Source organism: Moraxella caprae DSM 19149, assembly GCF_000426885.1.
Classification (GTDB): domain Bacteria; phylum Pseudomonadota; class Gammaproteobacteria; order Pseudomonadales; family Moraxellaceae; genus Moraxella; species Moraxella caprae.
This window is the reverse complement of sequence record NZ_KE384585.1, coordinates 2270-48484: the sequence shown is the minus strand read 5'-3', so window position 1 is coordinate 48484 and position 46215 is coordinate 2270. Positions and strand designations below refer to the sequence as shown.

34 protein-coding genes are annotated in these 46215 nt (G+C 45.4%); 8 read left to right on the top strand and 26 right to left on the bottom strand.

Annotated features, from left to right (window positions below; translation table 11 throughout):
- The 5 genes from K941_RS0113840 to K941_RS0113820 all read right to left on the bottom strand — a co-directional run.
- Nucleotides 1-249 (bottom strand): helix-turn-helix domain-containing protein (locus tag K941_RS0113840; protein WP_029104042.1); only part of this gene is annotated, 249 nt, incomplete at its 3' end.
- A 405-nt stretch (nucleotides 250-654) separates the two neighbouring features.
- Complete coding sequence (gene cydX / locus K941_RS16970; RefSeq protein ID WP_029104041.1) at nucleotides 655-786, bottom strand: cytochrome bd-I oxidase subunit CydX; 132 nt, start codon at nucleotides 784-786, stop codon at nucleotides 655-657.
- A gap of 10 nt (nucleotides 787-796) precedes the next feature.
- Nucleotides 797-1936: a cytochrome d ubiquinol oxidase subunit II gene (gene cydB / locus K941_RS0113830; RefSeq protein ID WP_029104040.1), complete on the bottom strand. Its 1140-nt coding sequence runs from the start codon at nucleotides 1934-1936 to the stop codon at nucleotides 797-799.
- Nucleotides 1937-1938: 2 nt separating this feature from the next.
- The gene (locus K941_RS0113825; RefSeq protein WP_029104039.1) at nucleotides 1939-3543 is read right to left on the bottom strand and encodes a cytochrome ubiquinol oxidase subunit I; all 1605 of its coding nucleotides are present in this window, start codon (nucleotides 3541-3543) and stop codon (nucleotides 1939-1941) included.
- Between the two features lie 211 nt (nucleotides 3544-3754).
- Nucleotides 3755-4444, bottom strand: coding sequence for a pirin family protein (locus K941_RS0113820; RefSeq protein WP_029104038.1), 690 nt, complete (start codon nucleotides 4442-4444; stop codon nucleotides 3755-3757).
- Between the two features lie 164 nt (nucleotides 4445-4608).
- On the opposite strand from K941_RS0113820, the gene K941_RS16210 reads away from it, so the two are divergent.
- Both K941_RS16210 and K941_RS0113810 read left to right on the top strand, forming a co-directional pair.
- Entirely contained in the window at nucleotides 4609-5850 is a 1242-nt protein-coding gene (locus tag K941_RS16210) for a WG repeat-containing protein (RefSeq protein WP_051226111.1), read from the top strand.
- A gap of 9 nt (nucleotides 5851-5859) precedes the next feature.
- Nucleotides 5860-6756: a WG repeat-containing protein gene (locus tag K941_RS0113810; RefSeq protein WP_029104037.1), complete on the top strand. Its 897-nt coding sequence runs from the start codon at nucleotides 5860-5862 to the stop codon at nucleotides 6754-6756.
- Between the two features lie 98 nt (nucleotides 6757-6854).
- Here the strand turns inward: K941_RS0113810 and K941_RS0113805 are convergent, their stop codons facing one another.
- The 7 genes from K941_RS0113805 to tsaB all read right to left on the bottom strand — a co-directional run bounded on the left by K941_RS0113805 (nucleotide 6855) and on the right by tsaB (nucleotide 12671).
- Complete coding sequence (locus K941_RS0113805; RefSeq protein ID WP_036388618.1) at nucleotides 6855-7553, bottom strand: LrgB family protein; 699 nt, start codon at nucleotides 7551-7553, stop codon at nucleotides 6855-6857.
- Nucleotides 7540-7965 (bottom strand): CidA/LrgA family protein, encoded by a 426-nt coding sequence (locus K941_RS0113800; RefSeq protein ID WP_036388617.1) that lies wholly within the window; start codon nucleotides 7963-7965, stop codon nucleotides 7540-7542. Before K941_RS0113800 ends, K941_RS0113805 begins: the two co-directional genes overlap by 14 nt.
- Before the next feature lie 174 nt (nucleotides 7966-8139).
- Complete coding sequence (gene purD / locus K941_RS0113795) at nucleotides 8140-9411, bottom strand: phosphoribosylamine--glycine ligase (protein ID WP_029104034.1); 1272 nt, start codon at nucleotides 9409-9411, stop codon at nucleotides 8140-8142.
- A 220-nt stretch (nucleotides 9412-9631) separates the two neighbouring features.
- Nucleotides 9632-9880, bottom strand: a complete 249-nt coding sequence (locus tag K941_RS0113790; protein WP_029104033.1) for a hypothetical protein — start codon at nucleotides 9878-9880, stop codon at nucleotides 9632-9634.
- A 7-nt stretch (nucleotides 9881-9887) separates the two neighbouring features.
- A complete protein-coding gene (locus K941_RS16205) occupies nucleotides 9888-10691 on the bottom strand; it encodes a class I SAM-dependent methyltransferase (RefSeq protein WP_036388632.1) in 804 nt (267 codons plus the stop codon).
- 132 nt (nucleotides 10692-10823) lie between these two features.
- On the bottom strand, nucleotides 10824-11666 hold the full coding sequence (locus K941_RS0113780) for an undecaprenyl-diphosphate phosphatase (RefSeq protein ID WP_029104032.1): 843 nt from the start codon (nucleotides 11664-11666) through the stop codon (nucleotides 10824-10826).
- Between the two features lie 210 nt (nucleotides 11667-11876).
- Complete coding sequence (gene tsaB / locus K941_RS0113775) at nucleotides 11877-12671, bottom strand: tRNA (adenosine(37)-N6)-threonylcarbamoyltransferase complex dimerization subunit type 1 TsaB (RefSeq protein WP_228130430.1); 795 nt, start codon at nucleotides 12669-12671, stop codon at nucleotides 11877-11879.
- Nucleotides 12672-13052: 381 nt separating this feature from the next.
- On the opposite strand from tsaB, the gene K941_RS0113770 reads away from it, so the two are divergent.
- Nucleotides 13053-13868 (top strand): oxygen-binding di-iron domain-containing protein, encoded by an 816-nt coding sequence (locus K941_RS0113770; RefSeq protein WP_036388613.1) that lies wholly within the window; start codon nucleotides 13053-13055, stop codon nucleotides 13866-13868.
- 90 nt (nucleotides 13869-13958) lie between these two features.
- Here K941_RS0113770 and K941_RS0113760 read toward each other — a convergent pair whose 3' ends face one another.
- The 9 genes from K941_RS0113760 to K941_RS0113700 form a co-directional block, all read right to left on the bottom strand.
- Nucleotides 13959-14861, bottom strand: a complete 903-nt coding sequence (locus tag K941_RS0113760; protein ID WP_029104029.1) for an ATP-binding protein — start codon at nucleotides 14859-14861, stop codon at nucleotides 13959-13961.
- A 94-nt stretch (nucleotides 14862-14955) separates the two neighbouring features.
- Nucleotides 14956-15732, bottom strand: coding sequence for an ABC transporter permease (locus K941_RS0113755; protein ID WP_029104028.1), 777 nt, complete (start codon nucleotides 15730-15732; stop codon nucleotides 14956-14958).
- Between the two features lie 3 nt (nucleotides 15733-15735).
- The gene (locus K941_RS16200) at nucleotides 15736-16407 is read right to left on the bottom strand and encodes an ABC transporter ATP-binding protein (protein ID WP_084137791.1); all 672 of its coding nucleotides are present in this window, start codon (nucleotides 16405-16407) and stop codon (nucleotides 15736-15738) included.
- Between the two features lie 122 nt (nucleotides 16408-16529).
- The gene (gene ppk2 / locus K941_RS16195; RefSeq protein ID WP_084137790.1) at nucleotides 16530-17564 is read right to left on the bottom strand and encodes a polyphosphate kinase 2; all 1035 of its coding nucleotides are present in this window, start codon (nucleotides 17562-17564) and stop codon (nucleotides 16530-16532) included.
- A 402-nt stretch (nucleotides 17565-17966) separates the two neighbouring features.
- Nucleotides 17967-21896, bottom strand: a complete 3930-nt coding sequence (locus tag K941_RS0113740; RefSeq protein ID WP_029104027.1) for an AAA family ATPase — start codon at nucleotides 21894-21896, stop codon at nucleotides 17967-17969.
- Nucleotides 21897-22008: 112 nt separating this feature from the next.
- Nucleotides 22009-23349: an exonuclease SbcCD subunit D C-terminal domain-containing protein gene (locus K941_RS0113730; RefSeq protein WP_029104026.1), complete on the bottom strand. Its 1341-nt coding sequence runs from the start codon at nucleotides 23347-23349 to the stop codon at nucleotides 22009-22011.
- A 339-nt stretch (nucleotides 23350-23688) separates the two neighbouring features.
- A complete protein-coding gene (locus K941_RS0113720) occupies nucleotides 23689-24018 on the bottom strand; it encodes a YbeD family protein (protein ID WP_051226110.1) in 330 nt (109 codons plus the stop codon).
- Nucleotides 24019-24262: 244 nt separating this feature from the next.
- Nucleotides 24263-26122: an RNA polymerase sigma factor RpoD gene (gene rpoD / locus K941_RS0113710; RefSeq protein ID WP_029104024.1), complete on the bottom strand. Its 1860-nt coding sequence runs from the start codon at nucleotides 26120-26122 to the stop codon at nucleotides 24263-24265.
- Between the two features lie 321 nt (nucleotides 26123-26443).
- The gene (locus tag K941_RS0113700) at nucleotides 26444-27730 is read right to left on the bottom strand and encodes an FAD-dependent monooxygenase (protein WP_051226109.1); all 1287 of its coding nucleotides are present in this window, start codon (nucleotides 27728-27730) and stop codon (nucleotides 26444-26446) included.
- A gap of 395 nt (nucleotides 27731-28125) precedes the next feature.
- Between K941_RS0113700 and K941_RS0113695 the strand changes: the two genes are divergently transcribed.
- Both K941_RS0113695 and recR read left to right on the top strand, forming a co-directional pair.
- Nucleotides 28126-28458 (top strand): YbaB/EbfC family nucleoid-associated protein, encoded by a 333-nt coding sequence (locus tag K941_RS0113695; RefSeq protein WP_029104022.1) that lies wholly within the window; start codon nucleotides 28126-28128, stop codon nucleotides 28456-28458.
- A complete protein-coding gene (recR, locus tag K941_RS0113690; RefSeq protein WP_029104021.1) occupies nucleotides 28458-29051 on the top strand; it encodes a recombination mediator RecR in 594 nt (197 codons plus the stop codon). Before K941_RS0113695 ends, recR begins: the two co-directional genes overlap by 1 nt.
- A gap of 322 nt (nucleotides 29052-29373) precedes the next feature.
- On the opposite strand, the gene K941_RS0113685 is transcribed toward recR, so the two are convergent.
- The 5 genes from K941_RS0113685 to K941_RS0113660 all read right to left on the bottom strand — a co-directional run bounded on the left by K941_RS0113685 (nucleotide 29374) and on the right by K941_RS0113660 (nucleotide 37359).
- Nucleotides 29374-30018, bottom strand: coding sequence for a hypothetical protein (locus tag K941_RS0113685; RefSeq protein ID WP_051226108.1), 645 nt, complete (start codon nucleotides 30016-30018; stop codon nucleotides 29374-29376).
- Nucleotides 30019-30120: 102 nt separating this feature from the next.
- Complete coding sequence (locus K941_RS16190) at nucleotides 30121-31152, bottom strand: type I glyceraldehyde-3-phosphate dehydrogenase (protein WP_051226107.1); 1032 nt, start codon at nucleotides 31150-31152, stop codon at nucleotides 30121-30123.
- Nucleotides 31149-33047, bottom strand: a complete 1899-nt coding sequence (locus tag K941_RS16185) for a helix-turn-helix domain-containing protein (protein ID WP_084137789.1) — start codon at nucleotides 33045-33047, stop codon at nucleotides 31149-31151. Before K941_RS16185 ends, K941_RS16190 begins: the two co-directional genes overlap by 4 nt.
- Before the next feature lie 5 nt (nucleotides 33048-33052).
- Nucleotides 33053-35359 carry a site-specific recombinase gene (locus K941_RS0113670; protein ID WP_036388611.1) on the bottom strand — a complete coding sequence of 769 codons (2307 nt, stop codon included), beginning with the start codon at nucleotides 35357-35359 and terminating at the stop codon, nucleotides 33053-33055.
- A 227-nt stretch (nucleotides 35360-35586) separates the two neighbouring features.
- Nucleotides 35587-37359 (bottom strand): acyl-CoA dehydrogenase C-terminal domain-containing protein, encoded by a 1773-nt coding sequence (locus K941_RS0113660; RefSeq protein WP_029104017.1) that lies wholly within the window; start codon nucleotides 37357-37359, stop codon nucleotides 35587-35589.
- A gap of 1009 nt (nucleotides 37360-38368) precedes the next feature.
- Between K941_RS0113660 and K941_RS16180 the strand changes: the two genes are divergently transcribed.
- The 3 genes from K941_RS16180 to K941_RS16175 form a co-directional block, all read left to right on the top strand.
- A complete protein-coding gene (locus tag K941_RS16180) occupies nucleotides 38369-39667 on the top strand; it encodes a transglycosylase SLT domain-containing protein (protein ID WP_051226106.1) in 1299 nt (432 codons plus the stop codon).
- A gap of 355 nt (nucleotides 39668-40022) precedes the next feature.
- Complete coding sequence (locus tag K941_RS0113650) at nucleotides 40023-41372, top strand: NarK family nitrate/nitrite MFS transporter (protein WP_029104016.1); 1350 nt, start codon at nucleotides 40023-40025, stop codon at nucleotides 41370-41372.
- Nucleotides 41373-42310: 938 nt separating this feature from the next.
- Nucleotides 42311-46215, top strand: a 3905-nt coding sequence (locus K941_RS16175) for an ESPR-type extended signal peptide-containing protein (RefSeq protein WP_036388609.1), incomplete at its 3' end; no start/stop codon positions are given.

Below are 46215 nucleotides of genomic sequence, written 5' to 3'. Positions count from 1 at the left end.
GTCTTGAATGGACTTTTCAATCTTAGCTAAGCGTTTAATGCCATACTTGGCTTGTTTAAAGCGATTGTTGGTACTGGTTTGGGGTTTAAGCAGTTTAACACGAGCAAGTTTTAAGACCTTGTAAATGGTAGGTCTTGATACTTTGTACTCGAGTGCCAGTGAAGTCACTGATTGCTTGTTTTTGTGGTAAGCAGTCCAAATGGCTTCCCTATGGTGGGGAAGCAGTCTTGTGTTTTTGTGTATGTTCATTTGCAGTATTTTACCTTAATACTGTAAATAACGCGACTGTTTCTAACACCTAACCTTTAATCTTGTGTCTAAGATTTGGGGGTCGGTTCATCTGTTGGCAGGGTTTGTTATTGGGATTGTGAAAAATCGGACGATATTTTGTCCGATGTTTGATTTTATGGCTGATTATATAAGTAATTGATTTATCAAGGGAAAAATCATATTTGCCCAGACAGTTTAAAAAATGGTATTACTCAATAAAGATATATGTTAAAATTTGGGCGTGTAGGGGCAATTTGTTCGCCTAAAAATCAAGACTTTATCACAGAGCAAATGTGATTTGCCCTTATAAATCCACAACCAATCACCCAATAATCAATACGCTATCATGTTAAGTTAAGGTTGAAGTTAAAGTAAAAAACGCATCTAATCATCACGCTTCTTATCCTTACCATAAAACGCCTTTTCTCGGCTGTCTTCAAACTCCACCCACACGGCACTGATAATCGCCAACAGTACGGCAAAGCCTAAGCCCAATATCCACGCAAAATACCACATGAGTTGTCTCCTAATATAGTGTATGTTCGTTCTCTTTGATGTAGGCTTTGGTAACCTTGCCCCGCATGATGGCGTACGCCCAGCTTGTGTAGCCGACCACCACAGGCAGGATAAAGACCACCACATAGACCATCACCATGAGCGTGAGCTGACTGGACGTGCTGTCCCATACGGTTAGGCTCGAACGGGGGTCGGACGATGACGGCATATAAAAGGGGAATAAAGCGACCCCTGCGGTCATAATTACCCCAAGCACGCCCACGCTAGACAACACAAAGGCAGTCAAGGTGCGTCCTGCTTTCATGGCAAGCACCGCTATGATAGGCATGATGACGCCTAAGGCAGGAAATAACCACAACGCTCCATGAGCCTTAAAGTTAGCAAGCCACGCCCCCTGCTCGGTGATGACGGTCTTACTCGTGGGGTCAATCAAGGCGTTTTTGTCCACCGAACTGGTGATGACATAGCCGTCAAGATTTGCCACCCAAAAGCCTGCCAGTACAAACAACACCGACATGATGACGGCAGAGACGGTGGTTAATTTTTTGGTGCGAGTTTGGATGTCATCGACCGTGCGATGAGCCAAATACACCCCGCCTTGGGTTATCATCATAAAGGCACTCACCAGACCGCAGAGCAGGGCAAAGGGCGACAATAAGTCCCAAAACGAGCCGGTATAAGTAGAGACAAGCTGATTGTCAAAGCCAAATGGCACACCCAAAAACAAGTTGCCAAACGCCACCCCAAAAATCAAGGCAGGGACGAACGAGCCGATAAACAGCCCCCAGTCCCATGCCGTCCGCCAGCGTTCATCTTTGACCATGCTACGGTATTTAAACCCCACAGGTCGAAAAAACAACGCCCACAGTGCCGCCATTAACGCCCAATAAAAGCCACTAAATGCCGTGGCGTACAGCAGGGGCAGGGCAGCAAAAATCGCCCCACCTGCGGTAATAAACCACACCTGATTGCCTTCCCAATGAGCGCCAATGGTGTTGATGACCACACGCCGTTCTTTGTCCGTTTTGCCGACAAAGGGCAACAGACTACACACGCCCATGTCATGACCGTCCATGATGGCAAAGCCAATGAGTAGGATGCCGATGATGAGCCACCAGATGAATTTTAGGGTTTCATAATCAAATAACATGGTTATACTCCTTTAAATTCATTGGGATTGATGATGTTTTTGTCGCTTTTTTCGCCAAAATACCGCCCTGTGCCGAGACTGGCAGGGCCCAGACGGACGTATTTTTGCATGAGATAAATCTCAATGATAAACAAAATGGTATAAAACACCACAAAGCCAATCAGTGACCATATCATGTTACTAATGGCGATGTTAGACACCGACAAATGCGTGGGCAACACGCCGTACACTGTCCACGGCTGACGACCATATTCGGCAACGAACCAACCTGCTTCGGCAGCTATCCACGGGGCAGGGAGCATGATGACGGCAAATTTTAACAGCCATTTTTTGTCCATAAAATTGCCCTTAATGGTGAAAAACAGCGATAAGGAAAATAATACGAGCATCAAAAAGCCCAAGCCCACCATGATACGAAACGTCCAGAACATGGGCGTTACCCTAGGAATGGTGTCATTGGTGGCAGATTTGACCATGTCGGGGGTGGCTTGGATAACATCATGGGTGTATTTTTTGAGTAGTAGCCCAAAGCCCAAATCGTTTTTGTGATGTTCAAACTGTGCCAGTGTCTCAGGATTGACCGCCTTACCGTCTGCCATGCTCGCACGCATCTCATCTAAGGCACTCACCGCAAAGATACCGCTGACGATTCGCTCTTCGTTAATCTCCTTAATGTCATGAATGCCTAGTATCTCCTTATCTAGCGAGCGTGTGCCAATGATACCCATGGCATAGGGGATATGTATCGCCCAGTCGTTTTTCTCTTCTTTTTCGTTGATGAGTGCCACAAGATTAAAACTGGCAGGGGCAGGCTCGGTCTCCCACATCGCTTCCATGGTGGCAAGTTTGGTCTGCTGAGCCAGTCCGATGGAGTAACCCGACTCATCACCCAGCACAATGGTACTACAAATGGACGCAAAGCCAAAGGCGGCCGCCACATGAAAACTGCGTTTGGCAAAGGCGACATCACGCCCTTTGAGCAGATACCAAGCCGACACCGACAGCACAAACATCGCCCCAACAGTATAGCCTGCCGAGACGGTATGGACAAATTTGTTTTGGGCATCAGGGTTTAGCAAAATCTCGGTAAAGCTTGTCATCTCCATACGCATGGTTTGGTAGTTAAACTCTGCTCCCACGGGGTTTTGCATCCAGCCATTGGCAATCAAAATCCACAGAGCCGACAGGTTGGTTCCCAGTGCCATGAGTATGGTGGTGATGAGATGTTGCACACGGCTCATTCGCTCCCAGCCAAAGAAAAACAGCCCCACCATCGTGGATTCTAAGAAAAATGCCATCAAGCCTTCAATGGCAAGGGGGGCTCCGAACACATCGCCGACATAGTGCGAATAATACGCCCAGTTCGTCCCAAATTGAAACTCCATCGTAATGCCTGTGGTAACGCCTAAGGCAAAGTTGATGCCAAAGAGCTTGCCCCAAAATCGGGTCATGTCCTTCCAAATCTCTTTGCCTGTGATGACATATACCGACTCCATGATGACAAGTAGCCATGTCATGCCAAGCGTTAGAGGGATAAACAAAAAGTGAAATAATGCTGTAACGGCAAATTGTAGCCGTGAGACATTCACCAAAGACTCGGTAATCATACCGCTCTCCTGCCATTTTGTGTGCGTTGCAAAAGCGTAATTTTGTGATTAAAACTTATTTTTGTCAAGGCGAAAACTGTTGATAAATGGTTAAATTCCATTCATTTTAAATGCATTAATTAAACCCTAAACAAAAACCCAAACAAAAAACAGACAAGCCAAACTTGTCTGTTTTAAGGTCAATAAAAAGAGTAAAAACGCCACACCAAACCTACGACATCGGCAAATCAAACAACAAAAATTCTGCAAATTCATCACTTTGGGCAATGATTTGGCTCTCATCAATTATCGCTGTCGCATCGCCTGCTTGATACTGCTCGCCATTTATCACAACAGACCCTTTGGCGACTTGTAGCCAGTAGGCTCTGTCTTTATCAAGGCTCACGCCTTGCTCGCCGTCCAACTGATACCGCCACAGCTTCATGTCTTGATACACCACAAACGACCCACTCTCCCCTGTGGGCGACAGAATGAGCGTACCGCCCATGTACTCATCAAACCTTGCCTGCTCATAGCGTGGGGTTACGCCCATGCGGTTGGGCATTATCCAGATTTGGTACAAATGTAGCTCGTCCGTGTCGCTCGGGTTGAACTCCGAATGACGCACGCCCGTCCCTGCCGACATAAGCTGAAACTCGCCTGCTGGCACGGTCTCGCTGTTACCTATGCTGTCCTTGTGGGCGACCACCCCCGACAGTACATAGGTCAAAATCTCCATGTCCTTGTGTGGGTGCATACCAAAGCCCATGCTTGGAGCTATCCAGTCTTCGTTAATGACTCTGAGGGTAGAAAAGCCCATAAAATTGGGGTCATGATAATCGGCAAACGAAAAACTATGGCGAGAAGTCAGCCAACCATGCTCGGCAAAACCACGTTCGTGCGACAATCTAGGGATAATCATAAAAATACCTGATGTTTTTAAAATTTATCCCATTATAAATCTTTAAAAGTGGTAAATAAATAGCGGTTTGGTTGATGTATCTTTTCTTAATAGGAAAAATAAAACACGCTTGTCAATGTCGCCCAAATTGATTATGATAAACCCATGCTTTTTAGGAGATTATCATGAATATCAAGCCCCTTATTTTTGCCCTATCCCTTTTGCCCCTATTCGCTTTGGCGTGTGAAAGACCACAAGTGGCAGGATATGATGACGTTGGTTGTTTATCGGATGACTTGGCAGTTGTGCAGAAAAACAGCAAATATGGTTTTGTTGATAAAACTGGCACAGTGGTTATTCCCATTCGGTATGATTATGCCGAGAGATTCTCAGATGGTTTGACAAAGGTAGAACAAAACGGCAAATATGGCTTTATAGATAAAACAGGTAAAGTGGTTATCCCCATTCGGTATGATGTAATTCACGCCACTTTGGAAGATTTGGTGGGTGTTGAACAAAATGGAAAAATAGGATATGTTGATAAAACAGGTAGGGTGGTCGTCCCTACTTGGTATGATGACGTTGGGTATTTTTCAGAAGATATGGCATGGGTAGAAAACAATGAAAAATATGGCTATGTTGATAAAACAGGCAAAGTAGTGATTCCCATTCAATATGATTCTGTTTCTAATTTTTCAGACGGTTTGGCAGTAATAAGACAAAATGAAAAATATGGTTATATTGATAAAAACGGTGAAATAATTATCCCTATTCAATATGATTATGCTTGGAAATTTTCAGATGGTTTGGCAAGTGTAGAGCAAAATGGCAAATATGGTTTTATTGACAAAACAGGCAAAGTAGTTATCCCTATCCAATATGATGATACTACTATATTTTCAGAAGATTTAGTAAAGGTTAAGAAAAATAATAAATGGGGATTTTTTGATAAATTGGGTAATTTGATTATTCCCATTCAATATGATTATGCTTTAAATTTTTCCGAAGGTTTGGCAACTGTAAGCCAAAATGGTAAATACGGATTTATTGATAAAACAGGCAAAGTAGTCATTGCCATTGAATATGATTATGCCGAAGAATTTTTAGATAATTTGGCTTTGGTAGGCAAACAGGGCGAATATGGCTATATTGATAAAACTGGCAGAGTTGTTATCCCCATTAAATATGAAAATGCCAAAAGTTTTTCCGAAGGGTTGGCAAAGGTTAAGCAAAATTTTAAATGGGGATTTGTTGATAAAACAGGAAAAATGGTAATACCGGCTATCTATGACGTTGTTGGGGATTTTGAAAATGGCAAAGCGATTGTCATACCAGATATAGGGTCTGGCCATCATAGCTATTATATCGACAAAACAGGCAAACGCATTTATTATGAAGACGCAACAGGTAAATTTATTTATTACTAAGGAGATTTTATGAAATCATTATTAAAACCTTTAATATTTGCCCTATCCCTTTTGTCCTTATCTGTTTTGGCGTGTGAAATGCCAGAGATGTCAGAGTATGATATTGTCAGTTGCTTCGTAGATGATTTGGCAAAAGTGGCAAAAAATAATAAGTGGGGAATTGCCCATAAAAATGGCGTGCAGATTATTCCTACTCAATATGATGATATTTTGGATTTTAAAGAGGGATTGGCAGGGGTAAGTCAAAATGGCAAGTGGGGATATATTGATAAAACAGGTAAAGTTATCATTCCTATTCAATATGATTTTGCTTTTAGCTTTTTAGAAGATCTGGCAGGCGTAAATCAAAATGACAAATGGGGTTTTGTTGATAAAACAGGTAAGATAATTATCCCTTTTTACTATGATGATATTAGAGCTTTTTCAGAAGGCTTGGCAGGTGTCAAACAAAATGGCAAATGGGAATATATTGACAAAACAGGCGAAGTGGTCATTCCTAGTCAATACGATGATATTAGAAATTTTTCGGAAGGATTGGCAGGCGTTGAGCAGGGTGGTAAATGGGGGTTTATAGATAAAACAGGCAAAGTGGCGATTTCTTTTCAATATGATTATGCTCAGAGCTTTTCCGATGGTTTGGCGGGTGTAGTACAAAATGACAAAATCGGCTTTATTGACAAAACAGGGAGAATTATCATTCCTATCCAATATGATTATGCCGAGAAGTTTTTGGACGGTTTGGCAAAAGTAAAACAAAATGGCAAATATGGTTTTATAGATAAAACAGGCAAAGTAATTATTCCCATTCAATACAACCATGCTTGGGATTTTACAATGGGTAAAGCCATTGTTGAATTAAACGGCGAAACTTTTTATATCAACAAAACAGGCAAGCGTATTGATTAAAACAAAAGCACCAAATAGACATTTTGTTTGGTATTATTGAATCAAAATGATTTAAAATTTGGACGTGTAGGGGCAATTTATTCGCCCTTGGTAAATCATCATTTTAATAACCACAATATCGCCATTGGCAACCATACCGCCGTTACCAAGCCATTAATGGCAAGCCCAAAGGCGGCGTATCGCCCTGCGGTGGGGCTGATTGTCCATGCTTCGACCGTGCCAATGGCATGAGCAACCAGACCCAGTGCCAAGCCTTTTGCTCTGTCGTCTGTGATGTTTTTGAACAAAATACGGCATACCCCCGCCCCCAAAATCCCCGACACGATGATGATGAGATTGGCAAGCACAAGCGGTGCGTCAATGATTTGGGCGACCGACAAGCCCACAGGCGTGGTAACCGACCGTGTGGCAAAGCCCAAAATCGTCTGTATATTTAGGCTAAACACATACGCCAAACTCATCGGCACAATCGCCCCAACAAGGCTTGCCATGACCACGATGATAGACAGCTTTTTGACGGGCAAGCCCTTAAAATCCATGCCTGCCAAGGGGACGGCAAGCAGAACGGTGCTATACCCAAGCAAGCGGTCAAAGACAGGTTTGGCATGGGCGTAATAGGTATTGTAGGGCAGTTGAATCACAGCAATGATGATAAGCGTTAGCACAATGGCGATGATAATCATCGGTATGCCACGAAAGTATTTGTTGATATAACGTAACACATATTTTGCCCCGATATGAGCGATGAGCGTAACGATAAAGGCGATAAAAATCGTAGTGCTATCAAGAGTTGGCATGATTCTCTCCTTTATCGTCCGTGCCTTTTAGCCAGTTTTGGGACAATTTGGCAAACGCCCAAAGCGGTATCATGGTGCTGAGCACGATGACCGCCGACACGGCAAGTAAATCCGACCCAAGTCCAAACAGCAAAATCCCTGCCCCTGCCGACACGGGCAAAAACGCAAATCCACTATCTACAAGTAGCACGCTTGCCGATGACGATAGCCAATTTGGCAAACCGCCCTTGATAAAACGCACACCCATCAGCACAGCAAAGAGCGACACCAAGCCGACAATGTTGGTGGCGGTCGGCATTCCCAAAGCGGTGCAAACAACCAAGGCAAGCTCACGCACACCGATGACGATACAGACGGTGGCGAGCATACCGAGCCAAAAAATGGGGGATTTGGTGAGATAGGGGGATTTCATTGTTATTATGTCCTTATATTGGGGTGTTGCTTGATATACTTAGCTAGAATGGTTATTTAATCATCATCATGCCATTAGGTCAAGGTGTGGGTCAGGTTTTATAAAAAATGTTCATTATTTTATAAAAAAATAGAGCCAAACACGACTGCATTTGGCTCTATGTCAAGATAAAGACTAACGCCCAATCGCACGCCAGCCAATATCCCTACGATATTGTATGCCGTCAAAGGCAATCGTACCACAGCTTGCCAACGCACGGGCTTGGGCATCTGCCACGCTCGCTCCAAGTGCGGTAACGCACAGCACTCGTCCACCATTGGTTAGGATTTGTCCGTTCTCTGCCTTTGTGCCTGCGTGAAATACTTTTAGGTCGTCCTGCATATCTGGCAAACCTGTAATCACATCGCCCGATGATGAGCTTTCAGGGTAGCCACGACTGGCAAGGACAATGCCTAACGCCACTTCGTCCGTCCATTTTGCACCAGCAGGCAATTTGCCGTCTAGCCCCGCCAAAATCAGCTCAACCAAAGACGACTTTAACCGCATCATAATCGGCTGAGTCTCAGGGTCGCCAAATCGGCAGTTAAACTCAATCACATAAGGGTCGCCTGCGTCATTTATCATAAGCCCTGCGTACAAAAAGCCCTTATAGGGCGTGCCATTTGCCCTCATCTCGTCCACGACAGGGCGGATAACACGTTCTATCACTTTCTCATGTACGTCCGCTGTTACCACAGGGGCAGGCGAGTACGCTCCCATACCGCCTGTATTTGCCCCTTTATCGCCTTCAAAAATGCGTTTGTGGTCTTGGCTGGTTGCCATTGGCAAGATGTTATCGCCGTCAATCATACAGATAAAGGACGCTTCTTCGCCTGCCAAAAACTCTTCGATGACAACACGGCTCCCTGCCTGACCAAATTTATTGCCTGAGAGCATGTCATCAATGGCACCAAAGGCTTCGCTCTCATCCATCGCCACAATCACACCCTTACCTGCCGCCAGTCCGTCTGCCTTGATGACAATGGGTGCCCCCTTGGAGCGGACAAAATCTTTTGCCAGCTCTACCTCGGTAAAGACTTCATAAAAGGCGGTGGGAATGCCGACTTTTTTCATAAAATCTTTGGCAAATGCCTTAGAGCCTTCTAGCTGTGAGCAGTATTTTGAACACCCCCACGCACGCACGCCAGCACGCTCCAAATCATCCACAATGCCCGCCACAAGCGGAGCTTCTGCTCCCACAAGCACAAAAGCGATGTCGTGAGTCTGACAAAACTCAATCACGGCAGGGTGGTCGGTGATGTCCAAATCCACGTTTTGGAGCTTGGGTTCGCTTGCCGTGCCTGCATTGCCACGAGCGACATAGACTGTCTGTACTCTGTCATCTTTGGCACACGCCCACGCTAAGGCGTGCTCACGTCCGCCTGTACCTGTAACTAAAATTTTCATAGCAGTCCTTATGGGTTGGGGTAAATGTCCTTATTGTAGCAAATTTTACCCAAAAAATCTTGGGAGTTTTTGGCTGTTTTATGAATTTTCTTTTGACTTGCGATCAAGAAAAACATGCCATAAGCTTTCAAATTGCTACAAATTTATCATACATAAATATAGGGATGTATACTTTATAAACTCTAAAATTGCCACAAGTGGAAAATATCTCATCTAAAATCTAACTCTTGTCTTGATGGGCAAGCTGACTAATCTCCACCGCTTGCAATAACCCCAATTCATTAAATTCTTGGCGTAATTGTTTTATCGCTTGGGTTTGGTCTTTGGTTTGGGCGATGATTTCACGATAGCGATTGACGTATTTGGTTTTATCTATCGCTTGCCAAAGTTTTTGATATTTGCGTTTTTGAAAAATATCATTTGCAAAGCTAAGAAACAATAACCCAAGCAGAATATATTCTATTTTCATAAATTACCTAATATCTATCAAACCGTATTGCATCATTTGCCACGCTTTGCAATGGCGTTTTATTTGCCAAATGGGGGGCGGATAAGGGGCGTTTGATGATGATTTTGCCATTATCTTTTAATTGAGCATTGGCACTGTCCAAAAATAGTTTTTCATCATCATCGCTTGGCGGATTTGCCAAATCATGTAATACTTGCATGGTTTTACCCACTTTGGCAGAATAACTGTCAGATGGAAACATGGGGTCAAGATAAATCATATCCGCCTTTGGCAAGGTCGCCATAAAATCAGCATTCAAAAAATTACCATGACAAATCGTAATTCGGCTTAATAATTTTTGCCAATTTGGATTGGCATTCATCATTTGATGTTCAAATAATAATAGCATTGCCACGATAGGATTTTGCTCTATCATGATTACATTTGCCCCTGTGCTTGCCAATATCAATCCGTCCTGCCCAAAGCCTGCCGTACCGTCTATCACGCTCATGTCGGACGTTAATTTGCTTGCTTGCAATATCAGCTCGGACTTTCGCCCTGCGGTTACGATACGTTTGGTTAAGGCCTGCCAATTTAATGATGATTTTATAATGGCGTTATTGTCAATTTTAATTAAAGTTGGGGTATTTTTGATAAGAGCAATTAAAGGAATATTGACATTATCATTGGCAAACGATGAGATAAATTTATCACTTAATTTTGATAAAGCATAAAAAGATAACTTTAAAGACAAATTGTGAGTTTTATTGATAACGTCTAATGTATCAAATAACAATTTGTCTTGTTCGGTGCCGATGATGTTAATATTCAAAATGTTGCCTTTTAAATGGGTATTTTATAAATCAAAAATGTTTTTTAGGATTGTAGGAGCGAATTGTAATTCTCCCTAGATTGGTTTTTATTAAAAGTAAATATTATTCATATACATTAATTTAATAAAAATTTACCCTTGAATTTGATAACCAAACACAAAATACGCCAATAACACAATCACGCCTGTGATAATCCGCAAATAGGCAAAAATCATAAAGTCTTTTTTGGATACCCATGTCACCAAAAGGCGAATACATAGCAGGGCAACGACAAAAGACACAAACGTTCCCACACCCAAAATCGCCCAATCTTGTCCTGTTTGTAGCACATCTTTCTTCTCAATCAGCTCCAAAAGTCCTGCCCCGACAATGACAGGAATACCCAAAAAGAACGAAAATTCGGTGGCGGATTTACGAGATGCCCCAAACCACAACGCCCCGATAATGGTCGCCCCAGAACGGCTTGTACCAGGGATTAGGGCAAGGCATTGAGCCAGTCCGATTTTTAACGCCATTTTAAAGTCAATATGTTCGGCTTCTTGTGCCTTAATGGGGCGTGGGTGCTTTTCGACATAGATAATCAGTAACGCCCCAATGATAAGCATGGTCGCCACGACAAGCGGATGAAAGAGCGTGCCTGTGATAAAGTCTTTTAGGGTAAAGCCGACAACCATGACAGGAATGGTGGCGATAATGAGCGAGATACCCAGTCCACGGGGGTTGGTCATGCCGTCCGCCTTGCCTGTCAGTAGCCCCATAAATGCCGTCCACAGCCTGCCCCAATAGTCATAAATGACTGCCAAAATCGCCCCAAGCTGAACAAAGACAATGAACAAATCTCGCTTGTCTTTGTCCCAAAAATTCATGATGTCTGCCGACAAAATCATATAACCTGTGCTAGAAATCGGCAAAAATTCGGTAATGCCTTCGACAATGCCCATGATAACGGCTTTGATAAATAATAAAATATCCAAAATATTACTCTTTATTTAAATTTACCAATATTTATTGGCGGTATGGATTGGGGGTTAAATAATTTTTTGGCATTAAATGATTGGGCGAATGTAATTTGCCCTTGCACATCCAAATTTTAAAAATATATCTTTATTGAACAATGCCATTTTAAAAATATAAAATTATTGGCATATAAATGATTGGGTGAATAAACTGCCCCATATTTCATTTTAAAATTGGTTAATTATTTTTTTGCCTTGCTCTGCCAATGTTTTCCAAGCGTTATTTCTAAGATAAACGGGTAAGGCATTCTCTGCCGTTACCGTCTCGCCCTTTAAAAATAAGGGATAAGCAAGGTGTGCAATGTGGCAAGCAGTCGGATTTAGGTGTAATTTTTTGGCATCTGTTGCCACCAAATCCACCCCATCCCCCACGATGATGTTGGTCTCTACACGCTTGTCATAATCCAGCAAATATTCGCTTTGGGCAATGGGCAGGGCGTTTTTTACCACAAAATCCCCTGCATAGACTTGGTTTTGGCGAGCGTCTATCACGGCAGTTATCGTTGTGCCGTCCGCCATGCTCTCTTCTTTACACGCCATAAACGCCAAGGCGTGCAGGCTAGATATGCCGATACACGGTGCGTCATTGGCGACAGATAGGGCTTGGACTAGGGCGGTGTTAATACGAATGCCGCTAAACGCCCCCGGCCCACGGTTAAACGCCCACGCCTGTACGTCTTTTATGTCCACGCCTGCCGTATGTAATGCCTTGTCAAGCATGGGCAAGATAATCTCCGTTTGCCCACGCCCGCCTGCCACGGTCTCGGTATAGATAACAGTGTCATTTTGCAAAATGGCGATAGAGCATTGCTCAAAAATGGTGTCAAAGGCAACAAGAATGTCGGATGGGCTGGGCGATAAGGCGGTCATAGAATGTGTGCGGGCAAAATAAAAACGCTTATCATACCACAAAATACTTGTAAATTTTAGGGTCTTAAAAGCGGTCGGGGGCATTGATAACATTATTTACAATGGAGTAATAATTAAGAAAATTTATTTTTGTTGGACGGGGTGGTTTTATGACAAATAAATTTAATAAAAACTTTTGGTAATTTTAATTAAATCAGCGTATAATGCTCAAAACCCATAAAAATTCTATGGTGTTCGTTTTGACTTGTGTAGGGCGTGCCTGCCGTTGGTATTTGCAATGAAAAATGAGAAAAATCGCACGTTTTTCAAGGAAAAGTCCGCAGTTGATATTGAAATATCAACAAGGATTTTGACTTCGAGCCACAAGATTTAGCCATTTTTCATGCAAAAATTGATTTAAAATGTTAAATTTTTACCTTAATTTTATAAAAATGTTATCAATGGTAGGCACGCCCTAATATTTAGGAAATTGTTATGGAGTCTTATGTTCTGTATGATGACGGTCATCACAAATGTATCGCATTTAGCATGCCCGAAGAAGATGAAAGCGTGCCATCCAACCAGTTTTTAATCATTGATGGTGAAGAAGCGGCAATCATTGACCCAGGTGGGGATTTGACCTTTACGCCACTGACTTTGCAAATCACCAAACACACCAGCATGGAGAGTATTAAGTACGTCATTGGCTCGCACCAAGACCCTGACATTTTGGCGTCCATGCCTCGTTGGCTCATCCATTTACAAAATACCAAACTACTTATCCCGACGTTGTGGGAGCGGTTTTTGCCCCATTATAATTCTGCCTTTACCAAAGGGCGATTGCACCACGGTCTGTCAGAGCGACTCGAAGGCATCCCTGATGTAGGTGGCGTGTATGCACTGGGCAATACTAAAATCGTGGCAATCCCTGCCCACTTTTTGCATTCGGTGGGCAACATCCAGTTTTATGACCCTGTCAGTCAGATTCTGTTCTCGGGCGACATGGGGGCGTCATTGGTGGGGCATTCTGGCATCAAGGTGGAGAATTTTCAAGCTCACATCAACAGCATGTCAGGCTTTCACAAACGCTACATGACAAGCAACAAAGCCTGCCGTCTGTGGGCGGACAGCGTGCGTCAGCTACCCGTGGACATGATGGTGCCACAGCATGGCAAACGACTAGAAGGGCGTGCCATCTTTGATGAGTTTTTAGATTGGATTGGTGGGTTATCTTGTGGTATTGATTTGATTGATGAGAGTGCTTATGACATCAATGAGTTAATGGCGTTGGCTAAGGTTGTTCGGATATGATGAGTTAAAAAGGCGTGATGATACGCCTTTTTATTTTGGTTTTTTGGCAGGCATTATCATTTACCCCATTTTTAAAATCCACCCAAGATATTATTTATGGGTAACACTACCCACAGAACCACGCTCTAACAGCCTTGACCCTATCCAGTGCCGACTAAACTGATATGCCACACGCCCCGAGCGACCGCCCCGAGTGCTTGCCCATTTTAGGGCTTCGCTGCACACCGTCTCATCAAATGCCATGTCCGCCCGTGCCAAATAATACGCCACAATGTCCAAATACGTCTCTTGATTCATGGGCGAGAACGATATCCACAACCCAAAGCGGTCTGAGAGCGAGACGGTCTCATCGATGGTCTCATAGGGATTGACTTCATCGGTTTGACCATTGTAAATGCTGACGTTGTCCTTCATGAGCTGTGGCAACAGATGACGGCGGTTACTGGTGGCATAGATTAGCAGACGGTCTTGTTCGCTGTCTAACGCCCCATCCAGCACGCTTTTTAGGGTGCGGTAATTTTCATCATGCCCATTAAATGCCAAATCATCACAGTAGATGATATAACGGCAGTAGCTGTCGCTTACCTTGATGGCGTGGCGGATTTTGTCAAGCATTTGCAAATCGTCTCGGGCGACTTCTATCACTCGCAGACCGTCTTGATGATGGGCGTGAAGTAAGGCACGCACAAGGCTTGATTTGCCTGCCCCACGAGTACCAGTCATGAGAACGTGGTTGGCAGGCAAGTTTGCCAAAAATTGGCGGGTATTTTGAATGATTTTGTCTTTTTGGGTGTCAATGCCGTGCAAATCATCCAAAGTGATGCCAAGGTGGACATCAATAGGAGTAAGTGTGCCACGCTGACCGCCAACCCAGCGATAGGCGAGAACATTAGGGTCTAAATGGATGGATTGGGTGGTGCGTTCGCTTAAAAATTGATTGGCTTTTTGCAAAAAACTTGTGCCAAGGGTTAGTAGTTCATTAGGTAGATTCATGTCAGATGTGTGATAAAAATCTTAATTTAACATAAAACGCCCAAAAATAAAACCACCTTGCTTGGTGGTTTTGGTAATGATAATCTTATGTAAGCTACCCTGTGATCACAAACCGCCCACGCCCATCAAAAAACCGCCGAACCACCAGCACCGCCGACAGTGTACACGACAGCGTACTGCCCGCACAGATAAAAAACATGGTAACAATCTGATAGCGTACCGCCTGCGTGGGGTTAGCCCCTGCCAGTATTTGCCCTGTCATCATCCCTGGTAGGCTCACCAGTCCGACCACGAGCATGGAATTGACGGTTGGGGTTAGGCCATTTAGCACCGCTGATTTGACAAGCTCATGCACCGCTTCAAAGGGGGTCGCCGACAGCGATAGGTGAGATTTAATCAGGGCTTGCTTGTCGTGCATGGCGTTCATAAGTTCGTTGGTGGTCAAGGATATGGCGGTCAAAGAATTGCCCAAAATCAGCCCCAAAATCGGTATGATGTACTGGGGGCGATACCAAGGCGACACCTTTAAAATGAGCGTCATGGCGATGAGCGTAACCACACCTGTGGCAACCGACAGCGAGATGATACTATCAGACAGTAAACCCTTGTAGGGGCGTTTGACCCGACCTTTTGCCGAGTGGCTTGCGATGAGTGTCATGATGGTTAAAATCGCAAGCACCTGCCACGCACTCTCCCGAGCGAACACCCATGCCAAAATCAGCCCAATCATAGACAACTGCACGACCGTCCGCACCGCTGCCATGATGAGCGTACCGACCAAGCCAAGTCGCAGGTATGCCGACACGCCTATCGTGATAAGCAGTAGGGTGCTGGCTAGGGCGATGTCGGTTAGGGTAAGTGTGATTGCCATAATTTACACCGCCAACACACCATTATCCATACGCCATAAATCCGCCCCCAATGCCTGTTGTTCGCTTGGCGTGTGCGTAACCCAAATCAAGGCTTTGGTATCATCATGCCAATCTAGCACGAGTCTCATGAGCAAATGTGCCGTTTCATCATCAAGGGCGGACGTGGTTTCATCAAATAGGGCGACCGTTGGGTTAAATTGCAATGTCCGCAAAAAACTCACGATTTGGCGTTCGCCCCCTGACAGCTCATGGATTGATTGGTCGATAAAATTGTCATTTTTGCCAAGTGTGGCAAGTTTTTGTAAATGCCAATCTTTATCAAATTTTTTGTTTTGGTGGTATTTAAAACCAAAGGGGGCGGTTAGATTGTCAAGCACCGTGCCGTCCGATAGGCTAGGCGTTTGATGAAATAAGGCAACGGCAGAGCGATAATCGGGTGGGGGGATTTGACTAAGGGATGTTAGTTTCCCATTTCTATTTAACATAATCCTATCGGTAACGGCACTATCCAAAGGCAACAAATCGGCTAGGGCTTGTAATAACACCGATTTACCAGAGCCAGAGCGACCGACCAAAGCGACTTTTTGCCCATGATGCAAGGCAAAAGACACGTTGTCAAGCAAGGTGCGGTCTGGGGTATGGTAGGATAGGGCGGTGGCGGCGAGTAGGGGCATGGTGCAATGTGCTTGGGGTAGGATTTTATGATATGAGATTTGCCGATGGCATTACCCAAAAACCGCCTGCCCCTGATGGATTGATAAGTCTGATAAGTGGGGCAGATGGCTTGGTGTGGAGCTTATTTTTTAGTGGGTCGCTTGCTTACATCCTTATGCTCGTCAGTCTCGTACAACGCCCCTGCACGCCCCACGATGAGCGGGTCAATGTTGCCAATCTGTGAGTCGTCTTTGTCGGCATAGTCCAGCTTGTTTAGGACATAACGCATGGCGTTGAGTCTGGCACGTTTTTTACAGTCGGATTTGATGACAATCCATGGCGATTCGCTCGTGTCGGTCTCAAAGAACATCGCTTCTTTGGCGATGGTGTAGTCGTCCCATTTGTCAAGGGACGCTTTGTCCACAGGCGAGAGTTTCCACTGTTTTAGTGGGTCATGCTCACGGCGAGAGAAACGCACTTTTTGCTCTTCACGGCTTACTGAGAACCAAAACTTGATGAGTGTAATGCCCGACTGGGTTAGGTGTTTTTCAAAGGCAGGCACCTGCTCCATAAAGGTGTGATATTCATCATCACTGCAAAAGCCCATGACACGCTCGACCACAGCACGGTTGTACCACGAACGGTCATACAGCACTATCTCGCCTGCGGTGGGCAGGGTCTGCACATAACGCTGAAAATACCATTGTCCACGTTCGGTCTCGGTCGGCTTTTCTAGGGCGACAACCCTAGCACCACGGGGGTTTAGGTGCTCCATAAAGCGTTTGATGGTACCGCCTTTGCCAGCAGCGTCACGCCCTTCAAAAAGGATGACAATTTTCTGCCCTGTTTCTTTGACGTGGCGTTGTAGTTTTAGAAGTTCAATTTGTAATTTGTACTTTTGAGCTTCGTAGTTTTTACGGCTCATGCGGTGTTTATAGGGATAACCGCCTTCACGCCAGTTGGGGGCAAGCTCGGTGTCTTTGGATTTGCTTGCACCCAGCTCGCTACTTAACTGATGGGCGACATTGGTGGTGGGCAAGTACTCTGCCAAGCGAACCCCAATTTGGGTCAAATCATCAGCACTGGCGTGTTCAACCAACTCTTCTAGGCGAGAGAGAGTGTCAGAGAATTCGTCACGAAATTTGGTAGCGGACTGCTTTTTTGGGGCGGTTGCCATGGCACATACTCCTAATAAAAATGTGGATTTGTTTTATATTAACATAGCGGTAATATTTTGGCAATATAATACGCCCATTTGTTTTTGATTTTTTTATGATGGGTTTATTTTAAAAATGGTGATTATCAATTAATTATAATTTTAAAATAGTTCGTTAAGACAAAGGATGAATTTCTTTGAATTAAAATTTTTATCAAAGAAATTTACCTTTACCGATTAATTTTTAAAATAATTAAAATTATTGATAGTGGTCCAAAAAGTATGCCAAACTAGGTTTTCCGTTCGCCCTGAGCCTGCCTGCGGGTAGGAAAACCGTTAGGTTTCCTAAGCTCACCACGAACGGTTTTCTTTGTAGCATATTTTTTGAACCAGAGCCAAATTATTTATCAAATCATACCAAATCTAACTCACGCCCGAACCTAATAACCTGCTTTCGCCATTAGCGATTTTTTTTACGTGGATTTGGGTGGGAATGCGTTCTTTTAATGATTGGACGTGCGAGATAATGCCTATCATCTTGCCTGTATCTTTTAATGATGATAATACCGACAACGCAATGTCCAATATCTCATCATCTAATGTGCCAAAGCCTTCATCCAAAAACAATGAGTTAATACTGACATTCTCACTGCTCATTTGTGATAAACCCATTGCCAGTGCTAATGACACAATAAAACTCTCGCCCCCCGAGAGATTTTTGGTGCTACGAATCTCACTGCCTTGGGCGGTGTCGATGACATTTATCTCTAATAGGCTTTTGTTGATCTTATCATCGCCATGGGTTAGGACATAGCGACTGTCCATTTTGCTAAGGACATCATTGGCATGATGGAGCATAAGCTCTAAGGTCAGTCCTTGGACGAAGTTGCGGTATTTAATGCCTTCTTTGGAGCCGATGAGTTCATCGAGCTTTGCCCATACGACCAAATCCTGCTGTTTTTGGCTGATTAAATTCATCAAAGAACCATGCTTTTCTCTGTTGTCCTTGGCATTTATAAATAGCTGTTTTTGCTCACCAAAGGCGGTCAGCTGTTCATAATGACGGCTTTGTAATTGCTCTTTATATTGTTTTAATCCATCCAATGTAATATTTTTCGATTTGTCATTTGTTGTATTAGATTCATGTTGTTTCTCCATGTCTTTTAAAATATCCGCCAAAACTTTATCATCAGGCTTGGCAGTCATGATGTCATCTAGCTTATGCTCCCAATAATTAAGATTATCACGGGCTTGTTTTAAGGCATAATGCAAGTTTTGCTCGGTTTTCTCTAATGCTAAGCGTTCATCATTATCCATGCATGCCGATAAAAATTCATCGGCATCTTTAAAGCCTTTGTCTGTTAGCGACTCATTAAACTTATGCTGTAAGTCATCAATGTGCTTATCAAGCGTGGCAATGTGGCTTTGATGATGGCTGATTTTTTCATTTAGGCTTAATAAGGCTTGCTGGGACTTTTGATGGCTCTCTTGACTGTCATGAAACGCCCGCTCGCTCTTATCTATCGCTTGGCGTAGCATGGCTTCTTTGTCATCGACATTATCCATGCCAAACAGTGCTTCACGCTCTGATGTGTGGCTGTCGTGGTGCTGGGTTAGGGATATTTTTTCTTGCTCTAATTCATGCAGTTTTTCTTGATGGTCATTTAATTGTTTGGTTTGGTTGGTCAGATGAATTTGAATGTGGCTTAGCTCGGATTCTAATTGCTGTTTTTGGGCGTGGTAATTGTCATGGTCTTGGCTGATTTGGCTTAGCTCGCCAATATGCTGATGAATATTTGCTAATAATGATGTGTGGCTGTCATTATTATCGGTTGAAATATCATTAACAACATTATCCATGTTTATATCCATGCTTTTTTGATATCGCCCTAATTTGGCAGTGATGGCATGGATAAGCTCATGAATGCTTTGTTCATAATCAGCGATGGCGGATTTGGTGTCTTGTGTTTGTTCTGTGATGATTTCGATGTGATTTTTTAGGGCTTTACCGTCTTGGGTGATGATGTCAAGATTTTGGCGTAAGTTATTTAGCTCTTGGTTTTTTTGGGTAAAAGCGTGCTGTAATGTATGATAGTTATCATAACTGCCAGTTAAATGGGCTAATGCCTGCTGAATGATGTCATTTAATGTATTAATGACTTCTTTTATCTTGGGCGAACTGTCATCTAATGCCATGGGTAATTCATGATGGACGTTTTTTATTATCTCCTGTGCGATGATGGTTTGATAATCACGGTTTATATTTGTGATGATTTCATTTTTTTGTGCTGTTAATGTTTGTTGTTGCTCGCCATAATACACTTTTGCACTGGTGATATTGGCAAGTGTTTCTTTATGAGCTTGCAGGTTTTCTTTATGTGTTTCTATTTTTTGGGTGGTGTGGGTGATGGCGGTTTTGGTGCCATCATCAATATCATGGATAAAGGGGTTGTTAAGGGCGTACGGGTGCGTTAATGAACCACACAGCGGACAGGGTTCATTATCGGTCAGTTTGGCGTGATGTTCTTTTAGGGCGATGAGCTGTTGTTGGGTGTCATAATGCTGTTTTAGGGCAGTTAGGGTGTTTTGCTCTTGGGTGATTTGCTCGTTTAGGGCAGAAATGGCAGACAGGGCGGTTTGCTCTTGCTCGGCATTGTCATGCAGGCGAGTGTTTAGTTCATGAAGCTGTCCATTGAACTGTCTGTGGCTCTCTGCATGCTGGCTAAGGGCATAAGTCAAATGCGACAGCTCTTTGATGTGATGAATCTTATCTTGAAAATGCGTGCCATAATACGCCAATTTGTCATTATCAATATCAGATAACATGAGCGATGTTTGTAACAGCTCGCTGATTTGTCCGATAAGGGCTTGATGGTCATGTTCGATTTGGGCTAACCGCTCTTTTTGGGTTCGCAGTTCATCTCGTTTATCATTGATTTGTTGGGTTTTTTGGTGTAGCTCATCGGTTTGGGTGTGCAGTTTTTGGGTGTGCTGACGAAGCTGTGCCAAAGCAGTGCTAAGCTCACGTTCATGACCCGACAGCACACCCACATCTTGCTTGATGTCGGAATAATGTGCCATGTGTTCATGGCGGTCATTGATGGCGTGTAGTGTGGCTTGGTGCTCATCCTGCTGACTGTTTAGTTCTGATATCGCCTGCTTGGCATTAGCTATCATCGTTTGCTCGTTCGTGATGGCGTGGCTGATTTTGTCGATTGCCGATTTGTCCTGAGCGATGATGTTATCTAGCGTTCGCACTTGTTTGAACAGGGGTAGGGCTTGTTCATACTGGGCTTTGTGGGCGGTTAGGGTACCATGATGGCTGTCCTTTTGTGCTTGTCGGCTCTGCTGTTCTTGTATTAGCTCGGGCAGGGTGTTTTGGAGTTCGGTAAGGGCGGTGTGGGTGTGGGTTAGCGTGTGGTACTCACGGGTGAGTTCTTGGTAGATGGGCGATAGCTCATGAGCCAGATTGGCAAGACGTAAGCGAATCGCCGACTTGTCAAAGGCTTGAATGTCTGTCTGGGCGGTCACAATGTCCGCTTGGTGCTTGGCGATGTGGGCTTGGGCTTGGGTTTGGTCTTGGTGCCAGCCGATGATGGTGTCTAGGTGTTGCAGGCTTGTTTGGGTGTCACGAAGACGGGCGTCATCATCGCTGATACGTCGCTCCAAGGTAGAAAAATGCTCGTCATCCATGACATCGATGTCGCCCACTTTTTGCTCTAATTGGTGTAGCTCTTCCTTTTTTTGCTTATGCACGTCAAAGGCTTTTTGGCTGATTTTGGCGTAGATGTGCGTGCCAGTGATTTGTTCTAGGATTTCGCCCTTTTCGTTGGCTTCGGCTTTTAAAAAGGCGGAAAAATTGCCTTGGGCAAGCATGACCGAACGGGTAAACTGCTCAAAGTTCATGTGCATGATTTCTATGGCTTTTTTATCGCACACGCTCGGCTTGGTCTCGATGATAACTCCTTCATCAGATGGATCGGTCAGTAGGCTGATTTGGCGTTTGATGGGTTGTAATTTGCCGTCGGGCTTTTTGTTTGCCCGTCGCTGTTCAAAGCTGAACCGATAGAGCTTATCGCCTGTACTCTCATTCATGAGTAGCACCACTTCGCTGTGGCAGTCGCCCCTATCCACGCTCATGAGTTCGTTTTGGGTGTTGCTGATGGTGCTAATCCTTGGCGTCTGTCCATAGATGGCAAGGCAGATGGCGTCTAGTATCGTGGTCTTGCCTGCCCCTGTCTGTCCTGTGATGGCAAACAGCCCGTCATTGACAAATGCGTCATCGGTAAAATCAATGTGCCAGTTGCCTTTTAAAGAGTTAAGATTGCTAAATGATAAAGAAAGTATTTTCATGATGTTTTGGATAAATAAATGGCAAAATAAATTGGTAAAATGACTTTAAAATAAATTGAGTAAAAAATCAGTCGGATAAAAATAAGTAAGATAAAAGCCAAGCCATACGCCGTCACTCCGCCTGCACGTCCTGCTCACGAATGGCTTGGATGATGTGCTGATAGGCGACTTTTAGCTCATCTTTTTCATCATCGCTCACCGCTCGCCTGTCCAAAAGTCGCTCAAACACGTCCATGGTTGTGAGCTGTTTTAGGTTCTCGCCATGATGGGTGCTTTGTAGGACGTGCCTGCGTTGGGTGTTGTTTTGGATGTTTAGGGGTAGGACGTGGGTGTCTGCCAAAAAGGCTTTGATGTCTTTGGCAAAATTTGGCTCTAACGCCTGCCCATCATAGATAATCTCGGCATAGATGGTTTGGTTTTCGGCGATTAGGGGGCGTAAGGCGTGCTTAATGCTGTCGGTGTCGCCTTGTAGTCTCACTAGCTTGGTAAAGACGGGTACGGTCAGGGCGTGAATGTGGGGCGTGTTCGCTGTGACGGGGTTAAAATCAACAATCAAGACCTCTTTGTCCTTACCAATCTCGCCAAAGCCCATGGCAATGGGCGAGCCACAATAGCGAATGCGGTCTTGTCCTGCGACCTTTTGTGGGGCGTGGATGTGTCCTAGGGCGACATAGTTGATGTCATCAGCAAAAATACTGGCAGGCAGTTGCCCGAGTGTGCCGACAAAGGTCTCTTTTCGCATGCCGTCATCATCCGATGACATGCTCGCCCCTGCACTAAACAGATGACCGGTGGCGATGATGGGAATGGGGGGCTGGTTTGGGTTTGCTTGGTGTTTATCTTTTAGGGCGATGGCGTGGTCGGCAAGGCTTTGATAATGCTTGGCAATGCCTTGGGCGGTCTCGCTGTCTCGCTGTCCTGTCAGCTCAAAACTACCGCCTGTCCTGACGTCTTTGTCACGCAGATAAGGCACGGCAAGGACGATGGCACGCACGATGTTTGATTTGTCTTCTGGGTTGCCTTTTGGGTCACCTTTTAAATTGTCTTTTAAATTGTCTTTTAATAATAGTATTTCATCATGGATGTCGGTGGTGGCTTGTCCGACGACTTGGACGTTCAGTGTTTTTAAAATGGCTTTGGGGGCGTCCAAAAAGGTGGGACTGTCGTGGTTGCCTGCGGTGATGATGACGTGCTGGCAGGAGCTTTTGGCGACTTTGCCCAAAAATTCATAATACAGCTCTTGGGCTTTGTTACTGGGGGTGGCGGTGTCAAAGATGTCGCCTGCCACGATGAGTGCGTCCACGTCATGAGTGCTGATGGCGTTGTGTAACCAGTTTAAAAAGGCTTCAAATTCATCATATCGAGTGTGGTTAAACAGGCGTTTGCCGATGTGCCAGTCGGATGTGTGTAAAATGCGTAGGGCAGTTGGGGACTTGAGGGGTATGGTGTGCATGGTGGTTATTTAAATAAGTAAGATAAATAAGTAAACAAGATAAATGGGCTGTGCTGTTTTGAAGTTTATAAAAAAAAGACCAACTCTTGCAAGCGGTCTTTGGTAAACGTATGTAAAGCAATAGGGCGTGCCTGTCTTTTGTATTTGCCATGAAAAATGCCTGTTTAAAAAAGCAGGGGAATCGCACGTTTTTCAAGAAAAAAATGCAGGCTGATAGTCATTCTATCAGACAAGTTTTTGACTTCGAGCCACAAGATTTAGCCATTTTTCATGCAAAAACGATTAGTTTTTCTAAAATATGTCTATATTGCAAATAGTGTTATAAAGGGCAGGCGCGCCCTAGACAGCGGTTTTGACCGTTTTGGCTTTGTCAAGAGCGGTGTATAGGCGATTGACTTCATCGGCAGATGTTAGGTGTAGATTGACCCGTAGGGCGTGAAATCGTCCTGTCTTGGACGGACGGACGACCATGCTGGCGGTGTCAAAATCAGGGAAAATCTCTGCCAAAATGAGCGTGACTTCATGGCGTAGGCTGTCATGCTCGCCTTCATGTCCGATGATACTCATGGGGTAGTCCATGGGGAACTGCCACAGCTCGGGGTTTTGGATTTCGGTGCGTTTGGCGTTCACGGTGGGGGCGATGTTTAGACTCGTAAGTTTGGTGGTCATGATAATAATAAATAGATGAATTTAGGGATAAATGGGGGGTGGCGGTCGCTTTTTCAAGCGTAAAAATAGGGCGTACCTACCCTTTGCATTTGCCATGAAAAATGCCTGTTTAAAAAACCAGATTTAGCCACTTTTCATGCAAAACATCATTTTATTTTTACAACATTCCCAATTTTAAATGGTGTTATAAAGGGTAGGCATGCCCTGACCACACTGTGGTGGTTATTTTGGGTATTTTAAAAAATCAATCACTTTCCAAGAATGAACGCAAATGCTCAGAGCGAGATGGGTGGCGAAGTTTGCGTAGGGCTTTGGCTTCTATCTGACGGATACGCTCACGAGTAACATCGAACTGCTTGCCCACTTCTTCTAAGGTGTGGTCGGACGCCATGTCAATGCCAAACCGCATTTTTAACACTTTGGCTTCACGTTCGGTTAGGTTGTCTAGCACTTCTCGGGTCGCTTCACGCAAGCCTTCGGCAGTGGCACTCTCAACAGGACTTGAAATGGTGCTGTCTTCAATGAAGTCGCCTAGGTGGCTGTCTTCATCATCACCGATGGGGGTTTCCATGGAAATCGGCTCTTTGGCGATTTTTAGGACTTTACGCACTTTGGCTTCATCCATATCTAAGCGTTCGCCCAGCTCTTCGGGGGTGGGTTCACGCCCCATCTCTTGGAGTAGCTGACGGCTGACACGGTTGATTTTGTTAATCGTCTCAATCATGTGTACAGGGATACGAATGGTGCGTGCTTGGTCAGCGATGGAGCGAGTGATGGCTTGACGAATCCACCATGTGGCATAGGTTGAGAATTTATAACCACGGCGGTATTCAAATTTGTCTACCGCTTTCATAAGACCGATGTTACCTTCTTGGATAAGGTCAAGGAACTGTAAACCACGGTTGGTGTATTTTTTGGCGATGGAGATAACCAGACGTAAGTTGGCCTCAACCATGTCTTTTTTGGCACGACGAGCTTTGGCTTCCCCGATTGCCATTTGGCGTGCCACGGCTTTCATGTCTTTGATGTTCATTTGTAGGTTTTCTTCGTGTGCCAAGATTTTCTTTTGTAAGGCAACAACATCTGGCATGACCGCTTCTAAGGTGCCAGCAAAGGCAGGTTTGCCATCAATACGGTGAGCCAGCCAGTCGATGTTGGTCTCGTTACTGGGGAAGGTTTTTTTGAACTCATCAAGGGGCATTTTGCCTTTACGAATAACCAAACGCATGATTTGGCGTTCGGTGGTACGCACATCTTCATAGACTTCACGCATGAGTGCCATGATTTGGTCAGATAGGCGGTTGTTGAGTTTTAAGAGCATAAAGCGAGTGGCAAGCTCATCATAGGCGGCTTTGGCTTTTTCGCTGTTACGCCCATGTTTTTCAAGCATTTTTTTGGCATTGTCAAACAGGCTTTGAATTTCATCAAAGCGGGCTTTGACTTCTTCGGGGTCAAGACTGCTGTCATCGCTGTCAGCGTCCATGCTCATGCCGTTGTCATCATCGTCTTCTTCTTCGGTGTCGCTGTCATCATCAGCTTCATTGATTTTTAGGTCAATCTCTGTGTCGTTCTCTTGGATTTCAAAATCGCTGTCATCTAGCGATAAAAAGCCTGTGACCACATCGGAGATTTTTTTCTCGCCCGTTTGTACTTGTGCGTATTCATCAAGCACAAACTTGACTGTGCCAGGCCAGTACGCCATGATGTACTGTACTTCTCGGGTGCCTTCTTCGATACGTTTGGCAATGCTAATCTCGCCATCTCGAGAGAGCAAATCCACTGTCCCCATCTCACGCATGTACATCCGCACAGGGTCGGTGGTACGCCCCGGTTCGGTCTCAACGCTGGCTAACACCGCCGCTGCTTCATCGGCTGCCATGTCGTCATCACTGCCTGAGTTTGCCAAAATGATGTCATCTTCATCAGGGGCGACTTCATAAATGGCAATGCCTACGTCTGTCAGCATGGCGATGATGTCTTCTACTTGGTCGCTTTCGGTGACGGATTCGGGCAGTTGGTCGTTAATCTCGGCATAGGTCAGATAGCCTTGCTCTTTGCCAAGCTGAATAAGGGCGGCTAATTGGGAAGTAGAATGTTCGCTCATGGGTTCTCGCTCATGCCTAAAAGTGATTGAAACGGTCAATTATAACACAGTTGGGTGCTAAATGGGGGTTGGGCTTGATTTTTTAAAGGGGGTATAAAAGGCGTGTGGTAAATTTTAAAAATCATGCTTCAATCCTAATTTTAAAATGCATTTTTGGCTCTGGTTCAAAAAGTATGCTACAAGGAAAACCGTTCGTGGCGAGCTTGGGAAACCTAACGGCTTTCCTATCCACAGGCAGGCTCAGGGTGAACGGAAAATCTAGTTTGGCATACTTTTTAGACCACTACCGCATTTTTTATAAAAAGCAGGCACGCCAAACCATCAAGATTTTAACCCCATCGCATAGGTAGCAACCATCGGTTTGATAAAGGGGATTTTGTCAAAGGTAATCAGTCCGACATTGCGAGCGACTTTCATGACAGGGTTGGTGCTGGTAAAACTACCAACAATGGTGTCGCAGAATTTAATCACTCGCTTTTGGTCGGTTTGGCGGGACTGCTCATAACCTAGCAGGCGGGCTTGGTTGCCAAAGTCGGGGGTGGTCATGCCAAATTTACCGCTTTTGGCGTTTTGTAGGTTCTCGCCCAAAAGTTTGGCAAGAGCGTAGGCGTCTCTTAGGCATAGATTAAAGCCTTGACCTGCCACAGGGTGTAGTGTGTGAGCGGCATTGCCCATGAGTACACAGCGACCGACGACCTGCCGATGAGCCAATACTTTGGTCAAAGGGTATGTCCCACGCCTGCCTGCTTGTACAAACTGCCCTGCATCTGTGCCAAAGACTTGTTGCAATGTCGCCAAAAAGTGAGCGTCATCATGCAAGTAGGCGTGTTCATCGCCTTTTGGGCAGATAAAGACGACCGAACGGCGATATTTGCCATCTGCACTGTCGGGTAGGGGTAGCACCGCCAACGGTCCAGCAGGGCTGAATTTTTCAATGGCGACATGCTTGTGTGGTGTGTCTGTCTCAACCACACCAACGATACCCACTTGCCCATAATCATGACTGTCCGCCCCTATGCCGAGCATGTGGCGAGCAGGCGAGTGCTGACCATCGCACGCCACAACCAGTGGGGCGGATAGCTGAATGTTGCCGTTGCCCGTGTCGTCATCTTGGCTGATGGTAGTGACATGAGCCATGTCGTCATCTTGGCTGATGGTGGTCACTTGGGTGTTATCATGTAGGCGGATATAGGGGCTTGCCTTGACCGCTTGGAGCAGTACCCGTCCTAGCCATGCGTTTTCCATGACAAAGCCAAAGCTCTCAACGTTCTCCGCTTGTTTATCAAGTGTCGCTCGCCCAAAGCTACCAAGCTCGCTAATCAGCACCTTGTCAATACGGCAGGCATGGCTGTCCAATTCATCCCACAGCCCGATCTCATGATAAATCTGCACGCTACGCCTAGACAAAGCGGTGTTGCGACTGTCTAGATAGGATTGGCGTTCACGGTCTTGGTCGGGGGCGATGGTCGGGTATTTAACCGTCTCCAACAGCGTGCTATAAATGCCTTGATGAGCCAAAAGCAGGGCAAAGGACAGTCCGACATGACCGCCACCGATGACGATGACGTGGTTATGCTCGGGTGGGGTATCGGAGTGTGGGGCTGTCATGACTGCCTCGCTGGATAAATGGATGGTGTATTAGGGCGTGTTGAATGTTGGTATTTGCAATGAAAAATGCCTGTTTAAAAAAGCAGGGGAATCGCCCGTTTTCAAGGAAAAAGTGAAGTTTGATGGTCATTCTATCAAACGAACTTTTGACTTCGAGCCACAATCCGACCACTTAATTTAAAGAAATTAAGGTAAAATTTTGAAAATTTACACGATTAAGTGGTTGGATAGCCATTTTTCATGCAAAAATGGATTAAAGCGTTAAATTATACCATATTCTACAAAAATGTTATCAATGTTCAACACGCCCCATGATAACAATTTCCCATTAAGTTAAAATTTTGTTATAATGGCTAACCATATTACCCACAATTTATCATTTTTTGGAGTTTATGATGAACATTCAAGCACTCATGCAACAAGCCCAAGCCATGCAAAAGCAGGTTGAGCAAAACGTCGAATCCGCCAAAAAAACCCTTGCCCAAAAAGAAGTTCAAGGCGAGGCAGGCAACGGACTGGTAAAAGTGACCATGACAGGTCGCCATGTGGTCAAACGCCTATCTATCGACCCAAGTTTGATGGGTGATGAGCCTGACATGATTGAAGATTTGGTGGCTGCCGCCATTAATGATGCGGTACGTCAAGCAGATGAGCTATCAGAGGAAATCATGGCGGGGGCGACCACGGGCATGGGTCTGCCCAAGGGCATGCAGGGACTGTTCGGTTAATGCTCACCCCCAAATTTGACCAGTTGGTCAAAGCCTTGCAAATCCTACCATCTGTCGGGCAAAAGTCTGCCCAACGCATGGCGATAGAACTACTGTCCAAAAAACGCTCCCAAGGCTTGGCACTTGCCTATGCCTTGGAGATTGCCATGAATGAGATTAAAGAATGTCAAATCTGCCATTCATTTAGCGATGATGACATCTGCCCCATTTGTGCTGATGTCCGCCGTGATGACAGTCAGCTGTGCGTGGTGGAGCGTGCATCCGATGTGGTGGCGATTGAGCAAAGTGGGGCGTATCGTGGGAGGTATTTTGTGCTAGGCGGTCATCTGTCGCCCTTGGACGGTATCGGGGCGGATGATTTGCACATGGATGAGTTGGTGGCGTTGGTCAAAAAGTCCGCCATTAGCGAGCTGATTCTTGCCACGGGGGCGACGGTCGAAGGTCAGACCACCGCCTTTTTTATCCATGACGCCCTAAAAGCCTGCGTGGATAACATCACTCGCTTAGCCCAAGGCATTCCTATGGGCGGGGAGTTGGGTTATGTCGATAGCCTAACCTTGCACCAAGCCTTACAAAATCGGGCGTTTTTATAGTTGATTTTTGATAGTAGTCCAAAAAGTATGCCAAACTAGGTTTTCCGTTCGCCCTGAGCTGCCTACGGGTAGGAAAACCGTTATGGGCAGGCATAGCTCACCACGAACGGTTTTCTTTGTAGCATACTTTTTGAACCAGAGCTGATTTTTTACTATATTGCAAACAAAACGGTTGGGATTGCCCAACCGTTTTTTAATGCGCGGGTTACTTGAAATAAAAAATACACCCAAAAAATTTGAAAATTACTACAAACGCAATGATGTTTGTATGTAGGGGTGTGCTGAGCACGCCTTATATGCGATAGATAAAACACCCAAAACCCTAAAACCGCTCTTGTACATGCTCCATGATTTTATCACGTAGAGCATGGCTTAGATATGCCATGGCTTGGGGGGTGGTGTGTCTGATGTGGTTTAGGATTTGGGTGGTGGCAAGAGCGTGACTGTTGGGCAGGCGAGTATAGTTATCGCTGGGCGTAATGACAAATTCATCATCAGACAAATCAATACTCACCAGCTCCTTGGCGGTGTTTTTGTGCAGGACATTGACGTTGCCTGACAGTAGGATGTTGCCAATCTCGTCAGCGACTGCTTGGGTGATGTCACGCTCATCGGTGGTCTGGCTGTCTTTGGCGGTGTTGGTAAATTGCAAATGCAGGGCAAGGGGAAACTCATCCCACACGATGACACTCGTGCCTGTGATTTTGATGTGGGTGGCAGGGCGTAGGCTGTCGGGACTGACCCCAAAAATCGCACACGCCTGTGCCGTGGTTACTTTGTCGTTCATCTGCCCAAAAAAGTCAGTCAAAGGCTTTTGAATCTTTAGCTCATCGCTTAGGCGGTCATAATGAGCCAACAGCATGAGTGGCAAATCCTGCTCATAGATGAATTTGTCTATCTTGACATTATGCACCCGAAACGGCACATCATCGGTCAATACTTCTTGTAAAATAAAACGGTCAGTCATGTTAATACGATTGGTAAAAATGCATAATATAACACACTATCGGCATGGTTGCATGGATGTTATGTAACTCTTTGTTTTTTAGATTGTTTTTGGATATGGGTACTAGGATTGTTTTGCTTTGCTTAACGCCATACACATATCAAGCAAGCGATTGGCGTAGCCAACTTCATTATCATACCATGCAAGGATTTTAAATTGGCAACCTGCCTGCATAAGCTGAGAGCCGTCTATGATGAGCGAATGGGTATCGCCGATAAAGTCAGATGAAACAAGCGGTTCATCGGTATAATCCATAATCCCACAGAGACGGTGTTGGCTTGTGTGCCTTAGTAGCTCTCTGATGTCGTCAAGGGTAGGGTCTTTTTCAAAGATGACCGTAATGTCAATACAGGCGACATTGACCGTTGGCACTCGGATAGAATGCCCACTTAATTTGCCTTGTAAAAATGGCAATACCCGCACACTGGCATTGATGCTACTTGACGTGGTGGGAATGATGTTTTGCCCTGACGCTCTTGCTCGCCTTAGATCTCGATGGGCTTGGTCTAGCACCGTTTGGTCGGCGGTTACGGCATGAATCTCGGTCATCATCACGCTGTCTATGCCATAGACTTGCAAGGTGTGCAGTAGGGGGACTAGGGCTTGGGTGGTGCAGGACACGCCTGAGATAATCGGTAAATTGGTATGCAGTATCTCATCATTGACCCCCATGACCACGCTGGCATCCACCGTATCAAAGGGGGCAGAGCCGATGATGACTTGTTTTGCCCCTGATAAGCGGTGCAGGCTTGCATCATCATAGGAGCGAAAACACCCTGTGCATTCTAACACCACGTCAATGTCAAGCTCGCCCCATGCGATGTCAGTGGGGCTTTTTTGGTTAAGTAGTAAAATCTGACATAGGGTTTGCCCGTTTTTTTGTAAAATCAAATACTCATCTTGTAGATGTGCATCCACACCCAGTCTGCCGTGCGTGCTGTCAAATTTTAATAAATGCAGGAGCGTGTGAGCGTCTGCGATGTCATTGATGGCGATGATGTCAAGGCGGTCAAATCTTGTGATGTCGGACAAATACGCACGCAGTAGCATTCGCCCAATGCGTCCAAAACCGTTGATGGCAAGGCGAAGGGTCATGGCTTATCCTTGTTGGTGCTAGCTATTTTGCTGTCATCTGCCGTGTCTGTTGTGTCGGCTTTATCGGCTTTGGAGATGTCCAAAAATGCCAACGCCAGCCTTGCGATGTTGTAATAGCCATTGCCCCTACCACTCATCTCTACGATGGGTTTGAGTTTGATACCGCCTTCAAATTCGCCTTGGGTGTCGAGCTTATCATAGATGGCTTTGATGGCGTGTAGCTCATCATCACTGGGGGCAAAACGCAGGTAGTCGTCTTTGCCATCACGTTCGATGAGCTCGGTGATGTGGCTGATGATGGTCGATTTGGCAAGCTCACGTTTTTGTGCTATCTCATCAAGGCTAAGACCTTCTTTGATGAGTGCTAGGGTCTCATCTAGGGTTTTGCCGACTTGGGTGGGCGATTTGCCTTGGGTTTGGTTGGCGTTGATGTGCTGTTTGCGGGCTTGCTCATCTTTGACTTTTTGCAAAAGTTTTTCTTGGCGAGCGATGATGGCATCATCAGTAATGCCATCACAGGCGATGATGAACTGTTTGTGAATCTCGCTTAGGGTGTCATCATCTAAGGCGTAGAACTTTTCGGCTTGTTCGTCTGCAATCTCTAATAGACGGTTATTGACGTGAAACACCCATTCATCTAACAGTAGGCTGTTTTTGTTCATGCCAAGGAGCTTTAAGCCGTCCAGTGACCGCAGGCGAGAGAGAGCGACATAGCCCTGCCCCATCTCAAAGGTGCGAGATAAATCAATCTCGGCAGCATCTAGGGTCATGCCTTGGCTTTTGTGAATGGTGATTGCCCATGCTAAGGCAAGGGGGATTTGGCTGTAACTGGCTAATATCTCGCCTTGGTTATCTTCTATCGTCCATTCGTTAGGCTCGGCATAGACCATGCGACCACTATTGAGTCGTACCATGGGGTATTTGATGGTGTTGGCGGACTCGTTATTACCATCAATGTTTGCCTGTGGTAGGGCGACAAAATCAACCACTTCGCCCATCGTGCCATTAGAGACACTAAGGTTTTGGTTGTTTTTGACAAACATGACACGAGCCCCGACTTTTAGGGTCAAAGATGGGGTGGCTTTGACGTTTTTGGCGAGCATTTCTATCAAGGCTTTATCGCCATAGGTGGTGCAGTCAAAGGTGTGAGCATCGCCATCTAGCAGAGCAAGCTGTTCTTGGTTGATGCTGTCCACGTTGCCATTATGAGTGTACAGACGTGTACAATTGTCGCTGATGTCGTTATGGCGAGTGCCAAGTAAGATGTCTTGGGCAAGAGCGTCCACGTCCTGATGGCGGATTTGGTTCAAGATGTCGTTTAGGCTCATGCCAAACCGTTCACGCTCATCATGCCCTGCTTGACGGTGCTGTTCTGATAGGTAGCAGATTTGAAAATTGGCACTTTTCCATGCCTTTGCCATAAAGGCAAACTTTTCTTTGTTGCTCTCACCTTTGTTGCCAACAGGGGGCAGTTGGAAAAAATCGCCCGAGAAAATCACCTGCACCCCACCAAAAGGGGCGTCATTTTCACGAATGGTGCGTAAAATCTCGTCCAGTAAATCCACTTGTTTAGCATGGAGCATGGAAATTTCATCGATGATGAGTACCTTAGCGTCTCTTAGGCGGTCGGTCACGGCTTGGCGATATCTTAGACGTTTAAAATCTTCATCGGTAAAGCTGTCCTTAATGCCCATGCCAGACCATGCGTGTATCGTCATGCCGTTCATGTGCGTGGCGGCAATGCCTGTACTGGCGGTGATGGCAGCTGAGATGCCACGCACTCGCAGATAGTGAATGTACTGGTTTAGGACGTAGGTTTTGCCTGCCCCTGCCTGCCCTGTCAAAAAGACGTTTTGTCCTGTTTTTAAAATATCAAGCGCAATACTTTGTTTCATGGTATTTACTTTGGTAGCTGTGGCGGTTTGTCGGGTTTGGGTAGTGGGTTTTTGGCATTGGTCTCGCTATTCATGTCAAGCCCCATCTCGCCTGCTTCGATGGGCTTATCATCTTGCTTGACTTTATTGAGCGTGCCTTGGCTTAGGTCGGTTTTGGCGACATTGACCGCATTTTGGATGTCTTTTAAGGGGTCGGCTTTTTTATTGCCCAGACGACGGACGACCGAACCGCTAGGAATGGCGGTCTCTTTGACATTGTCATCATAGATAATCCGCCCTTCGCTGTCAATACGTGCGTATTTAACGCTTTCATTTCTAGGAATAAAAAAGTCCCTTGGGTGTGTGATTAAGTGCTTGAACATCAGCTCGCCCAAATCTTTCCACTGGCTAAAATGCACTTCTTTGGAACGTAGGGCAATCATGAGTGACAGTGAAAAACTAACAATCAGGTTTACCATGCCGATGAGCAATACCCCAACAAAGGCATACAGGGCAAGTTGCCATGTCAAATCATCAGGGGATAAGAAAAACAGCCCATGCACAAGGTTGGCGGAGGCAAAGGCGATGTGGCGAATGTCAAGTGGCAGTCCGAGCATGTAGCCGATGGTGGCGGTACTGCCCAAAAAACAGCCAAAGATAAAGTTTCCCATAATCGCCCCAAGGTTGGCTTCTACAAAACTACCAAGGCGGTTTTGCCAGCTTTGGGGCATGAGACGAGCAAGCAGGTGATGACGTTTGACCCGTTCGCCGATTTTATTAAAGGCGGCAAGGTTGTCATAATATCCCGAGATAAGTCCTGATAGGAACAAAAACACCCCAGCGATGGCAGCGTGTGGCAAGGAGAGTGAACGCAAGGGGTCAAGCTCGTGGAGCAGGTAGGCGGCCTTTTCGGTGCTAATCATCGTCTCACCATAGAACTGCACCCAGCCAAAGGCGATGAGTAGGGCGATGGGCATGGCGATGGAGATGTTACCCACGATGGCGATAAACTGCGTTCGCATGATGTCCACGACCAACTCAGCAAGTTTGGTTAGCTGTTTTTTCTTACTAGATCCTTCTGAGATGGTGGAGGCGATGGCGGCGGCGGTCATGGCGGGCTGTTTGGTGGCGACCGTTCCCCCTGCGATGTGAATGCCGACAAAGCCAAGCCCATAAATCATGCTGTTCATGAACGCTTTGCCAATGGGGGCAAGCACGAGCGATGAGCCTAGGATTTTTAAGGTTGCCATAAAGGCGATGAGAAAACCACCAATGGCCGCCTTTTTGTACATTTTTTTGTAGCCAAGCTTGTCGGTACTGATGTAATGTTCGCCCACTTGACCTGAGTTTTCCGTGATTTTACGAGACAGTAGGCGGGTGTTATTTTTGATGAGATAGCCAAAGCTGTATCGGGTTTTGGCGGTGCGGACAATCTCTTGGGTTAGCTCCACGATGGCTTTGTCGCGGTTTTTGTTTTTGTCAGAGACGAGTTCAAGCAAGATATGCATGCGGTGAATGCTTTGCTCTAAGCGAACGAGCATGTTGGTCATACGAATGGAAATGCCCGTTTTGTACACCCGTTTTCGAATATTATCAACAATGTCTTGGCATTGCTCTAGCATGACAAGCAAAGGAGCAGGGTCAATGTCCACATCAGGCATGGTGTCGGTCATGGCATCTAAGTTATGGGACTGGCGATACTGATTGACAAACAGGACGGTCTCTTGGTTTTGGGCGACAAAGGCGGCGGTGTAGTTTAAAACCTGTGGATAGGTATCCATCATCTCAGTGTGTAGTCCAATACCACTGATGCGATAGGATAAGATGACCAAAGCGTTTAGGATACTGTTTTTGGCACTGGCGACCAGCTCTAGGTTCTGCTCATCAACCTTGATAAGTTCCACCAGCTCATCCCAATGCTCAGGCGTGATGAGTGACAGCCATTTCTCATCGGTCGCCCCGTCAAACAGATGGTGAGCAAGCTCCACCACGGAGTCTTCTTTGGGCAGTAGGGGCAAAAAACGATGTCCTATCAAGCGGTTAATGCTGTGTGAAAAGCTGTCATCAGAGATGATGCCCGTATCTGCATAGAGCGTGATACGCTGATAGTTGTCTGTTAGACGCAGGATAAACGCTGCCAGTCCTGCACCGTATTTAGGATTTTCTTTTAAAATATCAATGAGTTCACGGATTTTGGCATTGACCGCTTCTTCGTCATCACTCGTTACTCTTAGTGCGTCAATGAAACGTTTCAAAGACGAAGGCTCGGGCAACTCTTGGAGTAGGCTGATGTATTGTAAAATATGGCGTAAGTCAGAGCTGTGATCTAGCAATGGTTGTCCTTAAAAATACAAGATAACTGATAAATGGACTATTTTAGCACAGTTTTTGGGGATAATTTAAAATGGCGGAATATTTTTTGTGGTTTGATAAAATGGCAAAATAGGTTGTTTTACCTATTTAAAGAGAGTTATTTGAAAAATGATGACAAAATAAAAATCGGGACATTCGCCCGATTTTTATATGGTGCGAATATATGGCACAAATTTATCGCATAAAATTACCCAAAAAACCCTTCATCAAACGCCATGATGCTATCCGCCCCATTTTTTGTCATGACCGCATGGGCGTGCAGGCGTGGCAGGATACGAGCGGTAAAATAGTCAGCGAGACGGACTTTATCAGCATAAAAATCCCCATCCTTATCCGCACACGCCTTGACGGTCAGCACATACATATAGGCATAGCACAGATAGCCCACCGTATGTAGATAATCCACTGCCGAGCCGTTAATGGCGTTGGGGTCGGCAGTTGCAACCTTGATAAGCTCGGCGGTCAAATCCGCCACCGTATCGCACGCTCTTAGGGTCTCATCCTTTAATGGGCCATCGGGCAGGGTGCTTACAGACGCTTTGATTTCATCAATAAACGCACTCATCGCCCGTCCGTTGTCCTTGACGACTTTTCGCCCGAGTAGGTCAAGGGCTTGAATGCCGTTCGTGCCTTCATAAATCTGGCTAATACGAGTATCACGCACGATTTGTTCCATGCCCCACTCACGGATGTAGCCGTGTCCGCCAAATACCTGCTGGCAGTCAATGGTGGCACCAAATGCCATGTCGGCCAAAAACGCCTTAGCAATCGGGGTGAGTAGGGCAACCTTGGCGGAAGCGGTCTTTTTGGCATTGTCATCGTCTGAGAACTTAGCTGTATCAAGTTCACGAGCGACATACATGGCAAAGGTGCGAGAAGCCACGCTGTTTGCCTTAGCGTTTAGGAGCATACGGCGTACGTCCGCATGATGAATGATGGGGTCGGCAGGTTTATCGGTATTTTTGACACCGCCATCGGCTCGCCCTTGTAAGCGGTCGTGGGCGTAATGACAGGCGTTTTGATAAGCAAGTACGCTCGCCCCAAGCCCTTGTAGCCCCATGGTAACTCGCTCATAGTTCATCATGACAAACATACTTGCTAAGCCTGTATTCTCCGCCCCTACCATATAACCTGTGGCGTTGTCAAAGTTCATCACGCAAGTGGCGGACGCTTTGATGCCCATTTTATGCTCAATGGAGCCTGCCGATACGCCATTACGCTCGCCCAAACTGCCGTCTGCATTGACCAAAAATTTTGGCACGATAAACAGCGATATGCCTTTTGAGCCTTTTGGGGCGTTGGGTGTTTTGGCAAGTACCAGATGAACGATGTTATCTGTCAGATCATGCTCGCCTGCGGTGATAAAAATCTTGGTGCCTGTGATGGCATACGAGCCGTCAGCGTTGGGGACAGCTTTTGTTTTGATAATCCCCAAATCCGTCCCTGCGTGCGGTTCGGTCAAGCACATCGTCCCCGACCACTCGCCACTGTATAGCTTGGGCAAATATAGAGCCTTTTGTTCATCGCTACCGCTTGCCAGTAGGCACAATGTCGCCCCCACGGTAAGGTTGGGATATAAGGCGAATGATTGGTTGGTGGCAAACAGCATCTCTTCGGTAAGCATGCTTACCATTTTTGGCATGCCTTGCCCGCCATATTCAGGGTCGCCCCCAAGCCCTATCCAGCCAGCATCAGCATAGGCTCTAAATGCGTCCTTAAAGCCCTGTGGCGTGGCGACTTGCCCGTTCCCTAGATAACTTGCCCCTTCTTCATCGCCCAATTGGTTTAAGGGCAGAAGCGTGGACGTGGAGAATTTTGCCATTTCGTCCAAAATCATGTCCACCGTGTCGCTATCCACATGGGATAGGGCAGGCGTGTTTTGCCAAAAGGTTGGGGCGTCAAAAATGTCGTTTAACACAAAACGCATTTCATCAAGGGGGGCGGTATAAGATAGGGTCATGGCGATGTCCTTGTGTCCTTTAAACATAGAAAGTGAAAAATCATGATAAAATTTAACCAAAAAATGGTCATTTGGCAAGGGCTGATTTGAACTGATGAGTCATTTATAAAGATGCTGATAAACACTTGAAAAACATAATAATAATCAAAAATCATTCTCATTTAATAAATATGAACAATTGTTTTATAATTTTTAATTAAAATTATAGATAGTAGTCCAAAAAGTATGCTGAACTAGGTTTTTCGTTCGCCCTGAGCCTGCCTGCGGGTCGGAAAACCGTTAGGTTTCCCAAGCTCGCCACGAACGGTTTTCTTTGTAGCATACTTTTTGAACCAGAGCCAAATTATAAAAAGTAAAGCATTGATTTTGGTTATTTTTATGGTAAAAATTTGATATAACTTATTGATATATAATATCTTTTTAAAAATGACTGATAAGTTTACAAAATTATATTGCAATTTTTATTTTATAATAAATTGATTAAAAATTATTTTACAATCATCGCAGGTTTTGTGAATATTTGCTACTTTATGCTATTTATCTATAGATTAATACCGTCTATCGTCAGTTTACAATGTAATGATTGACCATTTAGCCAAATCGCCTATATTAAAGCTAAGTTTTTATTCTAACCTTAATTTATTTTTCGCTTAATCATGGCATATATGTCATTATCATCATATTGGCATTATTGATGGTTAAGCCACTGCGAAGAAACTGCCAAATTTTAGTTAAACCGTTTGGTTGTTGCGTGATGATGTTCCCTATGATGATTGGCTAAACTTGTCATCATGGATAAATCCAAGCCACAGGCTTGATGGCGATATCATCATGATTTATCTGTCTTATCTATTGATGTCAAGTAACCCTAAGCGTAATGGCTTAGAAGTGCTTGAAGACCCATCATGGATGACATGGATATCTAACACAGCAATCGCACCACATATTATTGTATTGTGTTATTTATGATGTAAATCGTGCGGTGTTTACGGTAAGATAGGAGAATATTATGCAAATCATTCGCACCAATAATCACCGATTTTATTATTCATTTTATGCCAGTAACCCAGCAGTATTAGACAATAATAACACCAATCCAAATTTTAAAGCGACAACATTTAAGCCATTTATCATTCAAAAATCCGCCCTATGCTTATCGGAGCTTAACGAACAAACCAAAAAAAGTCTTTTTGGTAAATTTGCCCAACGACTAAATACTCCAAACAAACCCGTGGCAACCCTTGCCAAATGGGTGCTGTGTCTTGGCACGGCGTCACTGCTTTCTTTGCCCGTCAAGGGTTTTTTGACGCCAAACATGGATTCTACGCCATCATCTGCCATGTCTGCATTAGATGGCGTAAAACAAAAGGGTGAAATTGTCATCGCCACGACTAAGGGTGACAGCACGGTGTTCAACCATGGCGACATTCAGCATGGTTTTGGTCATGACATTGCCGACCGCTATGCCGATAGACTTGGCGTTAGCCTAAATCTTAAAGTCTATGACACTGAGCAAGAAGCTCTAAACGCCTTTAAGGCAGGCGATGTCGATGGACTGCTTGGCGAGAGTCACGAAGGCATGGCAAGCGTGCCATTGGCGTGTAATGCTGACACAGCAAAAAAAGTCTCAGGGTATGGTCTTAATGCCAGTACGTCGCTCGTGTTTCATACCAAGGATAACAGTCTGGTACAGCATGCCAAAAACTTTTTATGCAGTCCTGATGAGTTGGCAATCACAGGCTCTACGGCACGTTTTTATGATCAAACGTTGTTGGCAAATGAGTACAGTGATAAGCATTTTAAAAGAGCGTTAAAACAGCGTCTGCCATTGTATAAAACAGCGTTTAAAAACGGGGCAAAAGCTCATAACCACGACTGGCAAGTTCTGGCAGTCATCAGCTATCAAGAATCGCACCTTGACCCTAATGCCATCTCACGCACAGGTGTTGAGGGGCTCATGATGCTAACCCAAGACACCGCCAAAGCAATGGGTGTGAAAAACCGTACCGATGCTGTCCAAAGTATCCAAGGCGGTGCCAAATACCTAGAAGTGCTAGAAAAGCTCTATACAGATGTACCAGATTCGGAGCGTTTGTGGTTCGTGCTGGCGTCTTATAACATGGGGCCTAATGCCGTCAAACGCATTCAGAGTGAGCTAAATGCCAAAGGGCGAGATGGTAACAGTTGGGCAGAGGTTTATGGTTATCTGGCTCGCAATGCCAGTAAAAATGGGCGATATGTACAGTGCATGCACTATGTATCAAACATTCGTGCGTATCTTGAAAGCATCAAAACCATGCAAGTTTGATTGATGGTAAAGATGCCATTTGGTGATATTAGGGCGTCCCTACCATTTACGCCCTAATTATTAGAAAATTATTTTTTTAGATTGCAGGAGTAAATTGCAATTTGCCCTTGATAAATCAATCGCTTGTATAAGTTGAAAATAGGGTAAAAAACCTGATATAAAGGTGTTTTGAGTGTGTCTAACACGATCAGCATACGCCCTAGACAGTCCAAGTGGCTGTCATTTTTATGCCCATGTCCCAACCTACCCCCAAAGTAGCATCCGCCCCCTGCCTTATTCATCATTAGGATAAGCGAAAAGTTGCCCAATTCCCCTTAAAATAACCCCAAATCTTAAAATTCCCTAAGGGGGCAACATGAGTGCAAAAAATGAACTAAAAGGCGGGGGCGTGATTCACGACTGGCGACCCGAAGATGATGAGTTTTGGGAAAATGGCGGTAAGCAGACCGCCAGTTGCAACCTATGGATTTCTATTCCTGCTCTACTGCTAGGCTTTGCGGTGTGGGTGATTTGGTCGGTGGTGGTCGTGCGTATGCCTGACGCTGGCTTTAATTTTACCAAAGATCAACTGTTTTGGCTTACCGCCTTGCCTGCCTTATCAGGGGCGACTTTGCGGATTTTTTATTCGTTTATGGTGCCTGTGTTTGGTGGACGGCGGTGGACGGCTCTGTCCACGGCAAGCCTGCTTGTTCCCATGCTGTGGATGGGCTTTGCTCTACAAAACCCCAATACGCCATTTAGTGTCTTTGTCATCATCGCTCTGCTTTGTGGGTTGGGTGGGGGTAACTTCTCGTCTAGTATGTCCAACATCTCGTTTTTTTATCCCAAATCCAAGCAAGGCACGGCTTTGGGGCTAAATGCAGGGCTTGGCAACTTAGGCGTCTCTACCGTGCAGTTTGTTGTGCCTGCGGTCATCGGCTTGTCAATCATTGGCACGGGTGTGACGCTTGATAACGGCAAGACCCTGTATCTGCACAACGCTACCTTTGTATGGGTGCCGTTTATCGCTTTGATGGCGATACTTGCGTGGTTTTTTATGAATGACTTATCGTCCGCCAAAGCGTCTTTTAAGGACCAGTCTGTCATTTTCAAACGCTATCACAACTGGGTTATGTGCATCCTATATCTTGGCACGTTTGGCTCGTTCATCGGCTTTTCGGCGGCGTTTCCCATGCTTATCAAGCAGTCTTTTGCCGATGTTGACCCGCTAAAAGTCGCTTTTCTTGGACCTTTGGTTGGGGCGATGTTTCGTCCTGTTGGGGGTTGGCTCGCTGACAAGATGGGCGGGGCTAGGGTGACGTTTTTTAACTTCATTGTCATGGCGGCAGCGACCGTTGGCGTGATTGTCTTTTTGCCAAGAGATGGCACAGGCGGTAGTTTTACAGGGTATTTTGCGTGCTTTATGGTGCTATTTATTACCACGGGTATCGGCAACGGCTCGACGTTTCGCATGATTCCTGTCATCTTTCGCACCCTGCACGAACGCAAAAACTCGCCCGACCTTGTCAATGTCGCCAGAAAAGAATCGGCGGCGGTGGTCGGCTTTACAGGGGCGTTCGCTGCTTATGGTGGGTTCTTTATTCCCAAGATGTTCGGCTGGTTCGGGGCGAACAGCACGCTTATCATGCTTATTGTTTTTTATGTGATTTGCCTTGTGATTACATGGTGGTATTATAGCCGTAAAGGGGCAGAGTATCCGTGCTAATCGCACCATAAAGACGTCAAAAACAGCTCTCCATGGGCTGTTTTTTGTTGCACTAAAGATACAAAACAAGTCTTAAAAAGATTTATAATATCGTCATTCATTGTTTTCCAAAAAACAAACAATGCGTCAGCAATATATAAAACGCGTAAACAACATGTAAAGAAACGACATGCAAATGTAAGTAGACAACATGTAAATAGTTGGTTTGATAAAGTTGATTATTTTTTTAAATCAATAACAAAACTTTAACAAATCAACAACAAAACAAATTCTCAATCGTTGCATTTCTTTGTTATAATTATTAAAATTGTTGTGTCTATTTTTTGTAATTGTTAAATAAATTACAAGATCAAGCAATAGGTTTTAAAAATCAAGCCTTTATGATAAACCTTGTTTTTGATTTATTTGAAAAAAGTGTTTGTTGTAACTGCGTATTTGTGATTGCAGTATTGATAAATAAAATATGGCGAAAAACAAATACAAACAAACATCAAGTTCTCATATGGTAATATTAGACTTCCTGCAAAACCCAAAAATAAGGAAAACCGTTCGTGGTGAGCTTGTCGAACCATAACGGTTTTCCGCCACCCCTCAACAAGCTCGGGGCGAACGGAAAGCCTAGTTTTGCAGGAAGTCTATTGGAAAAATTATCAAAAATGACTTTCAAAGCCTCTTCTCTAAATTTTGCATATTGGTTGCTTGTTTAGAGAGGGGCTTTGGCTTGTTGATTTTTTATAAACTTTATGTTTTTTCAATATAAATTATTGGCTTTGGTTCAAAAAGTATGCTACAAAAAACCGTTCGTGGCGAGCTTGGGAAAACCTAACGGTTTTCCTACCCGCAGGCAGGCTTAGAGCGAACGGAAAACCTATTTCAGCATACTTTTTGGACTACTATCAAATTATTAAATTCTAATTGTTAAACTTTAGGAATCGTCTATGAACCATATTTATAAGGTGATTTTCAACAAAGCAACCGGCACTTTTGTGGCTGTGGCAGAATTTGCAAAATCACACACTACCGCCTCAAGCAAAACAAATGCCAGTACAGCATCTGGCTTTTTGATGCCAACAAAAGTATTTGCTTTGTCTGTATTGGCATCTTGTGTTTGGAGCATGTCGGCTGTGGCGGCCCAGTCAACAATCGTCAATGCTAAGGGCGGCAAGCAAGCAACATCCACCTTAGAAGGCGCTGTGGTGATTGGTGATGGTGCTAATGCCAGCGGCGCTGTGAACACGCATTTTCATTATCAAAACCCAAGCAATCCGCTTCCCAAAAGTGGCAACGTTGTTTCATCAAACGGTAAAAATTTGTCGAGCTCTGGGGTTGCTATCGGTGCTTCTGCTAATGTGCTGAATGCGGCGACTGCCATTGGTGATGCAGCCAGCGCAAAACAACTTGGTGCGATTGCTATCGGTCCTGGTGCACAGGCTGACAATCACGGCATTACATTGGGTGCAGCGGCTTATGCCACAGGTCAAAACGCTATCAGTATCGGGCGACAATCTGCGGCACTAGGCGAAGGTTCTGTGGTGCTTGGCGTGGCTGCAGGCACAAAGGGAAACCAAAACATTGTGATTGGTAGCTCGGCACAAACCAGAAATAACGCAACAGATTCAGTGGTGATTGGTTCGTCTCAATCAGGTGCAAGCTATGATGATCAAAACAATTCTTATGTAGCAGCCAACAAAGGTGTGGCTTTGGGTTCAAAAGCGCGTGTTCTGGCAGCAGCGGAAGGATCTTTGGCGCTGGGCGCAGGCTCAACGGCTTCAACTTCAAATTCTGTGGCGTTAGGCGCAGGATCCACCACGACAGCTGCACAGGGCACAGCGAGCAATACTGTTGGTACAACCACTTTTAATAATTACGCTGGAAGCAGGCCTGATGGCGTTTTAAGCGTTGGCTCTACTGGCAAAGAAAGACAAATTCAGAATGTGGCAGCTGGACGAGTAAGCGCAAGCAGTACAGATGCGGTGAATGGCTCGCAGCTACACGCCACGCAAACACAAGTAGACGCAAACAAAAAAGCCGCCGCTGCTGCTAAAGCACAAGCGGATCAGGGCGTGAGAGATGCTGCTGCTGCTGATAAAAAAGCCGTTGCTGCTCAAAATACAGCCACCACCGCTCAAAGAACCGCCGATGACGCACTCACCCAAGCCAGAGTGGCCAAAAACACCGCTGATACAGCGCAAAGAGGCGCCACAAAAGCCACAGAAGATGCCGCCGCCGCCGCCGCCGCCGCCTTTGCGGCTCAAACAAAGGCCGAACAAGCCAACCGAAAAGCACAAACAGCGCAAGACACCGCCGATTCTAAGCTGCAAGGCTTTACAGTCAAAGGTGATTCTGGTGACACTAATGAAGTGAATAAAGACAACGCCTTTTTCACTGTGAAAGGCGGAGACAACATCACCACAGAGGCATCGGGCTACGATGTCACCGTGAGACTCAATAAAGATCTGACTGACTTAAATTCTGTGTCTACAGATACACTCACCACCGCAGGTGATGCAACCATTGGTGGAAATCAAACCGTGACTGGTACTTCTACATTACAAGGTCAAGTCAATGCTCAAAATGGTTTGGATGTTAAAGGTGGCACTACCGTTGAAGGTTTAACCGCCAGTGAAAAAGTGACGGCTGGCGCTGGTCTTGATGTGACAGGCGGTACAACCACTGATACCATCAATGTAACAGGCACTTCGCAATTGCAAGGAAAAGTCACCGCTGGGGCTGGTTTAGATGTGACAGGTACAACCACCTCTGGTGAATTGGTGGTGACTGGTGATTCACGCTTAAATACACTCACCACAACAGGCGATTCGACCATTGGTGGAAATCAAACTGTCAATGGTACATCTACCATTAATGGCGCACAAATTGTGATGGGTTCGCAAACCGTGACTGGTGCTTCTACATTACAAGGTCAAGTCAATGCTCAAAATGGTTTGGATGTTAAAGGTGGCACTACCGTTGAAGGTTTAACAGCAAGTGGTCAAGTTACCGCTGGCGCTGGTCTTGCTGTGACAGGCGGTACAACCACTGATACCATCAATGTAACAGGCGAATCAACGCTAGCAGGCAAAGTCACCGCTGGTGATGGCTTGGATGTGACAGGTCAAACCAACTTGGAGAATACCACCATCACAGGCACACAAACTGTGACAGGCGCATCAAATCTAAATGGCGGCGCAACCGTTCAAGGTGGTTTGAATGTCACAGGTGGTACAAACACCGATACATTGACAGCAACTGGTGCGACTAATCTTCAAGATTCTTTGACTGTGACAGGAAAAACCACTGCAAACGGCGGTTTGGATGTGAAGGGTAACACCACTGTTGAAGCCATCACTGCAAGCGAGGTTATCACTGCCGAAAAAGGCGTTGAGCTTGGAGAATCTGGTGTTGTTGCTCAAGGGGATACAAAAGCCGTTACTGGTGATGCAGTTCACACAGCGATTGAACAATCAGCAGGCAGCCTTGCGATGCAATACACAGGCGACAATGGCGTAATTGTCTCTCGCACCAAAAACGATGTTTTGACGGTCAAAGGTGAAGCCGCAGGTGAGGTAACAGCCGTTAAAAATATCAAAACCACCGCAAATGCTGATGGTAGTATTGCTGTTGAATTGGTGAAGAATGTGGATTTGGGCACAGATGGCAGTCTAAGCACAGGCACGCTCACAACAGCAGGCAATGCCACAATTGGTGGTGATCAAATTGTGACTGGCTCACAAACTGTGACAGGTGAATCAAATCTAAATGGCGGTGCAAGAGTTACTAATGGCTTAAATACCGACACACTAGAAACCACAGGTGATGCAACCATTGGTGGAAATCAAACTGTTAATGGTACATCTACCATTAATGGTGATCAAACCGTGACTGGTACTTCTACATTACAAGGTCAAGTCAATGCTCAAAATGGTTTGGGAGTAACAGGCGGTACAACCACTGATACCATCAATGTAACAGGCAAATCAACGCTAGCAGGCAAAGTCACCGCCCAAAATGGCCTTGATGTGACAGGCCCTACCAATTTAAATGGTGATACCACAATCACAGGCGCACAAACTGTGGATGGCTCACAGACCGTAACAGGTACTTCAACCATTGAAGGCAAGCAAACGGTAAACGGCGGTCAGGATGTCAATGGCAATCAAAAAGTTACTGGCAACCAAACCGTAACAGGCACTTCAACTCTACAAGGCAAGGTGACTGCTGAACAAGGTCTTGATGTGACAGGTGATACCAACCTAGGCGGCAACACCGCAGTGACAGGCACTTTATCTGCAACTGAAACCATCACCGCAAGCCAAGGTGTTGATCTAACAACAGGATCAGGCGCCGTTACAGATGGCGAGACCAAAGCCGTCAGCGGTGATGCAGTTCACACAGCGATTGAACAATCAGCAAACAGCCTTGCGATGAAATACACTTCTGACGATGGTAGAGAAATCACTCGCACCAAAGATCAAGTGTTAAAGGTTGAAGGCGGTGCAACAGGCGACGCCACTACCGCTAAAAACATCAAAACCAGCACAAAAGATGATGGCACCATTGCAGTTGAATTGGTGAAGAATGTGGATTTGGGCGATGATGGCAGCCTATCAACAGGCACACTTGCTACTGCAGGCGATGCAACCATCGGCGGCGACAGCACCACGTTAGGCAGCAGCCTAACTGTTGGCGACAGCACCACGCTGGGCAATTCATCCACAGCAGGCAACTCTTTGGTGGGTGGCTCACAAACTGTGGTGGGTGATCAAACAGTCAACGGCACTTCAAACTTAAAAGACACCAACATTGAGGGTGATTTGACCACCATTGGCGACCAAACCACCTT

Excerpts from the sequence above, each read along its gene's own strand:
- K941_RS16200 (WP_084137791.1), bottom strand. The coding sequence starts at position 16,407 with ATGCCCCTACTCGCCGCCACCGCCCTATCCTACCATACCCCAGACCGC.
- K941_RS0113800 (WP_036388617.1), bottom strand. The coding sequence starts at position 7,965 with ATGAAATCCCCCTATCTCACCAAATCCCCCATTTTTTGGCTCGGTATG.
- K941_RS0113740 (WP_029104027.1), bottom strand. The coding sequence starts at position 21,896 with ATGAAAATACTTTCTTTATCATTTAGCAATCTTAACTCTTTAAAAGGC.
- K941_RS0113820 (WP_029104038.1), bottom strand. The coding sequence starts at position 4,444 with ATGATTATCCCTAGATTGTCGCACGAACGTGGTTTTGCCGAGCATGGT.
- K941_RS0113805 (WP_036388618.1), bottom strand. The coding sequence starts at position 7,553 with ATGCCAACTCTTGATAGCACTACGATTTTTATCGCCTTTATCGTTACG.
- cydB (WP_029104040.1), bottom strand. The coding sequence starts at position 1,936 with ATGTTATTTGATTATGAAACCCTAAAATTCATCTGGTGGCTCATCATC.
- K941_RS16210 (WP_051226111.1), top strand. The coding sequence starts at position 4,609 with ATGAATATCAAGCCCCTTATTTTTGCCCTATCCCTTTTGCCCCTATTC.
- K941_RS0113650 (WP_029104016.1), top strand. The coding sequence starts at position 40,023 with ATGAGTGCAAAAAATGAACTAAAAGGCGGGGGCGTGATTCACGACTGG.
- K941_RS0113755 (WP_029104028.1), bottom strand. The coding sequence starts at position 15,732 with ATGGCAATCACACTTACCCTAACCGACATCGCCCTAGCCAGCACCCTA.
- tsaB (WP_228130430.1), bottom strand. The coding sequence starts at position 12,671 with ATGTTATCAATGCCCCCGACCGCTTTTAAGACCCTAAAATTTACAAGT.
- K941_RS0113700 (WP_051226109.1), bottom strand. The coding sequence starts at position 27,730 with ATGACAGCCCCACACTCCGATACCCCACCCGAGCATAACCACGTCATC.
- K941_RS0113720 (WP_051226110.1), bottom strand. The coding sequence starts at position 24,018 with ATGACCACCAAACTTACGAGTCTAAACATCGCCCCCACCGTGAACGCC.
- K941_RS0113790 (WP_029104033.1), bottom strand. The coding sequence starts at position 9,880 with ATGAAAATAGAATATATTCTGCTTGGGTTATTGTTTCTTAGCTTTGCA.
- K941_RS0113770 (WP_036388613.1), top strand. The coding sequence starts at position 13,053 with ATGGAGTCTTATGTTCTGTATGATGACGGTCATCACAAATGTATCGCA.
- K941_RS0113810 (WP_029104037.1), top strand. The coding sequence starts at position 5,860 with ATGAAATCATTATTAAAACCTTTAATATTTGCCCTATCCCTTTTGTCC.
- ppk2 (WP_084137790.1), bottom strand. The coding sequence starts at position 17,564 with ATGGCAACCGCCCCAAAAAAGCAGTCCGCTACCAAATTTCGTGACGAA.
- K941_RS16190 (WP_051226107.1), bottom strand. The coding sequence starts at position 31,152 with ATGACCCTTCGCCTTGCCATCAACGGTTTTGGACGCATTGGGCGAATG.
- K941_RS0113730 (WP_029104026.1), bottom strand. The coding sequence starts at position 23,349 with ATGCACACCATACCCCTCAAGTCCCCAACTGCCCTACGCATTTTACAC.
- purD (WP_029104034.1), bottom strand. The coding sequence starts at position 9,411 with ATGAAAATTTTAGTTACAGGTACAGGCGGACGTGAGCACGCCTTAGCG.
- rpoD (WP_029104024.1), bottom strand. The coding sequence starts at position 26,122 with ATGAGCGAACATTCTACTTCCCAATTAGCCGCCCTTATTCAGCTTGGC.
- K941_RS0113685 (WP_051226108.1), bottom strand. The coding sequence starts at position 30,018 with ATGACTGACCGTTTTATTTTACAAGAAGTATTGACCGATGATGTGCCG.
- K941_RS16185 (WP_084137789.1), bottom strand. The coding sequence starts at position 33,047 with ATGAAACAAAGTATTGCGCTTGATATTTTAAAAACAGGACAAAACGTC.
- K941_RS0113695 (WP_029104022.1), top strand. The coding sequence starts at position 28,126 with ATGAACATTCAAGCACTCATGCAACAAGCCCAAGCCATGCAAAAGCAG.
- K941_RS0113825 (WP_029104039.1), bottom strand. The coding sequence starts at position 3,543 with ATGATTACCGAGTCTTTGGTGAATGTCTCACGGCTACAATTTGCCGTT.
- cydX (WP_029104041.1), bottom strand. The coding sequence starts at position 786 with ATGTGGTATTTTGCGTGGATATTGGGCTTAGGCTTTGCCGTACTGTTG.
- K941_RS0113760 (WP_029104029.1), bottom strand. The coding sequence starts at position 14,861 with ATGAATCTACCTAATGAACTACTAACCCTTGGCACAAGTTTTTTGCAA.
- recR (WP_029104021.1), top strand. The coding sequence starts at position 28,458 with ATGCTCACCCCCAAATTTGACCAGTTGGTCAAAGCCTTGCAAATCCTA.
- K941_RS0113660 (WP_029104017.1), bottom strand. The coding sequence starts at position 37,359 with ATGACCCTATCTTATACCGCCCCCCTTGATGAAATGCGTTTTGTGTTA.
- K941_RS16180 (WP_051226106.1), top strand. The coding sequence starts at position 38,369 with ATGCAAATCATTCGCACCAATAATCACCGATTTTATTATTCATTTTAT.